Here is a 56746-nt window from a genome sequence, read left to right as displayed (position 1 = left end):
TGGAAACGGTTCTCACTCTCGCCCGCCACGCGGATGGCGAGCCGGCCGACGGCCTCGCCCCGCTCCATCGCCCGGTGCACCTCGGCGCCCTGCGGCAGGTCGTAGACCGCGCCGATGCGCACCGGCAGGACGCCCTGCCCCATCAGGTCGAGCACGGCGCGCACCTCGTCCGCCCGGCAGGACTTGGTGCCGATCAGGCTGATCTCCTTGAGGATGAAGTGGGCCGGCCGGATCTCCGCGGCGCCGCCCTCGACGTTGCCGACCAGCACCACGCGCCCGCCGCTGCGGACGGCGTGGATGCTCTCCCGCAGGGTCGGCCCGCCGACGATCTCCAGCACCGCGTCGGCGCCCCGGCCGCCGGTCCTCTCCTTGACCGCCGGGGCGAAGCGGCGGTCGGGCGCGACGATGACCTCCGCCCCGGCCGCCTCCAGCTCCGGCGCCTTGTCGGCCGACGAGGTGACGGCGAGCGTCCGCGCCCCGCGCCACGCCAGCACCCGCAGCGCGTGCAGGCCGACGCCGCCGGAGGCTCCGGTGACCACGACGGTCTCGCCGGCCTGGATGGCGCCGCGCGTGACGATGGCGTGGTAGGCGGTGCCGTAGGTGCAGGTGAGGATGGAGGCGTCGACGAGCGGGACGGCGTCCGGCACGGCGACCACGGTGTCCTCGCGGACCGCGACGTACTCGGCGTAGCCGCCGTCCATGTCCTCGCCGAGGAAGCGCGGGCGCTCCACCCGGCACAGCGCCGCGTTGCCGGCGCGGCATTCGGCGCAGTCGCCGCAGCCGGTGTAGATCAGCGTCATCACCCGGTCGCCGACGGCGTGCGCCGTCGCCTCGGGGCCGCGGGCGACGACGGTGCCGCTCACCTGATGGCCGAGGATCACCGGCAGGTCGATGCCGGGAAAGGCGCCGGCGCGGGTCAGCAGGTCGTGCCGGCAGACGCCGCAGTAGGCGACGCGGATCAGCACCTCGCGCCCCTTGGGCTCCGGCCGGGGCACCGTGCGGGGCTCCAGCGCGTCCGGGCCGCCGAAGGCGCCGAGCACCAGGGCGGACATGTCGCGCGGCAGGCGGCCGGGTTCATTGGGCATGGCTCGTCTCCTCGGCAAGGCGCTGCTCGGCCAGCGCGCGCAGGCGGGCGCGCTGGATCTTGGTGCCGTTGGCGCTCTCGGTGGTCGGGAACGCCTCCACCGCCCAGACCCGGTACGGCACCTTGAAGCCGGCCATGCGCGCGCGGGCCTGCGCGATGACCGCGTCCGGATCGACGGTTCCGGAGGGCTGCGGGATGACGAAGGCGATGGGCTTGAGCTCCGTCCCGACGGGCACCGCGACGACCTGGGCGTCGGCGATCCCGTCCAGGCCCTTGAGCACGTCCTCGATCTCCGCCGGGTTCACCAGATAGCCGCCGAGGCGGATGGCATCGCCCTTGCGCGTCTCGTAGACGAAGCTGCCGTCGGGGCGCAGGTGGCCGATGTCGCCGGTCCGGAAGAAGCCGTCCGGCAGCAGCGCCTCCGCCGTCGCCTCCGGATCGTCCAGGTAGCCGGCGAAGTTGCCGGGCGAGGCGATCTCGATCTCTCCGGTGGCGCCGGGCGGCAGCAGGCCGCCGCCGGCGACGTCGCGCACGCGCACCGCCGCGAGGCCGCCGGCCGAGGGCTGCCCGCCGCCGCGGATCCGCTCCTCGAACGGCAGTCCCTCGGGCTGGATCGCGAACAGCGCCTGCACCTCGCTGGACCCGTACAGCCCGACCATCGGCACGCCGCGCCGCCACGCCTCGGCCGCGAGGTCGGCGGCGCCCGGCTGGAAGGCGGCGTACCCGAACAGGCGGGCGCTCGGGTACGGCCGCTCGCCGCCGCGGGCCTGGAGCAGGCGGCGGTACATCTCGTCGCTGCCGAAGGTGTGGGTGACCGCGTGCTCCTCGATGAGGGCGGCCGCGCGGTCGGCGTCGAAGGCGTCCAGGACCACGACCGGCGCGCCCGCGGCGAAGGCGGCGAGCGCGCCGCACAGGCCGAAGACGCCGCAGAACGGCAGCATGCCGAGCAGGCGGGCGCCCGGCCGGTCGAGTCCCCAGCGCGCTCCCACCTGCCCCCCGTGGAAGACCAGCGTGCGCTGCGGATGGACGACCAGCTTCGGCCCCTTGGTGGTGCCGGAGGTGGTGAAGAGGATGCACGGCCGGTCCGGCGCCGCGTCGTCCGGAGGTGCGGTGCGGGCGTCGTCCAGCCGCAGGGCGGTGGTCGGCCGGTCGAGGAGGCGGCCGGCACCGTCGGCCGACCCCACCACGATGACGCTGCGCAGGTCGGGCAGGCCCGCGGGATCGAGGCCAGCGAGGACGGTCCGGAAGTCGATCCGGCGGAATTCCGGCTGCAGGATCAGGTGCGCCGCGCGCGACCGTTTCAGCACGTACTCCAGTTCGGAGCTGCGGAAGCGCGTGTTGACCGACATTACCACCGCGCCCAGGCGGGCCGCGCCGAAGAACAGCGCCAGCCACGTCACGCCGTTGGGCAGCCACACGGCGACGCGGTCGCCCGCGCCGACGCCGTGGCCGGCCAGCCAGGCGGCGGCGCGCCGGGTCTCGGCGTCGAACGCCGCGTAGGTCCAGCGGCGGCCGCCGTCGATGAAGGCAGTGTCGTCCGGCCGCTCGCGGGCGAGCCGTTCGGCCAGCGCCGGCAGCGTGGCGGCGTCAGCTCGCATAGCGGCCCCCGGTGACGTGCAGCGTCTCGCCGCTGATGTAGCCGGCGCATTCGGAGGCGAGGAAGGCGACCGCGGTGGCGATGTCCTCCGGCCGGCCGGCGCGCTGGACCGGCGTGCCGCGCACCGCGCGGTCGCGGATCTGCTCGTAGTGCGGCAGCGCCCGGACCATTTCGGTCTCCACGAAGCCCGGCGCCACGGCGTTGATGGTGATGCCGTAGCGCCCTTCCTCCAGCGCCAGGGCGTTGGTCAGCCCGATGATTCCGGCCTTGGCGGCGGAGTAGTTCGCCTGCCCGGGATTGCCGAGGTGGGCGCGCGAGGAGATGTTGACGATGCGCCCCCAGCGCTGCGCGATCATGTGCGGCATCACCGCCTTGCAGGCCAGGAAGGCGCCCTTGAGGATGACGTCGACGACGAGGTCCCAGTCCTCCTCGCTCATCGTGGTGAGGAAGCCGTCGCGCGGGAAGCCGGCGTTGTTGACCAGGATGTGGACGGTGCCGAAGGCCGCCACCGTCTCATCGACGAGGCGCTGCACGTCGGCTTGCCGGGTGATGTCCCCGACCACGCAGTGCACCGCGTGCCCCTCGGCGCGCAGGCGGTTGGCGGTGGCGGTCGCCGTGTCGGGATCGCGGTCGGCGATCACCACCTTGGCCCCCTCCTGCGCCAGGCGCTGCGCCGTGGCGGCGCCGATGCCCCGGCCGGAGCCGGTGACGATGGCGACCTTGTCCGTCAGACCGAGATCCATTCCGCCTTCCTCCCTTCAGCCGCGCCCGTTCCTGGGGCTGCTTCCTTGCGATCCCCGATAAACCTCATTCGTCATCCCCGCGAAGGCGCTGAGATCATTCCCTGGAAGTCACTCCAGGCACCTTTTTGGCCGTCATCCCCGCGAAGGCGGGGATGACGGGAGAAAGGCGTTCAGCCTCCCTAGCCGCGCGTGCCCTTGCTTCCCGCGTATTCGACGGTGTGTTCGACCGTGTCCCACAGTTTGCGCGCCGTCGGGTGCTGCTGCTCCTCGCGGATGTGGCCGACCAGCCCGGCGCAGCGGCTGATCACCGCCATCCCGCGCATGATCTCCGCCGGCATGCCGATCTCGCCCAGCAGCGCGGCGATGGCGCCGGTGGCGTTGATGGTGATGTGGCGGCCGTAGACCTCGTCGATGGCCTTGGACAGCGTGCGCAGCGCGGCGATGTGGCGGCCGGGCACGCCGGCCTCCTCGGCAATGGCGAACAGGCGTGGCGAGCGCGGGTCGTCGGGCCGGTGCAGGTGGTGGCCGAAGCCCGGCAGCGTGAGCCGCCCGGTCCGGTGGCGCTGCGCCACGATGCGGGCGCCGGCCTCCGGGCCGTCCGGATGGGCCAGCACCTCGTCGATCAGGCCGGCCGCCGCCTCCATGCTGCCGACGAACTGGCTGCCGACGCACAGCAGGCCGCCGGCCACCGCCGCCTGCAATGCCTCGGGCGAGGACAGCGCGATCATGCGGGTGGCGATGACGCTGGGGGTGAAGCCGTGCTCCATCAGCGTGACCAGCACCGCGTCGAGGATCCTGCTCTCGGCGCGCGTCGGCATCCGCCCCATCAAGTGGAAGACGATCATGTCGGTGAAGGAGACCTTGCCGATCAGCTCGTCCACCAGACTGGCGTCGCGCACGTAGATGGCGTCGTCGGTGTGGGTGGCGATGTGGGTGATGGGAGGTGTCTCGGGCCTGGACATCGGGTCTTCCTTCCTCAGGCGTGTCTCTCGCGGTCCCAGGCGCCCTCGTTCGGCAGCGCCTTCAGCTTGTGGCGCTCGACCTCGCGCTTTGTCACCGAGCGCGGGAACTCCTCCGCGAAGGCGATGAAGCGCGGGATCTTGAAGGCGGACATCCGCCCCTCGCACCAGCGCACGATGGCGGCGGGGTCGATGGCGGCGCCGGGCTCGGCGATGACGAACGCCTTCACCTCCTCCTCGCCCTTCTCGGCCGGGACGCCGACCACCACCACCTCGCGCACGCCGGGATAGCGGCTCAGCACGCTCTCGACCTCGTAGGCCGAGATGTTCTCGCCGCGCCGGCGCAGCCAGTGCGCCTGCCGCCCGGTGAAGAACAGGTAGCCGTCCCCGTCCAGGTACCCGAGGTCGCCGGTGTGCAGCCAGAGGTTCGTCGTGCACTCCGCCGTGCGCCGCGGGTCGTTGAAGTAGCCGGACATGAAGATGTGCGGGTGGCACGGCCGCATGCAGATCTGCCCGACCGAACCGGGCGGCAGCGGCACGTCGTCCTCGTCGAGGATGGCGACCTCCGCCCAGCCCCACGCCTTGCCGTTCGCCCAGGGCTTCGGCGAGCCGAGCGGGTTGTTGACGATCAGCACGCCCCCGGTCTCGGTCAGCGAGTAGACGTTGAGGAAGGGGATGCCGAAGCGCGCGACGAAGCGCTCGGCAATGCTCGCCGGGATCTGGTTGACGACGCCCAGCGCCACGCGCACGCGGTGGTCGCGGTCGTGCGGGCTCTCGGGCTGCTCGGCCAGCAGCGTCACCATGGTGCCGATGGGGTCGATGATGGTGGCGCCGGTCTCGCGCACCCGCGGCCAGAAGTTGCCGGCGCTGAAGCGGCGCTCCACCACCGTCGGGATGTCCGCCACCATCGGCCCCATGACGCCCAGCATCAGCCCGCCGACGTGGAACAGCGTCAGCACTGAGAGGACGAGGTCGTCGGGGCGCGTTTCGTACGCCTCGACGAAGCGCAGCCCGGCGGCGATCCAGGCGAACTGCGGCAGCAGCGCCCCCTTGGGCAGCCCGGTGGTGCCGCCGGTGTAGATGATCACCGCCGGATCGCCGGCCGCCACCGCCACCTCCGGGCAGGCGCCGCCCGGCTCCAGCAGGTCCGAGAACGGCCGGTGCCGGCCGGCGGCGCCGACCACGTGGATGCGCAGGTCCGGGATGGCGTCGGCAACGGCGTCCACCCGCCCCACCAGCTCGTCGCTGACCACCAGCACGCGTGGCGCGGCGTTCCCCAGCGTGTAGGCGAGGTCGTCGCCGATCAGGCCGGCGTTCAGCGGCACCCAGATCGCGCCCAGCCGGCTGGCGGCGATCCAGGTCAGCAGGTGCTCGGGCGCGTTGTGCAGGAAGCAGGCGACGCGGTCGCCCTTGCCGACGCCCAGCCGGTGCAGGTTGGCGGCCACCGCCGCGGATTGCTCGTCCAGCTCGCGGTAGCTCATCGCCCGCCGGTCGACGGTCAGCCGCACCGCGTCGCCGTGCTGGCGGGCGCGGGCGGCGACGAGGTCGTGGACGGTCTCCCACGCGACCGGCTCGCCCTTGATGCGGATGGTGCCCATCCCCGGCCTCACTCCGGCAGGATCCGGCGGCGCTGCAGTTCCTGCAGGAGGTCGATGAACATCTCCTCCGTGTCCACGCACTCGTGGAAGCCGAACTTGCGCGCCTTGATGGTGCTCATGTGATGGGGGTTGGGGCGCTGGCCGTAGCCGAACAGGAAGTCGGCGAACTGCCAGGATGGCACCAGCTCGTCGTAGCGGTAGGGCTTGAGGCCGTGCTTGGCGACAACGCGGTCCCAGATCGGCGCGTTCTGCGGCATCACGCGGGCCAGCGAAAAGGGATGCGGCGCCTCCAGCTCCATGTTGAACAGCTGGGCGACCTTCGGCCAGACGTTCTCCCAGACGTAGACGTCGCCGTTGGCGATGTTGAAGACCTGATTGCCGCACTGCTCGTTGGTGCCGACCCACTCGGCCGCCTTGGCGATCAGGCGGGCGTCGGTCGCCTCGCCGATGCGCGACGCGCCGCCGGGGAAGCGCAGCGGCAGCCCGTACTCGCGCGACACCGCGGCGAACACACCGATGGCGGTGATGATGTTGAGCGGGCTGCCGACCGCGAGGCCGCAGACGATCTGCGGGCGCAGCACGCTCCAGGTCCACTCCTTGCCCTGCTGGCGCGCCTCGATCCAGTCCTGCTGATCGTAGTAGAAGTTGGGCCGCATGTAGCGCTTGTCGCTCTCGCGCGCCGGCTGGCGGAACGGCCCGAGATGGCCGCCGTACGCCTTGGTCCCCTGCAGCAGCGTGACGTGGCGCAGGTTCGGCGAGACCGGCTCGACGTTCTCCACCACGTTCTTCAGCATGGCGAGGTTGGTCTCGACGTGCTCCTGCTCGGACCAGCCCTTGGTGACGTCCGCCTTCTCGTAGACGGCGGTGTAGACGACGTGGGTGACGCCCTGCACCTCGCGCAGCTTGCGGCAGTCGTCGGCGCTGCGCAGGTCCACCGACAGCCAGTCGGCGCGGGTCTCGAAGTCGGGGGCGCGGCGCGACACGCCGCAGACGTCCCAGTCCGGCAGGGCCTCGAAATGCTCCAGCATCGGGCGGCCGACGGTGCCCAGCGCCCCGACGATCAGAATCTTGTTGCGAGCCATGGACGACGTTCCTTCGCGTCAGAAGAGGGTCATGAGGTACTGGCGGTCGCCCAGCGGTCCGGGCGGCCCGTCGTAGATCTTGCGGCCGGTGCGCAGCACGGTGACGCTCTGCGCGATGGGCAGCGCGTGGGTCACGTTCTGCTCGACCATGAGGACGGCCATGCGCAGCGCCCGGTTGACCTCGGCGATCGCCTCCATCACCCGCTGCACGAGGTTGGGGGCGAGGCCGATGGACGGCTCGTCGAGGATCATCACGTCGGGCCGGTGCATCAGCGCCATGCCCATCGCCAGCATCTGCTGCTGCCCGCCGGACATGGTCCCGGCGATCTGCGTGGAGCGCTGGCGCAGGATGGGGAACAGGTCGAACACCGCCTCCAGGGTGGCGGGCACGGCGGCGGCGTCCTCCATGCTGTAGGCGCCCAGCTCCAGGTTCTCGCGCACGGTCAGGCTGCGGAAGATGCCGTGCCCCTGCGGCACCAGGGCGATGCCGGCGCGGACGTTCTCGGCGCAGCGCCGGCGGGTGATGTCGGCGCCGCGGTAGCGGACGGCGCCCCCCGTCGGCCGGATCAGCCCGAAGATCGAGCGCACCAGCGTCGTCTTGCCCGCCCCGTTGTGGCCGAGGATGACGCGGATCTCGCCGGGGCGCAGGGACAGGTCGACGCCGTGGACGACCGAGCGCTTGCCGTACCCCGCGCTGAGTTCGGAGACGTCGAGGAGGGTGTCGATATCGGTGCTCATCCGAAATACCTCTCGGCCAGGTCGCGGTCGCGCATCAGGTCGTCGGGCGGCCCCTTGGTCAGCACCCGGCCCTCGTCGAGGAAGACGATCTCGTCGCAGACCTCGCGGATGACATCCAGGTTGTGCTCGATGATGCAGATGGCCTTGTTGGTCTTCGCCAGCTCGCGGATCACCCGGCAGATCTGCTCGACCGTGAAGGTGTCCAGGCCGGAGAGCGGCTCGTCGAGCAGCAGCACCTCCGCCTCCGTCGCGAGCAGCCGCGCGATGACCAACAGCTTCTCCTCGGCGTAGGAGAGGTTGGCCGCCGTCTCGTCGGCCTTGCCGCCCAAGCCGACGAAGGCGGCGATCTCCAGCGCGCGGCGCAGGTTCTCCTGCTCGGCGCGGCGCACCAGCCAGGGCCGGAAGTAGACGTTGAACAGGTTCTCGCCGGGCTGGTTGGGCAGCGAGACCATCAGGTTCTCGACGACGCTGAGCCGGGTGAACAGCTTCAGGTCCTGGAAGGAGCGCGCCATGCCGGCGCGCACGATCTCGTGCGGCTTCAGCCGGGCGACGTCGCGGCCGCGGAACAGGATGGAGCCGCCGCTCGGCCGCAGGAAGCCGGAGATCAGGTTGAAGGCGGTCGTCTTGCCGGCGCCGTTCGGGCCGATCAGCCCGATGATGGTGCCGCGCCGCAGTTCCAGGTTCAGCTCACGCACTGCGGTGATGCCGCCGAAGTTCTTCGACAGGTCGCGCCCGGCCACCACCACCTCGCCGGCCGGGCCGGCGGCGGTGGTCAGCGCCGCGTCGTTGGCGACGCGGCGGGGCGCCGGGGCCACCTCGACCGGCGCCTGGAAGCCGGTCTCGGCGAACAGGCCCTGCGGCCGCACGCGCAGGATCAGGATGAGGATCAGGCCGTAGATCACCTGCCGCACCATGTCGGCGATGTCGGTCGGCAGATGCACGAACTTCAGCAGCTCCGGCAGGATCACCAGGATCGCCGCACCGGCCAGCGAGCCCCACAGGTTCCCCATGCCGCCGAGGATCACCATGGCGAGGATGAGGATGGTCTCCTCGATGGTGAAGGATTCCGGGCTGACGAAGGTGATGTAGTGGGCGACCAGCGCGCCGGCGACCGCCGCCAGCCCGGCCGACATGGCGAACACGGTCAGCTTCATGGCCGGCAGGTTCTTGCCGATGGCCTGCGCCGCCGCCTCGTTCTCGCGCATGGCGCGCAGCGCCCGGCCGAAGGGCGAGGCGCCCATGCGCCGCGCGATCAGCACGCAGACCACCGCCGCCGCCGCCGCCAGCGGCAGGAAGCGCGCGGGGTTGTTGAGCACGTACCCGAACAGCTCGACCGGCGGGATCCCGCTGATGCCGTCCGGCCCGCCGGTCAGCGGCTTGGTGTTCAGCAGGAAGTCCACCATGATCGCCTGCAGGGCGAGCGTGATGACCACCAGGTAGTGGCTCCCCACCCGCATCGCCGGGAAGGCGACCAGGATGCCGATGGCCGCGGTGACGGCCGCGCCGGCGATGATGGTGAACGGGAAGCCGATTCCGAACTTGGTGCCGAGGATGGCGCAGACGTAGGCGCCGGCCGCGTAGAAGGTCGCGTGCGCCAGCGCGAAGATGCCGCCGTAGCCGATCAGCAGGTTGAACGAGGTCGCCAGGATGCTGTAGAGGCACACCATGACGAGGACGTGCGAGACGTATTCCATGTCCGTCGCCTCCCTCAGCCCTGCCGCACGATGCCGGAGGGCCGCGCCAGCAGGAAACCGAACAGCACCACGAAGACGATGGTGTTCTGCCATTCCGTCGGGATCTGCCACATCCCCAGGCTCTGCACCGCGCTGAGCAGCAGCGCGCCGAGCACGGCGCCGCGCAGCGACCCGACGCCGCCGACGATCACCGCCACGAAGGCGATGAAGACGGCGCCGAAGCCCATGTTCGGGTTGAGCCCGTCGCGCAGCAGGATCAGCGCCCCGGCCACCGCCGACACCGCCGAGCCCAGCGCGAAGACGATGATCGACAGCCGCGTGGTGTCGATGCCGATCACCGTCGCCATCTCCCGGCTGTCGGCCATGCCGCGGATCGCCTTGCCGTAGCGGCTGGCGCGCAGGAACAGCGCGATCCCGCATCCCACCAGCAGCGCCGCCGCGACCTGGACGAGCTGCACCGTGGTGAAGAAGGCGTCGCCGACGAAGTAGATGTCGTACGGCACGCTGTCGATGGTCTTCACGCCCGTCCCGAAGACGATGCCGATCAGGTTCTTGACGACGATGAACAGGCCGAGCGACGCGACCAGCACCACGAAGGCCGGGCTCTGCTTGATCTCGAACGGCCGGTAGACGAGGAGGTAGCTGAGCACCCCCAGCACCGCCGTCGCGGCGACGCCGAGCAGCACCGCCAGCCAGAACGGCAGGCCGGCCAGCGCGGCCAGCGCCCAGATGATGTAAGCCCCGGCCGCGTAGACCGGCCCGTAGGCGAAGTGCACCACGCCGGTCGTGCCGAAGATCAACGCGAACCCCATCGCCAGCAGGGCGAAATGGGCGCCGTTGAAGATGCCGTTCAAGGCCAGCTGGATGAGCAGATCCATGGGAAAACTCCCTGCGCGCGCCCACACCGCGTTGCTGCGGCGCGGGCGCGGCCTGTGGCGACGCTCAGTTCGTCGCCGTGAACTTCACGAACTGCGGCTTGCCGTCCTGGACGCGGAAGACCGCCACCGGCTTCTGCGCCACGCCGTTCTTCCGGAAGACCATGGTCTTGCCGTAGACGCTGTCGAAGGTCGGGTTGTCCCACAGCGCCTGCACCAGCCGCTCGCCGGTGTAGTAGTCGCCACCCTTGGCCTTCGCCCGCCGGATCATCTCGGCGATGACGTAGACGCCCTCGTAGTAGTTGGCGGCGTAGAAGTCCGGCTCGCTGTTGTATTTCGCCTTGTAGGCCTCGTAGAAGCGCTTGGACCAGGGGTTCTCCTCGGTCGGCGCGAAGTAGTCGGTGACGACCTCGACGCCGTCGGCGTACTTGCCGGCGACCTTGCTGTCCTCGGATGTCCACTCCATGGAGTAGATCGGCTGCTGCATGCCCAGTTCGCGGATGCGCTTCACCGCGAGGCCCGCCTGCGGCGTGGTCGGCCAGTTGGCGATGGCGTCGGGCTTGGCGGCGCGCAGCTTGGCGACCTGGGTGTCGATGTTCGCGGCGTCCGCCTGGAACTGCTCGGCCGCGACCATCTTGAGGCCGGCGCCCTCCGCGGCCTTGCTGGTGGCGGCGATGGTGCTGTCGCCGAACTCCGACTTGATGGCGATCTGGGCGATGCTCTTGGCGCCCTGCTCGGCGGCGCGGTGGACGATGCCGCCCGCGAGGTCCGAGGCCATGGAGCGGATGTTGAACATGTAGGGCGACGCGCCGACGGTGTTGGCGCTGACGCCGCCGCCGTTCAGCATGAAGATCTTCTTCTGGTCGCCGATCGGCATGATGGCGAAGGTGACCGTCGAGAAGGACGGCAGCACCGCCTGCACCCCCTCCACGTCCACCAGCCGGTTCATCGCCGCCACGGCGGCCTGGGCGCTGCCGCTCTTGTGGTCTTCGACGATCAACTGCAGCGGCTTGCCGTCGATGCCGCCCTTGGCGTTGATCTCGTCCACCGCGAGCTGCGCGCCCGAGCTCATCACCTTGCCGTAGTGCGGCGAGGCGCCGGTCATCGCGAAGATGCCGCCGATCTTGTAGACCTCGGGTTCCGCGGCCGAGGCGCCGGACACGCCGAGCGCGCCGACCGCCGCACCGAGGACCAGCATCGCAACCGTGTGCTTCCTGGACATCGTCTCCTCCTCCTTGTGTCGCCGTTTCAGCGTGGGCCGTTGTCCGGCCTCTCCCTGTGGTCCCGTCGGCGCCCGCCCTAGGGGCGCGCGAACGGCATCTCCGCCAGCAGGCGCCGTGCGGACGGCGCCTCGTGGTTCTCGAGCAGCAGCGGGCCGAGCCGCGCCATGCGGTCGGCCATGGAGTCCGGCAGCGCCATGCGCCGGATCCGGCGTCCCATGACCAGGGCGTCGATGCGCTCCCGGTAGTGTGCGATCCGCTCCGCCGCGCGGCCGGCGAAGCCGTCCGCCGGCAGCACCTCGGTGACGAAGCCGAGGGCATGGGCCTCCGCCGCGCTCAGGATCCGCCCGCCGATGCAGAGCTGGAACGCCATGGCGTTCGACACGCGCTCGACGATGGCGCCGTGCACGAAGGCCGGGTAGAGCCCGAAGCGCATCTCCGGGAAGCCGAAGGACAGGTCGTCGGCGGCCAGCACGACGTCGCTCAGGCTGGCGACGATGCAGCCGGCGCCGAGCGTGCGCCCGTGCACGGCGCAGACCACCGGCACCGCCGAGCCGTGCAGCGCCACGATGAGCGCGCGCAGCGCCTCCTCCTGCTCGGCGAACGCGTCCCCGCCCTGCCGCATCTCGGCGAGGTCGCCGCCGGCGCAGAAGCCGCGCTCCCCGACCCCGTCGATGACCGCCAGCGCGACGCCGTCGCCCGGCGCCGCCGTGATGGCGGCGCTCAGCGCCCGCATCATGGCGGTGTTGAGGGCGTTCATCTTCTCCGGACGGCTCAGCGTCAGGCGGCGCAGGCCGCCCTCGTCGCGGATGCGGACAGCGTCGGTCATGGCGCGGTCCCCCCGGCGGGGGTGACGCGGCCGACGATCACCGGCTCGTCGTTCTGGTTGCGCACCCAGACCTCGAAGCCGTCGCCGTCGCGGGCGCCGCCCGCGGTGACCACGTCGTCCTCGCGGACCGGCCGCACGAAGCGCACGTCGAGCACGGCGCCGGACGCCGCCTCGTCCCCCAGGCTCGCCCGCAGGGACTGCCAGACGAGGTTCAGCGACAGCATGCCGTGCGCGATGACGCCGCCCATGGCGGTCTGCCGCGCGAACTCCGGGTCCACGTGGATCGGGTTGAAGTCGTTGGTGATCTCCGCGTAGAGGCGGATCGCCGCGCGGTCGACCCGCTTCGAGACGGTCTTCAGGGCGTCGGTCACGGTCCCCTCCCTCACGCCGCCCACAGGATGGTCATCCGCCCGCGGAAGCGCGGCGTACCGTCCTCGCCGATGGTGTCGGTGGCGAGGTGGACCCAGCGGCGGTCGCGCTTGACCTCCTTGTCCCGGATGGCGACCGCGGTCACCAGCCGCTCGCCGACGCGCGGCCGCTCGACGATCTCGAAGCGCTGCGCGCCGTGCACGTTGCCGGGCGGGCGCGGCGCCACCACGTCGGCGTAGGCGCGCATGGCGACGACGGCGACCATGCCGGCCGGCATCCGCCCGCCCATCCGCCCGTCATCCCGGTCCTCCGGGAACAGGCGCAGCCAGGCGTTCACGAGGTCCTCGCTCAGGGTCAGGTCGCGCGAACCCAGCGTCGTCGCCACCGGCAGGCTGTCGAAACTGTACATGCGTTCACTCCTGTGGCCGCACCTGCGGCAGGGCGCCGCCGTCGGCGAGCGGTTCGAAGACGACCCCGACGCGCTGGCCGATCGCCACGGATTCGGGCGGGCAGTCGCGCAGGTTGGCCATCAGCCGGAACCCCTCGTCGAAATCGACGAGCGCGATGATGTAGGGAACGTCGCCCTTGAAGGCGGGCGTCGGCGCGCGGAACACCACGGTGTGGCTGTGCACCGTGCCCCGCCCGGCGGAGCGCTCCACCGCCGGCCCCGAAGCGCGGCAGCGGGTGCAGAAGGGGCGCAGCGGGAACTGCACGTGCCCGCACGCGGCGCAGCGCTGGTAGCGCAGCTCGCCCGCCGCGCAGCCCTCCCAGTAGGGGCGGCTGTCGGCGGTGACGCGCGGCAGCGGCTTGGTGTCGCCGGCCATGGCTCAGGCCCTCCCCAGGACGAGCGAGCAGTGGGCGGACAGGACGCCGCCGTCGCCGTGCACGAAGGCCACCTCGGCGTCCTTCACCTGCCGCGCCTCGGCCTCGCCGCGCAGCTGGCGGACCGCCTCGACGACGTGGAACATGCCGCCCGCGGCGCCGGAGTGAGCGTAGGACAGCAGCCCGCCGTGGGTGTTGCAGGGCAGGATCCCGTCCAGCTCCAGCGCGCCGTCGAGCACCGCCGGCCCGGCCTCCCCCTTCGGGAAGAAGCCGATGGACTCCAGCTCGGCCAGCAGCGTGATGGTGAAGGAGTCGTAGATCTCCGCCACGTCCACGTCGGCCGGCGTCAGCCCGGCCCGCGCGAACGCCTGCGCCGCGGACTGGCGGCAGCCGAAATCGGTCAGCGACGGCATGGCGATGATGTGCTCGTGCGTGTTCATCTGCCCGCTTCCGAGCACCGACACCGGCCGCGACGGCCGGTCCGCCGCCGCGTCGCGGGCGCTCACCACCACCGCGGCGCCGCCGTCGGAGATCAGGCAGCAGTCGAACAGGCGCAGCGGGTCGGCGATCATGCGCGACGCCAGCACCTGATCCAGGCTCAGCGGGTCGCGCGCCTGCGCCTTGGGATGGCGCCGGGCGTGCCCGCGCTGGGTGACGGCGACGGCGGCAAGCTGCTCGGAGGTGACGCCCCACTCGTGCATGTAGCGGCGCGCGACCAGGGCGTAGGCGGCGGGAATCGAGAGGCCATAGGGGCGCTCGTACTCCGGGTGCCCGACCTCGGCCAGGGCGGCGACCGTGCCGTCGCGGCTCAGCCCGCTCAACCGGTTGTCGCCGCAGACCGCGAGCACGTGTCGGCAGACGCCCGCCTCGACCAGCGCGGCAGCCTGCATGACCATCAGGCACGCGGTGGCGCCGCCGGCCTGGAGCGCCACGCTGTAGGACGGGGCGATGCCGAAGTACTCGTTGAAGACCGAGGACAGCATCAGGTGCGGTTCGCTGATGGAATAGGCGCAGAGCACGCCGTCGATCTCGGACGGCGCCACGCCGGCGTCGGCGAGCGCCGCCGCCGCCGCCTCGGCGTGCAGCCCCATGACGCTGCTGCCCTCCACGCGCCCGACGGCGGTGTCCGCCACGCCGGTGATCATGGCGTTCCTCATGGCCGCCCCCGCCGCGGGTCCCGGCCGCCGTGTTCAGAGATGCCCATGGGTGGCCTGCGCCTCCTCGTGATGACGCGATTGCAGCGACCGTCCGCGCGCCGACGTTCCGGAGAGCGTGGCGCCGAGCCGACGGGTGGTGGCGCACAGCTCCGCACCGATGGACGCGACGGTGTCGCCGCCGCACTGCGCGGTCAGGCCGATGGCCGAGAGGGCGAGATAGGGATAGCCGTCGGCGTCCAGCACGACGCTCGACACCGTGGTGATGCCGCGCTCGAAGCCGTCGCGGTCCACGGCGAAGCCGGTCTCGCGGACCTCCGCCACCTCCTTCAGGAACTGCTCGAAGGCGACGGGGTGATCCTGGCGGATCTCCGCGTACTGGCGCCTCAGCTCGTCTTCCGACAGGCCGGAGTACGCCGCCATGCAGCGCCCCAGCGCACCGACCAGCAACGGCAGCCGATGCCCGACGCGCATGTGGATCTGGATGGTCGAGGGCGCCTGGGCCCGGTCCACCAGCACGACGCGCGTGTCGCTCACGCGCAGCCACGCGGTCATCGACACCCGCCATGCCGCGGCGAGGCGCTCCAGCTCCGGATGGACCTGACGCAGCGACCCGACCTGTTCCAGGGCGTTGCCGGCCAGCTCGATCATCCCGAGGCCGAGCCGGTACGTCTTGCCGGCTTCGTCGAAGTGCACCAGCCGCTCGGCGACCAGCGTCTTCAGGACGTTGAAGCAGGTGCTCGGATTCAGGTTCAGGCTGCGCGCAACCTGGGCGCCCGGCACCGCGGAGCCCTGCGCACCCAAATACCGCAAAATCGCCAGAGCGCTCAGCACCGCCCCGACCGGCTTTCCGGCCGGCATCCGCTCGGCGCTCGTCTTTCCTCCCGTGCGCGGCATCTTCACCGCCTCATTCTCTATGGAGAATAGTATTCTCTCATAGAAATAATCGCCCGCGGCGGACTTTGCTGTCAACACGGATTGCTTTTGCAGCACGCTATCTTTCGACATACCCCGGTGTGTCGAGGCTCCGGCGGACGGAGCCGCGCGTCACAGCACCTCGTAGACGTCGTACGTGGTCGCGCCGCCGCCGAGGCTGCCGATGCCGATGAACAGCATCCCGTTCAGCCACTGGTAGGCGTCCGCGCCGGTTTCGAAGACCGGCGCAACGCGCAGGTAGACGCTGCCGGGCTCGACCGGCTCGCCGGCGCGGAGGCGCGCCTGCGCGTCGGCGGACGCCCGGAAGAAGCCGCCGTAGGTCATCAGGATCTTGGCGGAGTCGTGCGTTTCCAGAACGCAGCGGACGTCGAGCCGCAGGGAGCCGTCGCTGCCGATCAGGTAGGCATCGCTGCCGCCGGGCAGGACCGTGCCGCGCAGCCGGTCGCCCGCGAAGTCGCCCCCGGCGATGGGCGCCACCCGGCGCTTGCCCCACAGCCCGCCTCCGACCGATTGCAGCGGCATCAGGTCGAAGCGGATGCGGAACAGGGGCCTGAACGTCGGTTCCATGGCTATGGGTCTCCGGATGGACGGCGCAACGACGACCGCCCGAGGCCGTTCAGCTCCTTTTCGCGGCGCGCCAGCCACCATCCGGCCTGTTCCGGCCAGGCACCGAACCCGCCGTTGCCGTCGAAGGCCAGCCGCGCGTGCAGCGGCCAGTTCGGGTTGAAGAGAGCCTCGCGGGCGATGGCGACGATGTCCGCCTGACCGTCGCGGATCACCGCGTCGGCTTGCTCCGGGTCGAGGATCAGGCCGACCGCCATGGTCGGAACGCCGGTGTCACGCCGGATCCGCTCGGCGAAGGGAATCTGAAAGCCCAGCGGCCGCTGGACGCGCGCCGCGGTGGCGGGACCGGTGAGCCCGCCCGACGAGCAGTCCACCACATCGACGCCCGACGCCTTCAGCTCGTGCGCGAAGGCGACGCTGTCCTCGATGCTCACGCCGCCGTCGATGCCGTCGACCGCGGAAATGCGGACGAACACCGGACGGTCGGCGGGCCACTCCTCCCGAACGATACGGACGACCTCCAGCGGGAAGCGCATCCGCCGCTCGCGGTCGCCGCCGTAAGCGTCGGTGCGCGTGTTGGCGAGCGGCGACAGGAACTGGTGCAGCAGGTAGCCGTGCCCGGCGTGCACCTCGACGATCTCGAAGCCGGCGGCCAGCGCCCGCCGCGCCGCCTGCCGCCACGCGTCGCGCAGCGCGTCCAGGCCAGCGGCGTCCAGCTCCGCCGGGGCCGGCCAGTCGGCCTGGACCGGAAGCGCGCTCGGCGCCACGGTGGGCCAGGGCGGCTCGCCGGCGCCGTTCAGCGGAGCCGAGCCCTCCCAGGGGCGCTGCACGCTGCCCTTCCGGCCGGCGTGGCCGAGCTGGATGGCCGGAACGCTGCCGTGCGCGCGCAGGAAGTCGGCGATGCGCCGCAGCGGCGGCACCTGGGCGTCGTTCCACAGGCCGACGTCGCCGTGCGTGATGCGCCCCTCCGGCGTCACCGCCGTCGCCTCGACGAAGACCAGCCCCGCACCGCCGAGCGCGAAGCGCGCCAGATGCGCGAAGTGCCAGTCGTTCGCCACCCCGTCCTGCGCCGAGTACTGGCACATCGGCGCGACGGCGACGCGGTTGGGAAGCGTCGTGCCGCGCAGCCGAAGCGGGGAGAACAGCGCCGCCGTCACCACGCCAGCTCCAGGATCTCGTGCACGTCCGCCTCGCCGGTCACCGGCCGCGGGTTGCTGCGCACCATCATGTTCTGCATGGCGCCGCGGGCGATGGCGTCGAAATGCTCCCGCTGCACGCCCACGTCGCGCAGGCTGGCCGGCTGCCCGAGGTCGCGGACCAGATCGGCCACCGCCTGCGCCGCGTCGCCGTCGGAGCGCCCGAGCGCCTCCGCCACCAGCGCCTGCCGGTCGGCGTTCACCGCGCGGTTCCAGCGCAGCACGCTCGGCAGCATGACGCAGGAGGTGTGGCCGTGCGGCACGCCGGCGACCGCACCCAGCTGGTGGCCGATGCCATGGCTGGCCCCCCACTCGACCCGCCCGAGCCCGGTGGAGGCGAGCCACACGCCGAGCTGCGTTTCCAGCCGCGCGTCCAGGTCGCCGGGGTTGGCCCGGTTGGCGCGCAGCGAGCGCGAGAGCATGCGCAGCGCGTGCAGGCAGGTGGCGTCGGTGAAGGGCTGCGGCCGGCGCGAGCAGATGGTCTCCACCGCGTGGTCGATGGCGCGGATGCCGGTGGACGCCCACAGCCAGTCCGGCGTGTGCACCGTCGCGGCGGGGTCGAGGATGACCACCTGCCCGCCGATGTAGCGCCCGGTGTAGAGGTCCTTCACCTTGCGCGCCGGGTCGGTGGCGCCGCCGAGCTGGGAGAACTCCGCGCCCGACAGCGTGGTCGGCACGATGATCTGGCGCAGCGGCGGGTCCTTGACCGCCGGCACGATGCGGTTGCCGGCCTCGTCCACCCGGATGCGCAGGGCGTCGAAGCCCGCTTCGTCGGTGACCCCCTCGGCGAGGCAGACCAGCATCACCTTCACCGTGTCCATCGGCGTGCCGCCGCCCACGGTGACGATCAGGTCCGGCGCCTCGCGCCGCACCACCTCGGCCAGCGCCAGGACGGAGGCGCGCGGCACGTGCTCGACGCAGTCGTCGAAGACGCCGATGCAGCGGCTCCCCAGCGCGGCGCGGATGCCCGGCACCACGTCGGTGCGCCGGCTCAGCGTCCTGCTGGCGACGATCAGCAGCCGGCTCTTGCCGAGCTTGTCCGCCGTCTCCACCACCGCCTCGGCCGCCGGGCGGCCGTAGATCACCCGGTCCTGCGCCAGGAACTCGTAGACGCCCGACTGCATGCGCGTGCCCTCCTAGTTGCCGAGATACGCCGCCGAAAGCGACGGGTCGGATGCCAGCGCCGCCGCCGGCCCCTGCTGCACCACCGCGCCGCGCCGCAGGACGTAGCCGTGGTGCGCGACGCGCAGCGCCAGGGCCGCCACCTGCTCGCACAGGATGATGGTGGTCCGCCGCTCGCGGCAGACGGCCTCGATGAAGCCGAAGATCTGCTGGACGATCACCGGGGCGAGGCCGAGCGACGGCTCGTCGAGCAGGAGGTAGCGCGGCTCGTGGATCAGCGCCGCCGACAGGATCACCATCTGCTGCTGGCCGCCCGACAGCATGCCGGCCGGCGTGTGCCGCCGCGTGGTGAGCATCGGGAAGGTCTCGTACGCCCGGTCGGCGACGGCGCGGAAGCTGCCGCCCTTGCTGCGGAAGTCCCAGGCGACCCTCAGGTTCTCCTCCACCGTCATGCGGTGGAACAGCCGCCGCCCCTCCAGCGCGTGCGAGAGGCCACGGCGGGCGCGCTCGTGCGCCGGCAGTCGGGTGATGTCCTCGCCGTCCAGCTTCACGCTGCCGCCGGCCGCCGGCACCAGGCCGGAGATCGCCTTCATCAGCGACGATTTGCCGGCGCCGTTGGCGCCGAGGATGGCCGTGATGGTGCCGGCCTCCGCCGTCAGGTCGATGCCGCGCACCGCGGTGATCGGACCGTAGCGGACGTCCAGGCCGCTGACCTCAAGCATTGACCGCCTCCCCCCGGTTTTCCTCGCCGCCCAGATAGGCCGCGACCACGGCCGGGTCGCGGTACATGCCGGCCATCCCCCCCTCGTAGATCACCTTGCCGCTGTCGAGCACGACCACCGTGTCGACCAGGTCGTCGAGGAAGTCCATGTGATGCTCGATCAGGATGACGCCGACGCCCTGCGCCTTGAGGTGACGGATCAGGCGCCCGAGCCGCTCCAGCTCGACCTCCGACAGGCCGGCCGCCGGCTCGTCCAGCATGACGAGGCGCGGGCGGGCGACGATGACGCGCGACAGCTCGGTCATGCGCTGGTCGCCGTAGGGCAGGTCCCGCACCGGCGTGTCGGCGATCGGCTCCAGGCCGGCCATGGCGATCACCCGGTCGACCTCGCCCAACATGCGCGCCTCCTCGGCCAGGGCGCCGGGCAGCGCCAGGGCCGCCGCCGCCCGGTTCTGCCGGTACAGGCGGTGCGCGCCGAGCAGGACGTTCTCGCGCACGGTGAAGGACGGCACCAGCCGCGGGTCCTGGAAGGTGCGCAGCACGCCGCGCCGGGCGACCTTGTGGTCGGGCAGCCCGGCGATGCTCTGCCCCTCGAACAGGACGCGTCCGCCGTCCGGGCGGTAGATGCCGCTGATGATGTTGACCAGCGTGCTCTTGCCCGACCCGTTCGGCCCGACGAGGCCGAGGATCTGGCCCGCCTTCAGCTCGATGCCGGCGTGGTCGAGCGCGCGCAGGCCCTGGAAGTTGATCGTCACCCCCTCGGCGCGCAGCAGCGGTCCCTGCCAGGCCTGCGGCGCCACGACCGAGGTCGGCGCGTCCGGCGCGGGGGCCGTCGGCGCCACCGCCTTGATGAAGCGGGTGCGCGGCAGCAGCAGGCCGGCCAGCCCGCGCGGCAGCAGCACGAAGGACAGCAGCAGGATCAGGCCGTAGACCATGAACTGGTACTCGGCGAAGAACTGCAGCTTCTCCGGCAGGTAGGTGAAGACGATGGCGCCCAGCACCGGCCCGGACAGCGTGCCCAGGCCGCCGACCACCGCCATCACCAGCACCTCGACCGAGCGGTGCAGGCTGAACGTCTCCGGTCCCAGGTAGCCGACGAGGTGCGCGTAGAAGCCCCCCGCCAGCCCGGCCAGCGCGGCGCTCAGCGTGTAGGCGTCGCGCTTGGTGGCGGCGCGCGGCACGCCGATGCTGCCGGCGGCGATCTCGCTGACGTGGATGGCGAAGAAGCTGCGCCCGAAGGTGCTGGTGATGAAGTTGCGCAGCAGCCAGACCACCAGCGCCACCACCACCAGCATGAACTGGAAGTAACCGACCGCGTCGAGCTTGAGACCGAACAGGCTGAGGTTGCGCAGCGTCGGCGACGGCACGGCGCTCAGGCCGACCACGCCGCCGGTCAGCGACGTCCACTCGCGCACGACCTCGTAGAAGATCATGCCGAAGCCGAGCGTCATCATGGCGAGGTAGAACTCGCGCACCCGCCCCGCGGCGAAGGACAGCAGCCAGCCGCTGGCCGCCCCCAGCAGGGAGGCCGCAAGCAGCGAGACCGGCAGCGGCAGGCCGAGGTTCTTCATCAGCAGCGCCGAGGCGTAGGCGCCCATGCCGAGGAAGCCGGCGTGGCCCAGCGAGATCTGCCCGGCGACGCCGGTCAGCAGGTTGATGCTCTGCGCCAGCAGCACGTTGACCAGCACGAACGACCAGATCTGCACGGTCGATGAGCTGACGAAGAAGGCCGCCACGCCGAGCGCCAGGACCAGCGCCGCGACCGCCAGCGGATGGGTGAGGGTCGAGAAAAGCGTTCGCATCGCGCGCTACACCTTCGTGAATTCCTTGCGGCCGAACAGGCCTTGCGGGCGCACGGCGAGGATCGCCATCAGGATGGCGAAGGCCATCGCGTGCTCGGCCGCGGTGGAGACGTAGCCGCCGACCAGCTTCTCGATGACGCCCAGCGAGATGCCGCCGACCAGCGCGCCCAGCGTGTTGCCCATGCCGCCGAACACCGCGGCGACGAAGCCGAGCACCATCAGGTTGAAGCCGAAGGACGGATCGACGGTGCCGGTGATCTGGGCCACCATCACGCCGGCGATGCCGGCGAGAACGCCGCTCGCCACGAACGACAGCACCACCACGCGGCGCACCGGGATGCCGGCCAGCGCCGCGGCGTCGGCGTCGTGCGACACCGCCCGCACCGCCCGTCCCCAGGCCGAGCGGCGCAGGAACAGCTCCATGGCGACCATCAGCGTGAGCGACAGGGCGAGCACCGCGAGGTACTGCGACGACACCTGCACGCCGGCGATGTCGACGAAGTCCAGAGCGTCGAACACCAGCGACGGGAAGGCGATGGCCTGCGAGCCGAAGTAGGTCGACACGAAACCCTGCAGGAACAGGCCGAAGCCCAGCGTCGACACCACCCAGCCCATGCTGTCGCCGGCCTTCAGCAGCGGCCGGATGGCGATCAGCTCGGCGAGGATCATCAGGGCGCCGGCCAGCAGCACCCCGCACAGCAGCGCCATCGCCACCGGCAGCCCGGCGCCGAGCAGCGCCACCGTGGCGACCGACGCCGTCATCAGCAGCGACCCCTGGCCGAAGTTGAGGGTGCGCGTCGTCCAGAAGGTCAGCGACAGCCCCATGGCGATCAGGGCGTACACCGCGCCGACGCAGATTCCGGAGAAGATCAGCTGGAGCAGGAAATGCATGGGGGATCCGTCCTTGCGAGGTTTCCGAGGTGGGCCCCCACCCAACCCTCCCCCACTGCGCGGGGGAGGGCCTCAAGTCCCCTCCCCCGTCGAAGATGGGGGAGGGTCAGGGTGGGGGCCCGATGCGGACCGTCCTCACTCCTTCGCGATCACCAGCTTCGTCTTGTCGCCGGCCTTGGCGTACTCGAACATCGCCACGTCTTCCGGCGAGATGGCGTGGTGCTTGGCGGGCGAGAACGAGTACACCGCGTTCACCCCGCGCAGGCCCTGGATGCCCTCGATGGCCGTGGCGATGGCCTTGGGATCGGTGGACTTGGCGCGGCTGATGCCTTCGAACAGCACCATGGCGGCGTCGTAGGCGTTGGTCACCGACAGCGACATGAAGATCTGCGGGCGCTCGGGGTCGTTGCCCCACCAGCGGTCGGTGCCGTGCTTGGCCTTGTAGGCGGCGGCGAACTCCTGAGCGGCCGGGTTCAGCGTCTCCTCGCCGAACACCGCGACCATCGAGCCCTTGGTGCCGACCACCAGGTCGCCCGCGCCCTCCTGATAGGGGATCGACAGCGCGCCGTTGGAGGCGACCAGCGGCACGGAATAGTTCAGCCGCGCCATGGTGCGGCGGATCACCGCCAGGTCGGCGCCGAGGCCGACGCACACCACCACGTCGGCGCCGGCGCGCTGCAGGCGGGCGATCTGCGCCGTCATGTCCTGGGAGCGCTGGTTGTAGGTCTCCGTCGCCACCGGCTGGACGCCGCCGGCGGCCTTCAGCTCCTTGGCGATCATCTCGACGCCGGAGACGCCGTAGGCCGTGCTCTCGTGCACGAGGCCGGGCTTCTTGAAACGCTTGGCGACGTAGCGGCCGAGCACCGCCGATTCGACGTCGTTCTGCAACGCGAAGGAGAAGACGTTCGGACGCGGCTTGCCGCCGTCCGGGTAGGTGACGGTGGGCGTCTGCGCCACCGGGTTCATGTACGGGCGCCCGTCGGCGGCGGCCATGTCGATCACCGCCAGCGTCGGGCCGGAGCCGGCCGGGCCGATGATGCCGACGAGGTCCTTGTTGTCGAGCAGGCGGCGCATGTTCTGCACGGCGCGGTCGGGCACCAGCTGGTCGTCGAGCAGCATCGCCAGCTCGATCTTCTTGCCGTTGATGCCGCCCTTCGCGTTCCACTTCTCCATGGCCAGCTCGACGCCGCGGCGGCCGCCCTCGCCGTACTCGTTGTACGGGCCGGTCAGCGCCGAGGTCATGCCGATCTTGATGGTGTCCTGCGCCGCCGCCGGAACGGCCGCCATGGCCGCCAGCGCGGCCACGCCGGCCATCATGCTGACAAGGAACTGCCGTCGCATACTGCGTCCTCCCTGATGCGGGCCGGTCCGTGCCGGCCTCGGTTCCGGATCTGATTTCTGGCTCCGCCGGCCCGCCGTTCGTCCGGGCCGCGGCACGGTCATGAAACATGAACCGTGATTCATTTCTCATTCTCACTGTAGAACCGGCGAACGGAATTAGCAACGGCTGAATTGGGCCGTTCCGCCATTTGCGACGCCTAGGCCATTGGTATGGGTCGGAAGCCTGTTGACGGAAATATGAATCATGGTTCATTGTTCACCAGGATCTGGCGGATGCCGCGGCGATGCGGCTCCGCGCCACGACGACGAGGCCCATCCGTGCACATGCCCGCCGAGCGCGAGACCGACGCGCCGCCCACCGAGACGCTCCTGGCGCTCCACCGCACCATGCAGATGATCCGCGCGACCGAGGCGAGCCTGTCGCGCCTGTTCGCCGACGGCGAGATCCCCGGCTTCATCCACCTCAGCGTCGGGCAGGAGGCGGTGGCGGCCGGCGTGGTGGGGGCGCTGGCGCCGCAGGACACCTTCGCCACCACCCACCGCGGCCACGGCCACGTGCTGGCCCGCGGCGTGGCGCTCGACCGCTTCTTCAAGGAGATCATGGGCCGGGCCGGCGGCATCTGCGGCGGGCGCGGCGGCTCCATGCACGTGGCCGACCTCGGCCTCGGCGTGCTCGGCGCCAACGGCATCGTCGGCGCGGGCCTGCCGCTCGCCACCGGCAGCGCACTGGCGCACAGGATCCGCAAGACCGGCGGCGTGGCGGTCGCCTTCTTCGGCGACGGCGCCATGGCCGAGGGCGCGCTGCACGAGTGCCTGAACATGGCGGCGCTGTGGCAGCTGCCGCTGGTGCTGGTGTGCGAGAACAACGGCTGGTCGGAGTTCTCGCCGACCTCGAGGCAGTTCGCCGGCCGGCTCGACGCGCTGGGCGCCGCCTTCGGCGTGCCGCACCGCGCGGTGGACGGCAACGACGCGCTCGCCGTCGCCACGGCGGCGGCGGAGGTCGTCGCCGCGGCGCGCGACGGCGGCCCGCGCATCCTCGAATGCATCACCACCCGCGTGCACGGCCATTTCGAGGGCGACCCGCAGCGCTACCGCTCCGAGGAGGAGATCGGAACGCTCGCCGAATCCGACCCGCTGCGCCGCTCGGCCGAGCGGCTGCTGGCCGCCGGCGTTTCCACCGAGACGCTCACGTCCATCGCCGACGAGGCGGAGGCCGCCGTGCGCGCCGCCATGGAGGCCGCCCGCGCCGACGCCCTGCCCGACTTCGCCGCGGCGCTCGCCGACGTCTACACCCCCACCACCACCGCGCACGCCGGGACCTGAGCCATGTCGAAGCCGCTTCGCTACGTCCACGCGATCTCCCAGGCGCTCGACGACGCGCTCCGGGACGACCCGTCGGTGATCGTCTTCGGCGAGGACATCGCCGCCGCCGGCGGGCCCTTCAAGGCGACCCGCGGCCTCCTGGAGGCGCACGGGCCGGAACGCGTGCGCGACACGCCGATCTCCGAGGCCTCCATGGTCGGCGCCGCCGTGGGCGCCGCGCTGACCGGCCTGAAGCCGGTGGTCGAGATCATGTTCATGGACTTCGTCACGCTGGCCATGGACGCGGTGGTCAACCAGGCGGCCAAGGCGCGCTTCATGTTCGGCGGGCAGTGCAGCGTGCCGATGGTGCTGCGCACGCCGCACGGCGGCGGCCTCAACGCCGGGCCGCAGCACTCGCAGTGCCTGGAGGCGTGGTTCGCCCACATTCCCGGCCTGCGCGTCGCCTGCCCGGCGACGGTGGCCGACGCCTACACCCTGCTGCGCGCCGCCATCGACGCGCCGGACCCGGTGGTGCTGGTCGAGAACAAGGCGCTGTACGCCCAGCAGGGGACCATCGACAAGGACGCCCCGCGCGAGGTCGGGCGGGCGCGCATCGACCGCCCCGGCCGCGACGCCACCATCGTCACCTACGGCGCCACCCTCTACGCCGCCCGCGCCGCCGCCGACCGGCTGGCCGCCGAGGGGATCGAGGTGGAGATCATCGACCTGCGCTGGATCCAGCCCTGGGACGAGGCGGCGGTCTTCGAGTCGGTCGCCCGCACCCACCGCGTGGTCATCGCGCACGAGGCGGTGCAGGCCTTCGGCGTCGGCGCCGAGATCGCCGCGCGCATCGCCGCCGACGCCTTCGACGACCTGGACGCGCCGGTGCTGCGCGTCGGCGCGCCGTTCATGCCCACACCTTTCGCCAAATCGCTGGAAGCCGCCACCCTGCCCGACGCCGACCGGATCGTCGCGGCCGTGAAAGAGACCCTCGCCTGAGCGCGACGACAGTATCGGGAGGACACGAGACATGACGGACGACAGCCCCATCCTCACGACGCGTGAGGGCCACGTCGGCATCATCACCATCAACCGGCCGAAGACGCTGAACGCGCTGGACATCCCCACGCTGCTGAAGCTGGAGGCGGCACTGGGCGAGCTGGAGGCCGACGACGGCGTGCGCGTCATCGTGGTGACCGGGGCGGGCGACCGCGCCTTCGTCGCCGGCGGCGACATCGCCGACCTCGACAGCCGCCAGGGCCTCGCCCACTACCTGGAGTTCGCGGAGGTGGTGCACCGCTGCTTCCGCCGCTTCGAGGACTGCGACAAGCCGACCATCGCCGCGGTCAACGGCTGGGCGCTCGGCGGCGGGACGGAGCTGCTGCTCTCCCTCGACCTGCGCATCGCCGCCGACACCGCGCGCTTCGGCCTGCCGGAGATCACCCTCGGCCTGTTCCCCGGCGCCGGCGGCACCCAGCGCATCCTGCGCCAGATCCCGCCCTGCCGCGCCAAGGAGATCATCTTCACCGGCGACCAGTTCAGCGCCGACGAGGCGGTGGCCTGGGGCCTCGCCAACCGGGTCGTGCCGAAGGCCGATCTGATGGCCGAGACGATGGCGACCGCCGAGAAGATCGCCGCCAAGTCGCCGCTGATCCTCAAGCTCATCAAGCGCACGCTGCGCCAGGGGCAGGAGATGCCGCTGGGCGCCGCGCTGGCCTACGAGCAGGCGATGATCGGCCTCGTCCTGGACAGCCAGGACGCCCACGAGGGCTGCCGCGCCTTCCTGGAGAAGCGCAAGGCCGCGTTCACGGGGCGCTGATCCATGGTCCATGATCTGGTCATGCCCAAGCTCGGGCTCACGATGACCGAAGGCGTTCTGGCGGAGTGGCGCGTCCAGCCGGGCGAGCGCTTCAGGAGCGGCGACGTCATCCTCGTCGTCGAGACCGACAAGATCGCCTCGGAGGTCGAGGCGGAGAGCGACGGCGTGCTGGTGGAAACCACCGTCCCCGCCGGCGAGACGGTGCCGGTCGGCACCGCCATCGGCCGCTGGTCGGCGGACGGCGCCGCTGCACCCTCCCCTCCCCCGCCCGCCGCCGCGCCGGCCGCCGCTCCCCCGGAGCCGGCGGCTCCCTCGGCGCCGGCTGCTCGCCCGGTGCCCCCCGCGCCGGGCGAGCGGCTGCGCGCCACGCCGCTGGCCAAGCGCCGGGCAAAGGACCTGGGCGTCGACCTGGCGAGCGTCACCGGCAGCGGCCCGCGCGGGCGCATCAAGATGGCGGACGTCGAGGCCGCCGCCCGCCGCGCCCCGGCCGCCGCCCCGGAACCGGCCGAGCCCGCGCCGGCGCCCGCCACCGCTCCTCCCGCGGGCGAGCGGCAGAAGCCCAGCGCCACGCAGCAGACCATGGCCCGCCGGCTGTCGGCGGCCAAGCGCGACGTGCCGCACTTCTACCTCGCCGCCGAGGCCGAGGTGTCGGAGCTGCTGACGCTGCGGGAGCGGCTGAACGCCGATGCCGGAAGCGGTCCGCGGCTGACGCTGACGCACTTCGTGCTGGCCGCGGTCGGCCGCAGCCTCGCCGACCAGCCGGAGATGGACCGCGTCTGGGACGAGGACGGCATCGTGACGCTCGGCCGCGGCGACGTCGGCCTGGCGGTCAACACGCCGCGCGGGCTGGTGGTGCCGGTGCTGCGCGGCCTGACCACGAAACCGCTCGACCGCCTCGCCGCCGAGGCCGCCGCGCTGACCGAGACGGCGCGCGCCGGCCGCCTGACCGGGGAGGACTTCCAGGGCGGCGCCATCAGCGTGTCGAACGCCGGCATGCACAATGTCACCTACATGACCTCGATCATCAACCCCGGCCAGTCGAGCATCCTCGGCGTCGCCAGCGTCCGCCCGGTGTTCCGGCCCGACGACGCCGGCGCCCCGGTGCTGCGGCGCGAACTCGGGCTCGTGCTCTCCGCCGACCACCGGCTGTTCGACGGCGTCACCGCGCTGGCCTTCCTCAACCGCGTCATCGCCTATCTGGAGCGGCCGCTGCGCCTGCTCCGCGCCCCCTGATCCGGAGACACCCATGGACTTCCAGCTTTCCGAAGAGCAGCGCATGATGGTCGAGACCGCGTCTCGCGTCGGCGAGCGGTTCGGTCTCGATTACTGGCGCGCCCAGGACGCCAAGAAGGCGTTCCCCAAGGAAGCCTGGACGGCGATCTGCGAGGCCGGCCTGTCCGGCGTGGCGCTGCCAGAGGAATACGGCGGCGCCGGCCTGGGCATGCTCGACATGGCGCTGATCATCGAGGCGCTGTGCGGGGCCGGCGGCGGGTCGACGCTGGCGCAGCTCTACATGATCAACCCGATCTTCGGCGGCGTGGCGCTGTCGCGCTTCGGCACCGAGCGGCAGAAGCAGGAGATGCTGCCGGCGCTGATCCGCGGCGAGCTCAACTTCTGCATGGCGCTGACCGAGCCCAACGCCGGCACCAACAGCCTGGAGATCCGCACCTTCGCCACCGCCGACGGCGACGGCTGGCGCCTCAACGGGCAGAAGATCTGGATCACCGGCGTGCCCGACGCGCACAAGATGCTGGTGGTCGCCCGCACGAAGAAGCTGGACGAGATCGGCCGCCGCACCGAGGGCATCAGCCTGTTCGCCATCGACGTCGACCGCGACGGCCTGACCCATCAGGCCATCGAGAAGGTCGGCACCAACACGCTGGCCTCCAGCACCGTCTTCTTCGACGACGTCCGCATCGAGCCGGACGAGCTGATCGGCACCCTGCACCAGGGCTGGCACGCGCTGCTCGACGTCCTCAACACCGAGCGGATCGTCACCACCTCCGGCCTGGTCGGCACCGGCACGCTGGCGATCCGCCTGGCGGTGGACTACGCCAAGGAGCGCCGGGTGTTCGGCGACCGTTCGGTGGCCTCCTACCAGGGCATCCAGTTCCCGCTGGCGCAGGCGCACGCCGAGCTGATGTGCGCGCGGCTGATGAACCTCAAGGCCGCCGACCAGTGCGACAAGGGCCTGCCCTACGGCAGCGAGGCCAACGTCGCCAAGCTGATCGCCGCGCAGGCCGCGGCGTCCGCCACCGAGCGCTCGATGCAGGCGATGGGCGGCATGGGCTATTCCAAGGAGTACCATGTCGAGCGGCTGTGGCGGGACGCCCGCCTGTTCCGCTTCGCGCCGGTCTCGGAAGAGATGATCCTCAACTTCATCGCCATGCACGATCTCGGCATGCCGAAGTCGTATTAACGGCAGACCGGCGGGCAACGCCGGCACGCCGCACCGGGAGGGAACAGCACCATGGTGAACCTGAGCGCCTTCATCCGCCGCCACGCGCTGCGCACGCCGGACCGCCTCGCCGTCGTCTACGGCGACCAGCGCATCACCTACGCCGACTTCCACGACCGCATCCTGCGCATGGCCGGCTTCCTCGCGGGCAGGGGAATCGGCGAGGGCGACGTGGTGGCGGCGGTGATGAAGAACAGCGCCGCCTTCCTGGAGATCGCCTTCGCCGCCAGCCACCTGGGCGCGGTGTTCCTGCCCATCAACTTCCGGCTGGCGCGCGCCGAGGTCGCCTTCATCACCGGCAACGCCGGGGCGAAGCTGGTCTTCGCCGACGCCGAACTGGCCGCCCTGGTCGAGGGCGACCCGCGCGCCGTGACGGTGGACGCCGCGGCGCAGGCCGACGGCCGCACGCTGGCCGGCGGCTCCCCGGCGCCGGAAATGCGGGTGCGCGGCACGCAGGACCTGTTCCGGCTGATGTACACGTCGGGCACCACCGACCACCCCAAGGGGGTCATGCACAGCTACGAGAACTTCTACTGGAAGTGCATGGACCACGTGGTCGACCTGGGCCTGACCGCCGACGACCGGCTGCTGATGGTGGGGCCGCTGTACCACGTCGGCGCCTTCGACCTGCCGGGCGTGGCGGTGCTGTGGCTGGGCGGCATGGTCTGCGTGCTGCGCGACTTCGACCCCGACGCGGCGCTGGCCGCCATCGAGCGCGAGCGGCTGACCTGCGCGTGGTTCGCGCCGGTGATGGTCGGCCGCATCCTGTCGCACCCGCAGCGCGGCGCCTACGACGTCGGCAGCCTGAAATGGGCGATCGGCGGCGGCGAGCGCACGCCCGAGCAGCGCATCCGCGAGTTCACCACGCTGTTCACCAACGCCCGCTACATCGATGGCTACGGCCTGACCGAGAGCTGTTCGGGCGACACGCTGATGGAGGCGGGGCGCGAGATCGAGAAGATCGGCTCGACCGGCCGCGCCCTGGCGCACGTCGAGCTGGAGATCCGCGACGAGACCGGCGCCGCCCTGCCGCCCGGCACCCCCGGCGAGATCTGCCTGCGCGGGCCGAAGATCACCAAGGGCTACTGGCGCGATCCCGAGAAGACCGCGCGCAGCTTCTTCGGCGACTGGTTCCGCACCGGCGACGTCGGTTACCTGGACGCGGACGGCTTCCTGTTCCTCACCGACCGCAAGAAGGACATGATCATTTCCGGCGGCGAGAACATCGCGTCCTCGGAGATCGAGCGCGTCATCTTCCTGCTGCCCGAGGTCAGCGAGGTCGCCGTCATCGGCGTGCCGGACGAGCGCTGGGGCGAGGTGCCGGCCGCCCACGTGGTGCTGAAGCCGGGCGCCAGCCTCGACGCCGCGACGCTCGAGCGGCACTGCCGCGACCATCTGGCGGGCTTCAAGGTCCCCAAGCATCTGGTGATCCGCGAGACGCTGCCGCGCAACCCGTCCGGCAAGGTGCTGAAGCGCGTGCTGCGCGACGAACCTTCGCCCGAGTGAGGAGAATTCGCCCATGCCCCTCGCCACCACCATCGCCCGCTTCGTCGCCGCGCTCGACACGGACAGCCTGCCGGGCGCCGTCGTCGAAAAGGCCCGCGTCTGCCTGCTGAACGGCTACGGCATCGCGCTGGGCGGGCACGCCACGCCCTACGCGCCGGTCGCCCGCACCGCGGCGCTCGCCCTGCACGGCGAGCGGCCGGACGGCGCCACCATGCTCGGCGACGGCCGCAAAACCAGCGTGCCGGGCGCGGCGCTGGCCGGGTCCGCGCTGTTCCACGGGCGGGCGCAGGAGGACACCTGCGGCGCCGCCCACCTCGGCGCCATCATGATCCCGATGCTGACCGCGCTGATGGAGGCCGGGCGTTACCCGGCCGACCGTCTGCTGCCGGCGCTGGTCGCCGGCTACGAGGTCGGCGGCCTGTTCGAGACCGCCTACGCGCCGAAGACCACGCCGGCCGGGCTGCGCGCCTCGCCGCTGTACGGCACGCTGGCCGCCGCCGCCGCCGCGGCGCGGCTGATGGGCCTCGACGAGGACCGCATCGCCGCGGCGCTGGCCAACGCCGCGTCCTTCGCCGGCGGCATCCTGCAATCCTTCGACGACGGCACCGACGAGTGGCGTTATCAGGTCGGCGTCGCCGGGGTGAACGGCCTGACGGCGGCGCAGCTCGCCGCCGCGGGCTCGGTGTCGGCCCCGCACGCCTTCGAGGGCCGCACCGGCTTCGTCCGGGCCTTCGCGCGCGTCGACTGCGACGTCGAGGCGCTGGCGGCGCGACTGGGCGAGGCGTGGTCGATCCACCGCGTGACCTTCAAGCCCTACCCGGTCTGCGCCTTCAACCAGACGCCGGTGACCGCCGCGCTGACGCTGCGCGAGACGCTGGCCGGGCGGCCGCTGCGCTCCGTGCGTGTGCGCATGAACCCGTACGAGACCGGCTACGCCGGCATGGACGCCAAGGGGCCGTTCTCCACCATCTCCGGCACGCTGATGAGCATCCCCTTCTGCATCGCGCTGACGCTGGTGCACGGCGTGCCGAGCATGAAGGCGATGACCACCTACGACGACGACGCGGTGAACCGTCTGGTCGGGCGCATCGACCTCGTGCCCGACGAGGGCGTGCAGCGCCTGTGCTGCGTCATCGAGGCGACGCTGGAGGACGGCTCCGCGCTGGTGCAGGAGCAGGTCATGACGACCGAGAACTACAACTTCTCCTGGGACGAGGTGGAGGCGCTGGTGCGGCGCATCGGCGGCGAGACGGGCGTCCCCGCGGACGCCTACGACCGCATCGCCGGTTTCGCCCGTGGTCTGCCCGACACGTCGGTCGGCGAGGTGCTGGCCGCGTTCGCGCACATCGGTGCCACCGGGCGATGAGGTTGCACGATCGCGCCGCCGAACCACCAAACGCGTGTTCCCCCGCTCCGCGGACTGCGGTAGAAGCGTTCTGGATGCCGCGGCGGCGCAATCGGTTCCGCACACGCAAAAGGGTCCCATGAGACGGGCGAACGCACCACGAAAGACGCGGGTCCAGCGGTCCGAGGAGGTCCGCGACGCCCTGTTCCAGGCCGCCGCCGAGGTCGTCGGCGAGCACGGCTACATCGACGCGTCGATCACCCGGATCACCCAGCGCGCCAACCTGGCGCAGGGCACCTTCTACAACTACTTCGCCTCCCGGCAGGACATCTTCGACGAGCTGCTGCCGGTGCTCGGCGCCAAGATGCTCGTCCACATCCGCCAGCAGGTGAGCGGCGCCACGAGCTTCCAGGAGCGAGAGGAGCGCTCGTTCCGCGCCTTCTTCGGCTTCCTCAAGCGCATGCCCTATTTCCTGCGCATCCTGAACGAGGCGGAGATTTTCGCCCCCAAGGCGCACCGCCAGCATTTCCGCAACATCACCGACGGCTACATGCGCTTCCTGCGCAAGGCCCGCGCCACCGGCGAGATCGCCGACCTCAGCGAGGAGGAAATGGAGGCGCTCGCCTACATCCTCATCGCCGCGCGCGGCTATCTCGCCTTGCGCTACATGACCGCCGACCGCGGCGGCGAGCTGCCGGAGGAGGCGGTGCGCGCCTACATGCAGCTGGTCTCGGGCGGCCTCGCCAGGAAGGCCGCCCCCGTCCCGTCGCTGCCCTGACCGGCCGCGTCAGGCCGGCGCGTCGCCGCGCACGGCCTTGCGCGCCTTCCTTCGCTCGGTGAGCTGCGACACCAGCCGGTAGAACAGCGGCACGAAGAAGATCGCCAGGAACGTGGCCGCCAGCATGCCGCCGATGACGCCGGTGCCGATGGAGTGGCGGCTGCCGGCGCCGGCGCCCGAGCTGATCGCCAGCGGCACGCAGCCCAGGATGAAGGCCAGCGAGGTCATGATGATGGGGCGGAAGCGCAGGCGCGCCGCCTCCATGGCCGCGTCGAACACGCTCTTGCCCTCGTGGTGGAGCTGGACCGCGAACTCGACGATCAGGATGGCGTTCTTCGCCGCCAGCCCGATCAGCGTGACGAGGCCGATCTGGAAGTACACGTCGTTCTGCAGCCCGCGCAGCCAGATGGCCAGCACGGCGCCGAACACGGCGAACGGCACCGCCGTCACCACCGCCAGCGGCAGCGACCAGCGCTCGTACTGCGCCGCCAGGATCAGGAACACCATGATGATGCCGAACAGGAACGCCTGCGAGGCAGTGCCCTGGGTCGCCTGCTCCTGGAAGGCCGATCCGACGAAGCCGATGGAGAAGGTCTCCGGCAGGACCTTCGCCGCCGCGTCCTGGATCGCCGCCAGCGCCTGCCCCGAGCTGTAGCCGGGCGCCGGGCTGCCCATGACCTTGGCCGCCGGGAACACGTTGTAGCGCTCCATCAGGTCGGGCCCGATGATGCGCTGGACCGACACCAGCGAGTCCAGCGGGATCATGTCGCCCCGGTTGGAGCGGACGAAGACGTGCCGCAGGTCGTCCGGCTTCTCGCGGAATTCCGGCTCGGACTGCAGGTTCACCCGGTAGGCGCGGCCGAACAGCGTGAAGTCGTTCACGTACAGGCTGCCGAAGCTGCTCTGCATCGTGTCGAAGATCACGTTGAGCGGCACGTCCAGCGCCTTGATCTTGTCGCGGTCGATGGTGACGCGGTACTGCGGCACCGCGGTGGAGAAGGTGGTGCGCACACCGGCCAGCTCGGGGCGCTTGGCCGCCTCCGCCACCAGCGCGCTGGTGGCCTGCATCAGCGCGTTGGCGTCGCCGCCGCCGCGGTTCTGCACGTACAGCTCGAAGCCGCCGGTGGTGCTCATGCCGGTGATCGGCGGCGGGTTGAAGGACAGCACCATGGCGTCCTTGATGCCGCTCGCCATGCCCATGAAGGCGCCGGTCAGCGCGCGGGCGTCCATCTTCGGGTCCGTGCGCTCGGACCAGTCCTTCAGCGTCACGAAGGACACGCCGGCGCTGGTCTTGTTCGCCATGGACAGCAGGTCGAAGCCGGCGAAGGTCACCACGTCCTTCACGGCCGGATGCTGCATCAGCATGCCGTTGATGGTGTCGGTCACCGCGACCGTCCGGCTGAGCGAGGCGGCCGGCGGCAGGATCGGCATCATGAAGACGTAGCCCTGGTCCTCCTCCGGCGCCAGCGCGCCGGGCACGCGCTGGAACAGGCCGTAGGTCGCGCCGATCAGCCCCGCGAAGATCAGCACGCTCAGCACCGCCCGGCGCGTGAAGAAGCGCACGCCGTGCAGGTAGCCGTTGGTCACCCGCTCGAACGCGCGGTTGAACAGGCGGAAGGGCAGCATGGGCTCGCCATGGCCCGGCTTCAGGATCAGCGCGCAGAGCGCCGGCGTCAGCGTCAGCGCCACGATGCCGGAGATGATCACCGACACCGCGATGGTGATGGCGAACTGCTTGTACATCTGCCCGACCAGCCCGCCCATGAAGCCGACCGGCACAAACACGGCGCACAGCACCAGCACGATGGCGATGACCGGGCCGCTGACCTCCTCCATCGCCTCGAACGCGGCGTCGCGCGGCGACAGCTTGTCCTGCGTCATGATGCGTTCGACGTTCTCCAGCACCACGATGGCGTCGTCCACCACGATGCCGATGGCCAGCACCATGCCGAACAGCGTCAGCAGGTTGATGGAGAAGCCCAGCAGGTACATGCCGGCGAAGGTGCCGATCAGCGACACCGGCACCGCCAGCAGCGGGATGATGGTCGCCCGCCAGTTCTGCAGGAACACGAACACCACGCAGACAACGAGGATCAGCGCCTCGATGAAGGTGTGGATCACCTCGTCGATGGAGACCTGGACGAACTTCGTGGTGTCGAAGGGGATCGAGTAGGCGACGCCCTCGGGGAAGCGCCTGGCGACCTCGTCCATCTTGGCGCGCACCGCCGCGGCGGTGGCCAGCGCGTTGGCGCCCGGCTGGAGGTACACGCCGATGGCGACCGCCGGGCTGCCGTTGTAGGTGGCCGAGAAGTTGTAGTCCTGCGCGCCCAGCTCCACCCGCGCCACGTCCTTCAGCCGCAGCGCAGCGCCGTTGCTGTCGGAGCGCAGGATGATGTTGCCGAACTCCTCGGGGTCGAGCAGGCGGCCGGGCGTGGTGACGCTGTAGGTGAAGGCCTGCGGCGTCGCCATCGGCTCCTGGCCGAAGCTGCCGGCGGCGAACTGCGAGTTCTGCTCGCGCACCGCGGCGGCGACGTCGCTGGGCGTCAGCTCGAAGCGCGCCAGCTTGTCCGGCTTCAGCCAGATGCGCATCGCGTAGTCCTTGGCCCCGAACAGCGAGGCGTCGCCGACGCCCGGCGTGCGCTTCAGGTCGTCGATGACGTTCAGCAGCGCGTAGTTCGACACGAACACCGGGTCGTAGCGCTTGTCCGGCGAGGACATGGTGACGACCTGGAGGATCGAGGTGGAGCGCTTGCGCACGGTCACGCCCTGGCGGCGGACCTCCTCGGGCAGCCGGGCCATGGCGGCCTGGACGCGGTTGTTCACGTCGATGGTCGCCTGATCGGGGTTGGTGCCGATCTGGAAGGTCACGGTCACCGACACGGTGCCGCTGGAGGACGCGCTGGAGCGCATGTAGAGCATGCGGTCCACGCCGTTGATCTGCTGCTCCAGCGGGGCGGCCACCGTCTCGGCGATCACCTCGGCGTTGGCGCCGGGGTAGGTGGCGGAGACGACGACCTCCGGCGGCACGATTTCCGGGTACTGGGAAATCGGCAGCGCCCGCATGGCGACGAGGCCGGCGAGCACGATGACGACCGACAGCACGGTCGCGAAGACCGGCCGGTCGATGAAGAAGCGCGAGATCATCGCTTGGCCTCCTGCGCCGCGTCCTTCGCACCGGCCTGGGCGGGCTGGTTGGCCTGGGCGGAGGCGACGCGCACCGGCGCGCCGGGGCGCACCTTGATGACGCCTTCGGTGATCACGCGCTCGCCGCCCTTCAGGCCGTCGGCGACCACGAACTCGCTGTCCACCGCGCGGCCGAGCTTGACCGGGCGGACCTGCGCCGGCACCTCCCCCTCGCCGGGAACGACGTAGACGAAGGCGCCCTGCGGGCCCTGCATCACCGCCTTCTGCGGGATGGTGACGGCGTTCTTCAGGGTTATGCCCTGCACCACGGCGCGCACGAACTGCCCTGGCAGCAGCCGGCCCGCCGGATTGGGCACGACGGCGCGGGCCTGGATGGTGCCGGTGCGCGGATCGACGGTGCTGTCGGTGTAGTTGAGCCGGCCGCTCTCCTCGGACAGCGTTCCGGCGGCGGTGCGCACGCGCACCGGCAGCTTGCCGTCGGCGGGGATCGCCACGGCGCCCTGCTCGACCAGCTCGCGGTAGGTCGCGGCCTCGGCGTCGGGGATGGCGAAGTTCACGTAGACGGGGTCGAGCTGCGTGATGTGCGTCAGCAGGCCGTCGCTCGATCCGGTGCCGACCAGGCTGCCCTCCGACATCGCTTCGCGCGCGGTGATGCCGCTGACCGGGGCGACCACCTGGGTGTAGTTCAGGTCGATGCGGGCGGCCTTCACCTCGGCCTGCGCCACCGCGACGCTGGCGCGGGCCAGATCCAGGGCCGACAGCGCCTCGTCGCGGTCGCGTCCGCTGGCCGTCTCGCTGCGGAACAGGGGCTCGATGCGCTTCCAGTTGCGCTCCGCCTGCATCAGGCGCGCCTCCTCCTGGCGCAGCTGCGCCTCGGCGCGCGTCAGCTTGACCTGATAGGGCTCCGGGTCGATGCGGAACAGCACGTCGCCCTGCTTCACCCGCGAGCCCTCGACGTAGGTGCGTTCCAGCAGGATCCCGTTGACCCGCGCCCGCACCTCGACCTCGCGCGAGCCGGTGACCCGGCCGGCGTACTCGAAGCTCAGGGGCACGTCGTGCGGCTGCACGGTGACGGTGGACACCTCCGGAGGCGGCGGCGCCGGTTGCTGGGCCAGGGCCGGGCCGGGCGATACGCCGCAGGCGACCACGGCCACGGCGGCGGCGAACAGGGCCGCGCCGATGCTATGAGGGGGGCGGCGCATGGGAGTGGCGGTCATGACGGTTCCCGGCAGGTCTGTCGTGGGCGTGTTGTATACCGACATTCATGCATGTATGTAAAGGGCGGGCGGATCAGGGGTGTGGCGATGGCAAGGCGGACCAAGGAAGAGGCGGAGCAGACCCGCAACGCCATCCTGGATGCGGCGGAGCTGGTGTTCTTCGAGCGCGGCGTGGCCCGCACCACGCTCGAGGAGATCGCACGCGCGGCGGGCGTGACGCGCGGCGCCGTGTACTGGCACTTCCGCAACAAGGTGGACCTGTTCGACGCGATGCAGGCCCGCGCCCGGCTGCCGCAGGAGGACGTCATTGATTGTTTGCTCTCCCAGGAGGCCGATCAACCCCTGGACCGCCTGTGCGGCGCGCTGAACGACGTCTTCCAGGTGATGGCGAGCGACCTGCGGCGCCGCCGGGTCTTCACGATCCTGTTCCATCGCTGCGAATACGTGGAGGAGATGCGGGCGGTCGCCCAGCGCAAGCAGGACCGGATCGACCAGATGGTGGAGCGGTCGACCCGCTTCTTCGAACTGGCGGGGCAGAAGGGCATCCTGTCGCCGTCCTGGCCGCCGACCGCCGCCGCGCTGGCGATGCACGCGCTGATGATCGGGCTGCTCAGCCGGATGCTGGAGAACGAGGACCCCGCCGGTTCGGTCGCCGTGGCGCAGGACTGCATCAGCGCGTTCTTCGCCTCGCTGGCCGCGCGGGGCTGAGGCGCCGGCTTCGGCGGCACCGGGCGACGCCCGCGAATACCTCCATGTGCCTAGGTCGGCACGCCCTTTTATCGCGGGCGGGGGCGGCAGCCAGGAGTCAAGATATCGACCGGCCATCCCGATGACGGTGCCGGCCATGCCGGTGTTCCAGCAGCAAGGACGATGCGCATGTCCAAGAAGCGGAAGCACACCGAAGACGTGGACTCCACGCCGACGAAGCTCACGCGGCGGGACTACGAGGACGAGCTTGCGAAGCTTCACGTCGAACTGGTCAAGCTGCAGCAGTGGGTCGTCCACAAGGGCATGAAGATCTGCATCCTGTTCGAAGGGCGCGACACCGCCGGCAAGGGCGGGACCATCAAGGCGATCACCGAGCGCGTGAGCCCGCGCGTGTTTCGCGTCATCGCCCTGCCGAGTCCGACCGAGCGCGAGAAGTCGCAGATGTACGTCCAGCGCTACATCCCGCATCTCCCGGCCGCCGGCGAGGTCGTCATCTTCGACCGGAGCTGGTACAACCGCGCCGGCGTCGAGCGGGTGATGGGCTTCTGCACCGAGAAGCAGGCGCGACGATTCCTCGATGTCGTTCCCAGCGTCGAGAAGGCGATCATCGAGTCCGGCGTGATCCTGCTGAAATACTGGCTGGAGGTCAGCCCGGAGGAGCAGACGCGCCGGCTGGAGGCGCGGATCACCGACGGGCGGAAGGTCTGGAAACTGTCGCCGATGGACGTGACATCCTATGGCCGCTGGTACGACTACTCGCGCGCCCGCGACGAGATGTTCGCGGCGACCGACAGCTCATGGGCGCCCTGGTTCGTCGCGCGGTCGGACGACAAGAAGCGGGCGCGCCTGAACATCATCCGCCACATGCTGGACCACATTCCCTACGAGGAGTTGCCGAGGGAAAAGGTGAAGCTGCCCAAGCGGCAGGATCCGGACGGCTACCGGGAGCCCGATTATCCGTTCAAGTTCGTCCCGGAACGCGCGTGGCCCGCCGGGTAGAACGGCGGGCCACCAGCCCTCGCGCCACACGTCATGCGGGCTTCCGCCCTTCCTGCACCGTGGCGACGACCGCGGCGGCGCCGGCCTGCTCGGTCCCGCCGCTCCATTCCCCGACGAGGCGGTAGGCGACGGCGAGCAGCACCGGGCCGAGGAAGAGTCCGATCAGACCGAGCGCGATCAGGCCGCCGACAATCCCCAGGAAGATGACGATGAAGGGCAGATTGGCGCTCCGGCCGACCAGGATCGGCCGGAGGATGTTGTCGAGGCTGCCGACCACGATGCCGACCCACACGACGATGAACAGCGCCATGCCGGTGTCGCCCTTGTTGAACAGCCAGACCGCCGCCGGGATCCAGATGATCGCCGGCCCCATCGGCACCAGGGTGAGGAAGAAGGTGATGAACCCCAGGAGGAAGGCGCCCGGAACGCCGGCGACGCGGTAGCCGAGCGCGGCGGCGATCGCCTGCACCAGGGCGGTGCCGAGAACGCCGTGCACGACCCCGTTGATCGTATCGCCGGCGACGTCGAGGGACTGGCGCGCCCGGAGGCCGGCGATCCGCCCCATGACGTTCCGCAGCCGGCGCACGCCGGCCCGGCCGTCGCGGTAGAGGAAGAAGGCGATGAAGACGCTGATCGCGATCAGCGACGTCCCGGACAGAAGGCCGCTGGCGGCCGCGACGACCAGGTCGCGGATCCGTCCCATCTGCGGCTGAAGCATGGTGCGAAGGTCCGCCTCGCCGCGGGCCAGGGCCTCCCAGATCTCCTGCAGCCGGTCGCCGACCAGGGGAAGGCCGGCCAGCTCGGCGGGCAACGGGGGCAGCCCCTCCTCGATCACCCGATGGACGCCCTCGAACAGGCGCACGACGTTCTCCGACAGCCCGATGCCCAGCGCCGCGAGCGGCCCGATGAGCACCGCCATGACCAGCAGCGTCATGATGGCCGCCGAGAGCGTCGTCCGGCCGCCGAGCGCGCGCTCGAGGCGCTCGTGCAGGCTCCAGGTGCTGAAGGTGAGGATGACCGCCCACAGGATCGCCGCGATGAACGGCCGGAGCACCACGAAGCAGCCGATCAGCAGGATCAGCATCATCGACAGGACGAGCGCCTTGCGGACATAGCCCGTCTCGTCGCGGTCCGGCGCGTCCAGAGGCTCGGCGTACGCGAGCCGCTCGTCATGCATGAAGTCCGTCATGGCTGTTCTGCCCCTATCGCGAGTGCGTCCGGCCGGCCGGCAACGTTGCTCAGACTTCGTGGGCCGGCATGGCGGTCTTGGCGGCGTAGGCGCCCTTGCCTCCGGCAAGCGCCTCCTGCGGCGTGCTGGTGGCGAACAGGTGCATCATCCGGGCGACGAGGCCCGTCCAGCCGGTCTGGTGGCTGGCCCCGATGCCCGCCCCGTTGTCGCCGTGGAAGTACTCGTAGAACAGGATGTGGTCGCGCCACTCGGGGTCCTGCTGGAACGTCTCGGCGCCGCCGAAGACGGGACGTCGTCCGTCGGCGTCCTTCAGGAAGATGGCCGCGAGGCGCCGCGCGATCTCCTCGGCGACCTCGTACAGGGTCATGAACCGCCCCGAACCCGTCGGGCACTCGACCGTGAAATCGTCGCCGAAGTACATGTAGTACTGCATCAGCGCCCGGATGATCAGGGCGTTGACCGGCATCCAGACCGGTCCGCGCCAGTTCGAGTTCCCGCCGAACATGCCGCTGTCGGATTCCGCCGGCAGGTAGGAGACCCGGAACTCCTGGCCGCCGACCGTGAAGGAATAGGGGTGGTCGGCGTGGTGGCGGGAGATCGAGCGGATGCCGTAGGGGCTGAGGAACTCGCCCTCGTCGAGCATATGGGCCAGCACGCGGCGGAGCCTGTGCTCGTTCAGGATCGAGGCGAGCCGGCGGCCATCGTAGCCCCCTTGCCGCGGGTCGTGCATGGCGCCCACCATCTCCGGCCGGCTGGCGAGGAAGGCGCTGAAGCGTTGCGCGATGTCCGGGAAGTCGGCGAGCAGCGAACCGTCGAACACGCACACCCCGCACAGCGGCAGCAACCCCACCATGGAACGGACCTTGAGCCGCTCCGAGCGCCCGTCCGGCAGGCGCAGCACGTCGTAGAAGAAGCCGTCCTCCTCGTCCCACATGCCGGTGTCGTCGCCGAGGCGGGTCATCGCCGACGCGATCCACAGGAAGTGCTCGGCGAACTTGAGGCTCATGTCGACGTAGATCGGGTTGTGCGCCGTCAGTTCGACGGCGATCTCCATCATGTTCAGGCTGAACAGCGCCATCCACGCGGTGCCGTCCGCCTGCTCCAGGTGGCCGCCGGTCGGCAGGGGCGCGCTGCGGTCGAACACGCCGATGTTGTCCAGCCCCAGGAAGCCGCCCTCGAAGACGTTCCGGCCCTCGCGGTCCTTGCGGTTCAGCCACCATGTGAAGTTCAGCAGCAGCTTCTGGAAGAGCTGCTCCAGCCAGCGGACATCCTCCTTGCGACCGCGCGCCTTGATCAGGCGGTAGGTGAAGATGCTGGCCCAGGCGTGCACCGGCGGGTTCACGTCGCCGAAGTTCCACTCGTACGCGGGAAGCTGCCCGTTGGGGTGCAGGTAGCGCTCCCGCACCATCAGGTCGAGCTGCTGCGTGGCGAAGTCGGGATCGACCAGGGACAGCGCGAGGACGTGGAACGCGAGATCCCACGCGGCGTACCAGGGATATTCCCATTTGTCCGGCATCGAGATGATGTCGGCGTTGTGCATGTGGTGCCAGTGTTCGTTCCGGGGAGCCGACTTCCGCCCGGCCTTGAAGGGGCCGGCCCCGTGCTCCTCCAGCCACGCGCTCACCTCGTACCGGTAGAGCTGCTTGCTCCACAGCATGCCCGCGAGGGCCTGGCGGAACACGAGGGCCTGGTCGGCGCCGAAGCCGGGCGGGCTGATGGCGGCGTAGAACGCGTCGGCCTCGGCCCGGCGCGCCTCGAACACCTCGTCGAAGCCGGCGCCGAAGACGTCCGCTCCGCCCGCGCCGTCGGTGTCGAGCCGCAGGCGAACGACGCGGCTCTCGCCGGGACCGAGCGTCAGGCGGTAATGCGCCGCCGCCTTGGTGCCGGCCTTTTCCGGGTTCACGGCGTCCGCGCGCCCGTGGACGACGCAGGAGTCGATGCCGTCCTTGACGTAGGGGCTGCGGTTCGGGACGCCGAACAGGCGTTCCATGTTGGTTTCGTTTTCGGTGAACAGAAGCGCCGGCTCGCCGTCGCAGTGGAGCGTCGCCTCCGTGCCGTCCGGAGCGGTGGCCCGGACGGTCGGCCGCCGCGACGGGCCGGAGACGTCGTGAAGCGCCGGCCGGCGCGTCGGATCCCCGGCCTGCCCGCCCCAGGACCAGGTATTGCGCCACCACAGCGTCGGCAGGACGTGCAGGTCGGCGGCATCGGGGCCGTGGTTGCACGCGGTGATCCGGATGAGGATCGTTCCGGGGGACTCCTTGGCATACTCCACGAACACGTCGAAATAGCGGTTCTCGCGGAACACCCCGGTGTCCAGCAGCTCGTACTCCGGGTCGTGCCGGTTCCGCCGCTGGTTCGTCTCGACGAGGTCCTTGTAGGGAAACGCCGCCTGCGGATACTTGTACAGGTACTTCATGTACGAGTGGGTCGGCGTGCTGTCGAGGTAGTAGTAATATTCCTTCACGTCCTCGCCGTGATTGCCTTCGGAGTTGACCAGCCCGAACAGGCGTTCCTTGAGGATGGGGTCGCGGCCGTTCCACAGCGCGACCGCGAAGCAGAGGTTCTGCTGGTCGTCGGAGATGCCGGCCAGACCATCCTCGCCCCACCGGTAGGCGCGCGAGCGCGCCTGATCGTGCGGAAAGTAGGCCCAGCTGTCGCCGGACTGGCTGTAGTCCTCGCGCACCGTCCCCCACTGCCGCTCGCTGAGGTAGGGGCCCCATGCCTTCCAGGGGACGTTCTGCTCACGGGCCTGCCGAAGCCGAAGCTGTTCGGCCGTTTCCCCGGCCTGCCGGCGATCATCCGCTTCCCGCATGCGATCCTCCCTGGTTTGGTGTTGCCCGGTTTGGTGGTGCCCGGTTTGGTGGTGCCCGGTTTGGTGGTGACGTGTGGCGTGTTCAGGCCCCCCGGGCCGCTCCCTTCGGGGGTGGGGGCTCATGCTGGCGCGCGGCCTCGCCGTGGCCGGGCGCGGCGGCTTCCCGCTTCTCCGCTCCGGGTTCCGCGATGCGGAACCACGCGACGTAGAGCGCCGGCAGGAACAGCAGCGTCAGCATGGTCGCCACGATCAGGCCGCCGATGATCGCGTAGGCCATCGGCCCCCAGAAGACCTCCGGCGCGATGGGGATCATGCCCAGGCTGGCCGCCGCCGCGGTCAGCAGGATGGGGCGCACCCGGTGCATGGTGGCGTTGATCACCGCGTCCCACGGGTGCTCGCCCATGGCCAGATGCTCGTCGATCTGGGCGATCATGATGACCGAGTTGCGGACGATCATGCCGATCAGCGCGACCACGCCCAGGATGGCGACGAAGCCCAGCGGCGTGCCGGTCGGCAGCAGCGCCGCGACGACGCCGATCAGGCCGAGCGGGGCGACGCTGATCACCAGGAAGAGCTTCTGGAAGCTCTGGAGCTGGACCATCAGCACCGTGAGCATGACGAAGACCATGATCGGGAAGACCGCGGTGATCGACGCCATGCCCTTGGCGCTGTTCTCGACGGTGCCGCCGACCTCGATGGAGTAGCCGGGCGGCAGGCTGCGCCGCAGCTCGTCCACGGCGGGCGCCAGCTGCGTCACCACCGTCGCCGCCTGGAGCGGCGGGACGAGGTCCGCCTGCACGGTGATCGTCGGCAGCCGCGCGCGCCGCCAGATCAGCGGCTGCTCCAGGTCGTAGCGCAGCGTCGCGACCTCTCCCAGCGGCACGGTGTGTCCGTCCGGGATGGCGATCTGGAGGTTGCGCAGCGTCTCGATGGAGCTGCGCTCCGCGTTGCTGGCCTGGGCGACGACGTCGATCAGGTAGATGTTGTCGCGCACCTGGGTGAAGGCGGCGCCCGACACCGTGGCGTTCAGGGCCTGCGTCAGGGACTTGGAGCTGATTCCCAGCAGGCGCGCCTTGTCTTGGTCCACATCGACCCGCACGACCTTCGCCGGCTCGTTCCAGTCGTAGTTGATGAGCTGGGTGTGGGGGTTCGTGCCGATGGTGTCGGCCATCCGCGCGGCCAGCGACCGCACCCCGCCGACGTCCGGCCCGGACACGCGGTACTGGATCGGCCAGCCGACCGGCGGCCCCAGCTCCAGCGGACTCACCCGGGTGTTCAGGTCGGAGAAGTCCTCGTTCAGGACCTTCTCCAGCCGGGCGCGGACGGCGTCGCGGATCTTGTAGCTCTTGGTCACGACCACGGCCTGCGCGAAGTAGTCGTTGGCGAGCTGGACGTCCAGGGGCAGGTAGAAGCGCACCGCGCCCTGGCCGATGTAGAAGCTCCAGTGCTCGACGTCCGGGTCGGCCGCCAGCACCTTCTCCAGCCGGTTCACCGTGTCGCGGGTCGACAGGATGGACGCGGACTGGGGAAGCGTCAGGTTGACCAGCAGTTCCGGGCGGTCGGAGGCCGGGAAGAACTGCTGCTGCACGAAGCGCATGCCGTAGACCGACAGCGCGAACAGCGCGACCGTCACCAGGATCACCAGATACCGCATCCGCATGGCGAAGCGCAGGCTGCCCCGGAACGCGCGCATCAGCCGGCCGGGCTCGTGCGCGTGCTGCTTGCCCATGTCGGCCTTCAGGACGTTCACCCCGATCAGCGGGGCGAACAGGACCGCCACGATCCAGGAGAACAGCAGCGCCATCGCGATCACCGCGAACAGCGTGAAGCAGTATTCCGCCGCCCCGCCCTGGGCGAAGCCGATCGGGATGAAGCCGGCCACGGTGATCAGGGTGCCGGTCAGCATCGGGAAGGCCGTGGAGGTGTAGGCGAAGGTCGCCGCCTTATCCAGCGTGAAGCCTTCCTCCAGCTTGGTGATCATCATCTCCACGGTGATCATCGCGTCGTCCACCAGCAGGCCCAGCGCGATGATCAGCGCGCCCAGCGAGATCCGCTGCAGCGCGATGCCGTAGAACTCCATGCCCATGAAGGTCATCGCCAGCACCAGCGGGATGGACGTCGCCACCACCAGCCCGGCGCGCAGGCCCAGGCTGACGAAGCTGACCGCCAGCACGATGACGACCGCCTCCTTCAGCGCCTTGGTGAAGCCGGCGACCGATTCCTCGACGACCACCGACTGGTTGGCGACGAGATGCACGCCGATGCCCACCGGAAGGTTGGCCTCGACCTGGCGCATCCGCTCGTGGATCCCCTCGCCGAAGGCCAGCACGTTGCCGCCCGGCGCCATGGAGATCGTCAGGCCGATGGCGGGTTCGCCGTTGTAGCGGAAGATCGGCGTCGGCGGGTCGACGTAGCCGCGCCGCACCTGCGCCAGATCGGCCAGCCGATAGAACTTGCCGTTGGCCCGCAGGCTGATCGCGCGCAGGCTGTCCTCGGACGTGAAGGCGCCGCTCACCCGCACGGTGATCTTCTCGTCCCCGGCCTGGACCACGCCGGCCGGCGCCACCGCGTTCTGGGCCTGGAGTTCGGCGATCACCTGCTCGCGGTCGATGCCCATCGCGGCGAGCTGCCGCGTCGAGAAATCGAGGTAGATCTTCTCGTTCTGCAGGCCGACGAACTGCACCTTGCCGACGTCGCGCACGCGCATCAGCTCGGCCCGCGCGAACTCCGCGTAGTCCTTGAGCTCGCGGTAGCTGAAGCCGTCGGCCGTGAAGGCGTAGACGGTGCCGAAGGTGTCGCCGAACTCGTCGTTGAAGGCCGGCCCCAGCACGCCCTGCGGCAGCGCGCCCTTCATGTCGGCGATCTTCTTGCGGACCTGATACCAGAGGTCCGGCACCTGATCGGCGGGCGTGTAGTCCTTCAGGTTGACGTAGACGACCGACACGCCGGGCTTGGTGTAGCTCTTGACATAGTCGAGGTACGGGACCTCCTCGAGCTTCTTCTCGATCGGGTCGGTCACCAGGTTCATCGTGTCGTCGATGGTGGCGCCGGGCCAGTTGGCCTGCACCACCATGGTCTTGATGGTGAAGGCGGGATCTTCCTCCCGGCCCAGCCGCATGTACGCCATGCCGCCGGCCAGCGTCAGCGAGAGGATCAGGTACCAGACGAAGGAGCGGTGCTTCAGCGCCCACTCGGAGAGATTGAAGCCCGTCATCGTGCCACCGCCGCTTGGGTTTCCTGGTTGAGCCGGACCCGCTGGCCCTCGGAAAGGCTGTGCACCCCCGCGGTGACCACGACGTCGCCGCGGGACAGCCCGCTGGTGACGGTGACCGGACGCTCGGCCTCGCGGGTCTGGACGGCGATCTCGTGGCGATGGACGGCCTGGGCCTTGGGATCGGCGAGCCAGACGAACACCCGCCCGGCGTCCTCGAACACCGCCGACGCCGGCAGCTCGACCACGGGGGCCGGCGGCTGCTTGAGGCGCCCGGTCACGGTCGCCCCCAGCCGCAGGGCGTCGGGCGGGTTCTCCAACGCGATCCGGACGGTGTGCGTGCGGGTGACCGGGTCGGCCTGCGGCGAGACCTCGCGGACCCGCCCGAGCGCCGTGAGGTCCGGCGCGCCGGCCAGCGCCACCTCGATCAGCGGCTCCTTCGGCGCGCCGCGGATGCCGGCCTCGGGGATGTTGAACACCGCCTCGCGCTCCTCCGGCTGGGCGACCCGCACCACCATCCCGCCCGCCTCGACCACCTGGCCGGGCTCCGCGCCGACCGCGGTCACCACGCCGTTCCGGTCGGCCTGGAGCTCGGTGTAGCCGACGCGGTCGCGGGCCGACTGGAGCGCCGCGTCCGCCGCCACGACCTTGGCCTCCGCCGTCCGCATCGACAGCAGCGCCGCGTCGTAGATCATCTGCGACGTGTTCCCGTTCGCCAGCAGCTGGCGCTTGCGAAGTTCCTCGTTGCGCGCCTGCAGCTGTTCGGCCTGCGCGGCGGCCAGGTTCGCCTCCGCCGTCCGCAGCGCGTTGCGCTGGTCCTGGTCGTCCAGCCGGGCGAGGACGGCGCCCGCGCTGACCCGGTCCCCGACATCGACGAGCCGCTGGACGAGCTTGCCGGCGATGCGGAAGCCCAGGTCGGCGTCGGCCCGCGCCTCGATGGTTCCGGTGACGGTGCCGGCAATGCGGAAGGCGACCGGATTGACGGTCACCGTGCGGACGGGCCGAACCATCGGGGCGGCCCCCTCCTCGTGCCGGTTCGCCTCCTGACACCCGCCGAGCGCCGCCGCCAGCAGGAGGAGGGCAACCGAAGGCGGACCGGCCATCCGTCGCTGCGCCGCGTGCGTCATGCGCCGCTCCCTTGCTTGATGGCCACCTTCTGCCCCACCCGCAGCTTCTGGACGCCGCCGACCACGACGACGTCGCCGACCGCCAGGCCGTCGGCGACGGTGAAGGTGCCGGTGTCGTATTGCAGGACGGAGATCGGCCGCAGGCTCACCGTGTCGGCCGGCCGCGCCACGACCCACACCGCGGGCCGGCCCTCCGCCGTCTGGAACAGCGCCGTCGAGGGCAGATTGACGACCGACTGCGTCGGCAGCTTGGCCCGCCCGGTCACCGCGGCTCCCAGCAGGAAGGCCGGGGGCGCGCCGCGCAGCGCCACCTTGACCGTGTAGGTGCGGGTCACCGGATCGACGCCCGGCGACACCTCGCGGATGGTTCCCTCCGCGGTGATGGTCGGGTCGCTGACCAGCCGGACCTCGACCGGCGGCACGCTGGTCCGGTCCTCGAGCCGGAGGCTCGCCCCCGGCACCTGGAAGACCGCCTCCCGCTCGGCGGGATCGGCCAGCCGCAGCACCATCTGGCCGGCGGCGACCACCTGCCCGGCTTCCGCCGCCTTGGCGGTGATGACGCCGTCGCGGTCGGCCCGCAGCTCCGTGTAGGACAGGGTGTCCTTGGCCGAGCGCAGCTTCGCCTCCGCCGAACTCAGCTCGGCCTGGGCCTGGCTGTAGCGGCGCTGCGCGTTGTCGTACTGGACCCGGGTGGTGAACCCGTCGGCGAGCAGCCCACGCTGGCGCTCCTCCTGGGTTCGGCTCTGCTCGACGAAGGCCTTCGCCGCGGACACGTCGGACTCCGCCGATTTCACGGAGTTTTCCTGGTCCTGGCTGTCGAGCTGCGCGAGCAGCTGTCCGCTCGTCACCGCCTGCCCGACGTCGGCGAGCCGCCTGACCACCTTGCCGCCGACGCGGAAGCTCAGGTTGCTCTCGCTGCGCGCCTGGATTTCGCCCGTCAGGGCCGCCGTGCGGTTGAACTGCGTCACCTGCACCGGCAGGGCGCGGACCAGCGTCGCCTCGGCCGGCGGCGGCGCCGACTGCCGGCACCCCAGGAGCATGAGGCTGATGACGATCGCCGCTCTTCCCGTCCATGCCATGCTGCCGCGCTCCCTCTCGATGGCCGGCTCAGGCGGGATGCCGCCCGGCGAGGATGTCCCGGGTGTGGAGCGCGATCATCCGCTCCTCGTCCGTCGGGATGACGTAGGCCTTGACCCGGCTGTCGGGCCGCGTGATGCGCAACTCGCCCGCCTCGTTGGCCCGCTCGTCGATGGCGACGCCGAGCCAGCGCGCCCGCTGGGCGATCGCCTTGCGGATCACCGGCGCGCGTTCGCCGATGCCGGCGGTGAAGACGAGCGCGTCGATGCCGCCCATGGCGGCCGCCAGCGCCCCGACGGCGAGGCTGGCCCGGTGGACGAAGTACCCCAGCGCCAGCGCGGCCCGCGGGTCCGGGCTGGCGAGCAGGTCGCGGACGTCGTTGCTGATCCCGGACAGGGCCTTCAGGCCGCAGTCGTGGTAGAGCATCCGCTCGACCGCGCGGACGTCCATGCCCTTGTCGATCAGGTACAGGACGACGCCGGGATCCAGCTGCCCCGGCCGCGTTCCCATCGGCAGCCCGTCCAGCGCGGTGAAGCCCATGGAGCTTTCGACGCTGCGCCCGTCGTGAATGGCGCACATGCTGGCCCCGCTGCCGAGATGGGCGACCACGACGCGCCCGCCGGCGACCTCGGGCGCGAGCTGGGGCAGGCGCCGCGCGATGTACTCGTAGCTCAGCCCGTGGAAGCCGTAGCGGCGCACGCCCTCGCGGTACAGTTCCTCCGGGATGGCGTAGCGGTCGGCCAGCTCGGAGTGGTGCCGGTGGAAGGCGGTGTCGAAGCACGCCACCTGGAGCACGTCGGGCATGAGCGCGCGGATCGCCCGGATCGGCGCCAGATTGTTCGGCTGGTGCAGGGGCGCCAGCGGGACGTAGGTCTCCAGCGTGGCGATCACCGCGTCGTCGACCGCCACGTGGGCGGGATAGGCGGCCCCGCCATGCACGACGCGATGGCCGACCGCCACCGGCATCGCGCCGCCGAGTTGCCTGCGCAGCCAGCCTCCCAGGAAGGCGAGCGCTTCGGGCACGCCGTCGCCGGGCCGGTCGGGAAGCGGTTCGACATGCGCCGCGTCGTCGTCCCCCTTCAGGACCAGCCGCGGCTGCGTGCCGATGCCCTCGATCTGCCCGCGCAGGCGCACGCCCAGGCCGTCGACGTCGAACAGCTGGAACTTGATGCTGGACGAGCCGGCGTTGAGCACGAGAATCGTGTCGGCCATGGCGTCACCCCTTCACCGGCTGTCCAAGGGCCTGCCGGTGCGCGTACAGCGCCGCCACCGCGCAGGACGCCATACGCGTCATCACGCTGTCGGCCCGGCTGGTCAGCACGATCGGCACCCGCGCGCCGAGCACGATGCCCGCGGCGTCGGCGTTCGCCAGGAAGGTCAGATTCTTGGCGAGCATGTTGCCCGCCTCGAGATCCGGCACGACCAGGATGTCGGCCTGCCCCGCGACCGGCGACGCGATTCCCTTGATGCGCACGGCTTCCGGGCTGATCGCGTTGTCGAGCGCCAGCGGCCCGTCGAGCAGGCCGCCGGTGATCTGCCCGCGGTCGGCCATCTTGCACAGCGCGCCGGCCTCGACCGTGGAGGGGATTTTCGGGTTGATGGTCTCCACCGCCGACAGGATCGCCACCTTCGGCTGCTCGATGCCCAGCGCCCGCGCCAGGTCGATGGCGTTCTGGATGATGTCGCGCTTCTCTTCCAGCGTCGGCGCGATGTTCACCGCGGCGTCGGTGATGAACAGCGGCTTCGGGTAGGTCGGCACGTCCATGATGAAGACGTGGCTGATCCGCCGCTCCGTCCGCAGCCCCGCCTCGCGCCGCGCCACGGCGTGCAGCAGCTCGTCGCTGTGCAGGCTGCCCTTCATCAGGAGCCGGGCCCGCCCCAGCCGCACCAGTTCCACCGCCGCCGCCGCCGCGGCGTGGCTGTGCGGCGCCTCGACGATCTCGCAGCCCGCGAGGTCCAGCCCGGCCTCCTCGGCCGCCGCCCGGATGCGCGCGGCCGGGCCGACGAGGATCGGCGTGATGAAGCCCTGCTTGGCCGCGTCGATCGCGCCGCCGAGCGAGGTGGCGTCGCAGGGATGGACGACCGCCGTCGGCACCGGCGGAATCTCCCGGCACGCCGCGACGAGCCGTTCGTACTTCTCGTGCCGGCGGGCCGGCGAACCGGCCGGAGGGGCATCGGGCCGTGTCTGGGTGTCGGTCATGGCGTCCCCTCACCAGCGCAGGAAGAGGCCGACGTCGCCGGGCATGCCGCCGGGGTAGTCCAGGATCTGCGCCCGGAGCTTGTATCCTTTCTGCCTCAGGGCGTGCTCGTAGACCTCGTAGGCCTCGCGGGCAAAGCCGGTCAGGGAATTCGGCCAGTCCGACTCGAAGTTGTTGATCGCCCGCCCGCCGTCGGTGCACCAGCTGCTCGGGAAGCGGACGACCTGGATTTCCCTCACGCCGCGTTCGGCGGCTTCCCGCACCGCCCGCGTGAACCGCTCCTTGGCGTCCGGGCGGACGTGCTGGTTCATGAAGGCATCGCGGACGGAATCCTGGTCCTTCTGGCGCTTCTTGTCCAACTCCAGGGCCTCGCGAAGCATCGCCATCTCGCGTTCTTCGGCGATCCTGCGCAGTTCGTCCGGCGTGATCAGGTCGTCGAGGCCGGGGGGCGACTTCGCGGCGTCCATCCTGGCGTCCGCCGGCGACGGTGATTCATGCGCGTTGCTCATGGTGCGGTTCTCCTTGTGGTCGGGCGCCCGGACCGTGCGGCGCCGGCCCCGTCCTTCTTATGGTTTGACCTTCCGGTTCGCCGGGGCCCTGCCCCGCCCGGTGCCGGTGCCGATCGCAGCCGCCGCCGCAGCGGCGGCCGTCGTCGATGATTGTTCGCCCAGGGTGAGGACCCGCAGGCGCGCCTCGATCTCGGCGCCGTCCTCGAGGGCCAGCAGGGTCTCCACCTGGTGCAGGCGGGCGCGCTGATCGGCGGTGAGGGGGCCGGAGGCGGCCAGGATCCGCTCGGCCACGGCCGGAAGCTCCTTGCGCTGCTGCCCCTTGCCCACCAGCTTCGGCAGCGCCGCCAGGGCTGCCGGCTCGTCCAGCTGCATCAGGAAGACCTGCTCCCGGAAGACCTCGCGCACGCGGTCCAGGGAGGGACGTTCGGCGACGTCACGCTCGTCGCGGACCTTGCGCAGCATCTGGAAGACCCGTTCGTCCAGCGCCCCCTCGCGCCGCCGCGCGTAGATGAGGACGCGGAACAGCGCCTCCAGCAGCCCGCCTTCGGCGATGCGGCCCTTGATCTCCTCCATCCTCTTCTCGAAGAGGGCCTCGAACGCCTCGTCGCGGACATGCGGCGCCCGCGGCGGCTCGCCCGGTGCGGCCAGCCCGACCAGCGCCTGCAGCAGCGGGGAATCGTAGACCGACAGGAACAGGCGCTCGACGGCGGCGTCGCGCCGGTCCCGCCAGTGGTCGAGCGACTGCGCGATGCCCTGGGAGACCATTGCCTGCGCCTTCAGGTACGGGTTCTCGGCATCCACCGGGCGGCGGTTGTCGCGGGCCCAGCGCGCGAGCGCCTCGACCGGCGCCATGAAGGGGTTGAGGTGCGAGAACAGGTAGTGCTGCGCCCGCGCCGGGTTCGTCAGGCGCAGCCATTCGGCCAGGGGCTCGGTGACGGCATCCCGGATCGCGGGGCGCGCGAAGGTCTCGTACAGGCCCTTGTTGATCTCGGAGACACGGGCGACCGTGGCGAAGCGCCGATCGTCCTCCGGCGTGTTCCCGCCGAGATCCCGGATGTCGTCGAGCGTGCGCGGCTCGAAGCGGGTCATGTAGCCGCCGGCGATCAGGTCGGCGCCGGGGGCGTCGGGATCCTTGGGCTGGATGATCATCTCGTAGAGGCCGGGGGGCAGCAGGTCGATGAGGTCGATGTTCTCGACAAACTCCGCCGTCTCCCGCTTCGCCACACGGCTCGACACGAAGATCCCGAGGTGCCCGATGTCGTGGTGGAGGTTGTAGACGATGGTCTGCTCGCGCGACCGGATCTCCTCCACCGTGTCGTAGAGGTCGAGGATCCAGCCGAGCGCCTGCTGCGGCGGCGTGATGTTGTCGCCGAAGGACGCGAAGATCAGGATCGGCGACTTGATGTTCCGCAGGTCGAGCCGCCGCCCGTTCTTGATGATTCCGCCGCTGGCGAGCTTGTTGCCGACGAACAGGTCGTCGGTGATCGTCTCGATCTCCTCGCCGTTGAGCAGGAAGAAGCCGCCCCACCACTTCTCGAACTCGAGGTAGCGCGCCGCTTCCGTATCGATCGAGGCGTACAGGTTGTACGTCTTCTTCCAGTAGGTGTTGGCCGGGTCGAGCTTCTCGAAGTTGCCGACGAGGTGCGCGCCGTCGAAGCGGCCGTTGCCGAGGTCGCCGGCCAGCGCGGCGAGCCACGCGCCGCCGTACAGCCCCCCCAGGTATCGCATCGGGTTCTGCCCCTTCACGCCGGCCCAATAGGACAACGGAGAGCCGGCGATGATGATCGGCCCCATCAGGTCGGGCCGGACCGCGCTCAGCGCCATCACCGCCCATCCCGCCTGGCAGTTGCCGATGACGCACGGCTTGCCGTCGGCGTGCGGATGGAGGTTGCCGACGTGCTCGATGAACGCGGCCTCCGCCATCCCGACGTCGGCCAGGGTCTGCCCCGGCACGGGATCGGGGAAGAAGCCGATGAAGTAGCAGGGATGCCCGGCCTTGAGCGCGGCGCCGATCTGGCTGTCCGGCTTGAAGCCGCCGATGCCGGGGCCGTGGCCGGCGCGCGGATCGACGATGACGAAGGGGCGCTTAACCGGGTCCGTCGGCGCGTCCGGACCGGGCAGGATGTGCAGCAGCACGTAGTTGCACGGCCGCGTCAGCGTCCGCCCGTCCATCACGACCTCGTGCGGGAAGGTGAGGACCGGCGGCTTTCCCTGCTTGGCGTGCTCGATGAACTGGTCGCCGCGGCGGCGCAGGACGTCCAGGAGCAGGAACCAGCGCTGCATGGCGTCGACGCCGTAGTCCACCGCCTGCTGGACGGGATTGGGAAACACCGGCATCAGCGGTCCGCCCGCGGCGCCCCTGGCCGGGTGCGGGGCGCCGGAGCCCTCCGGCCGGATGGCGAACGGGGCGAACAGGGAGGCTGCCGCGTTCCAGGCCGAGAGCCACTCCGCGAAGGGCTGCTGCCTGCGATCGTCCATCGTGTATCCTCTCAATGATGCGTTTGGAGCCCGCCCAGGACATGAGGCAGGAAGCCTGCGCCGTTCGGAGTTTGGCGTTGAAGGGCGCAACGGTTCATTTTGTTACGGTATCGGAGCGCGTACACTCCGGAATACTTTCAAAGAAAACCCTGAACATTGACGCATTTGCGTACCGTATCCGTCAGTGCATCAGGACGCATTCTCTGGATTGTCCCGGATTTTCTCAGCCCCCTCTGCAAGCGGGCTGGGTTGATCGGCTGAGAAATACGCATCGCCCTGACGCACCGTTTTGCGGTGATCGGCCCTGTACGTGCCTTTGATTGGCGGGTTTGGCTCCGATGCCGCCGCCGAAAGCGGGAGGATGGCGCAACGGAGCGGTTCCCGAACCGGGGAGGGCAAGGATCGCGCGCCGGCACAAGGCAGGAAAGCCGCGCCGGATGCCCGCCACCGCGGCGCCCGACGCGGCGCGGTGTTACCGTAGCATCGTCACACTCGGCCGCCGGCTACTTTAAACCCACCGTGGCGCTGCAGGCATCGACGGCAGGGCTGCGCCGGGTTGTCGGCAGCCCCGGCGAGCTGCCGACGTCTTTGTCCGTCGCGCTATTGGCCATGCCGATCCAGTTGCGAGTCGGCGACACTTCTCGAATACCGCGGAAGCCCTCCTTCGGACCCGGACGCGGTCAGACTGCCGTCGCTGCCCCCCGAGTACGGCGCATAGCCCCCTTGGCTGCTTCCGGAATAGCCCCCCATGCTCAAGGCGTCGCCGCTGCCACCAGTGCACGCGGCGAGCGAAAGGCACATCACAGAGAGAATCACGGTCTTTCCGTTCATTTTGGCCTCCACGGTTCTGAGCCCGGAACTGGGCGTTCAACGTCCTTCGGTTTGCGTGGGGTTTGCTTGACTGCCGCCAACCACCAAATCCCGGCCAGGCGCAGCAGAGAGATAAACAAATGCAATGTTTAGTACACCGGCAAGTGTCAGGCGGTATCCCCGAGGAAATCTACCGTAACGTCTTAGTGATATCGCCCCTCATCCCACCGTGTGAATTATGGATACCGGAACGATAAATCATTTGTTCAGTTTATGGACCATAACGACTGGCGCCCACGACGACGCGTTCAAAGACGCCTCAACCGTGCGCCCTCGAATCCTCCAAAGGCATATGGCATCCGAATAGTTGCCCGGAGACCCAATCATTCTTCATTGGAAACATCAGCCTTTGGAAAACAATAAAACGATGCCCCGACCGGGCATATTGCTCGGCGGCCGGCTTCTGCGATGGCCATGAAGACAGCTGTGTACCGAGGAAGAAGCGTCACCGTCCTGGCCGTCCGATCGCATCACGGCGGCGAGGTGATCGCCCTCGTCTGCGAAGACGAGGAAGAATGCAGGATCTACAAGCGCCTCTTCCAAGAAGAACCACCGCACCGGCTCGACGACCGCACGCCTCTGGGCCGCCGGCTCAAAAAGCACCACCCAAGCGTCGTCCTCGAAGTCCTCGCTCCCCCGACCCACGGCGATGGCTGGCCGTGGATCGTGGCCTTCTACAGCCCGAACCCGGTGCCTGACGGACAACGTGGCCACTGGGCCTTCGAAAGCGCCGGAGATCGGGACGAGGCCCGGACGATCGCGCTCGACATCCAGCGGGACATCGAGCGCCACGCCAAACGGCTGAAGCTGGGCGACTGATCGCGGCTCATTTCATGGCGATGTTCACGCCGCCGACGCCGAGCGTCAACCGCGCGCCCCGGGAATTCGACAGCACTTTCAGGACGACGCCCCTGTCGTTCTGCAGGTAGCCGATGCCGCCGCCGCCGACCAGAGCACCGCCCGTCTGCGCGACGCTGTACGTGCCCGGGAACTCCTCCACCGCGCTGAGCTTGTAGACTTCCGCGGTGACCTTGTTCTGGGTGGCGCCGATGTCGGCCAGGGTGAAGCCGGACGCCGTGAACGGATACTCCTTCCCCTTGTAGTACAGGGTGCCGCTTCCCCAGGAATACCCGATGCCGAGGGCGGCGGATCCACCGGTGAATTCGATGGTTCCGTCCGGCGGCATCTTGGCCTCCTGGGCGACCGAGCCCCCGACCACGCAGACGACGACGAGACACGCCACAGCCGCGCTGGCGGCCCACCTATCCGGCACCATGTTCATTTCACCCTCCAGAACATCAGGATCATCATCAAGCATCGTTCAAGGCAAGGGACCGGTCTGCCTCCCGATCCCAAGCATAGGCTCGATTAAATCATCCCTGTCGGCGAGTGGAATGCCGTTACCGTATCGCCTTGAACGGATGGATGCGCCGGGACTTCTCTGCGAGGGGGGCAGATTTCAGCACCGACACCGTATCCGTCCCCTCTTCCGGCACCGCCGCGCGTCCATCCGATACCCCGAGCTACTTATCGCGGCGTGAACGGGGTTGCACGCTGCTACGCGATCCGGCGTCCGGGGGCGGCAAGGCCCACGATTGCCCCGGCAGGACACACGGTGCGGAGGCTGGACATGCACAGGCCCACACGATGGGGCGCGGTCGTCATCGCGCTGAGCGCGTGCACCAGCCCGGCGATGGAGCAGGCGCTTTACGCCAAGCAGGCGATGGTCGGCATGTCGAAGGCCGATCTTCTTTCCTGCGCCGGGGTGCCGGATCGGCGGATAAGCGTCGGAAACCAGGATTTCTTCACCTACGTCAGCCGCCAGATCATCTCCTATCCATCCTGGGGTGGGTATTGGGGGTGGCCGATGTACGCGGCCGACATCGCCGTCTTCGACTGCGAAGCAACCTTCACGTTTCGCGACGGCGTGGTCGACCGGATCGTCTATGGCGGCAGAAGCGGCGGGGCGAACCAACTCAGTCAATGCTATGCAATCGTGCAGAACTGCCTTGGGACAGGGCCGCAACGACCGCGCTCCGCCACCGGCGCGGAGCACCACGTCAGCATTAATCCCAGATAGAGGAAAGCCGGCCTGGATTGCTCCGAAAGATTCAGGGCGCCCGATGATCTTCCAACACGGGAATAATGCTGTTACCGTATCACAATTGATTGCCCCACATTTGACCGCCGAACGCACCCACTCAGGCTTGTCAGCCATTTACACATTTGTGCATCATTGTATTTGGATGATAGAGAACGGCAAGTCGCCGCAACCAATCCCCATCACAGCGCAAAGCACGAAAACAACGGGCGGATCATCGATTACCACCGAGAACCGCGTCTCGCAGCGCGGACGGTGGCGGTATTACGACACCGGGACTCCGTGCAGCGCACCGATCACGCTGCCGATGCCGCGAAGGAGCTGGAACCATGACCGCGACCAGCAAGACACCGCTCCTCGATCAGGTCCGCAGTCCCGCCGATCTGCGCGCGCTGAGGCCCGACCTGCTCCGCCAGTTCGCCGACGAGCTGCGCACCGAGACCATCGACGCCGTCTCCGTCACTGGCGGCCACCTCGGCGCCGGCCTCGGCGTGGTCGAGCTGACGGTGGCCCTGCACTACGTCTTCAACACCCCCGACGACCGCCTGATCTGGGACGTCG

Annotated in this window: 48 protein-coding genes (1 of these 48 cut by a window edge); 13 read left to right on the top strand and 35 right to left on the bottom strand. The window is 70.4% G+C overall.

What is annotated here, in order from left to right; translation table 11 throughout:
• From ACRWK7_RS17960 to ACRWK7_RS17850, 23 genes are all read right to left on the bottom strand, one after another.
• Positions 1–1085 carry the 5' portion of an alcohol dehydrogenase catalytic domain-containing protein gene (locus tag ACRWK7_RS17960; protein ID WP_431857647.1) on the bottom strand. 28 nt of this gene lie to the left of the window's left edge, so only the first 1085 of its 1113 coding nucleotides appear in the window; its start codon is at positions 1083–1085; its stop codon lies off the left edge, out of view.
• Positions 1075–2682 carry an AMP-binding protein gene (locus ACRWK7_RS17955; protein ID WP_431857646.1) on the bottom strand — a complete coding sequence of 536 codons (1608 nt, stop codon included), beginning with the start codon at positions 2680–2682 and terminating at the stop codon, positions 1075–1077. The genes ACRWK7_RS17960 and ACRWK7_RS17955 overlap by 11 nt, the downstream gene beginning before the upstream one ends.
• Positions 2672–3424: an SDR family NAD(P)-dependent oxidoreductase gene (locus tag ACRWK7_RS17950; RefSeq protein WP_431857645.1), complete on the bottom strand. Its 753-nt coding sequence runs from the start codon at positions 3422–3424 to the stop codon at positions 2672–2674. The genes ACRWK7_RS17955 and ACRWK7_RS17950 overlap by 11 nt, the downstream gene beginning before the upstream one ends.
• Before the next feature lie 179 nt (positions 3425–3603).
• Positions 3604–4386 (bottom strand): citryl-CoA lyase, encoded by a 783-nt coding sequence (locus tag ACRWK7_RS17945; protein ID WP_431857644.1) that lies wholly within the window; start codon positions 4384–4386, stop codon positions 3604–3606.
• Positions 4387–4400: 14 nt separating this feature from the next.
• A complete protein-coding gene (locus ACRWK7_RS17940) occupies positions 4401–5981 on the bottom strand; it encodes an AMP-binding protein (RefSeq protein WP_431857643.1) in 1581 nt (526 codons plus the stop codon).
• A gap of 8 nt (positions 5982–5989) precedes the next feature.
• The gene (locus tag ACRWK7_RS17935; protein WP_431857642.1) at positions 5990–7063 is read right to left on the bottom strand and encodes an SDR family oxidoreductase; all 1074 of its coding nucleotides are present in this window, start codon (positions 7061–7063) and stop codon (positions 5990–5992) included.
• An 18-nt stretch (positions 7064–7081) separates the two neighbouring features.
• A complete protein-coding gene (locus ACRWK7_RS17930; protein ID WP_431857641.1) occupies positions 7082–7801 on the bottom strand; it encodes an ABC transporter ATP-binding protein in 720 nt (239 codons plus the stop codon).
• Positions 7798–9495 carry a branched-chain amino acid ABC transporter ATP-binding protein/permease gene (locus tag ACRWK7_RS17925; RefSeq protein ID WP_431857640.1) on the bottom strand — a complete coding sequence of 566 codons (1698 nt, stop codon included), beginning with the start codon at positions 9493–9495 and terminating at the stop codon, positions 7798–7800. The genes ACRWK7_RS17930 and ACRWK7_RS17925 overlap by 4 nt, the downstream gene beginning before the upstream one ends.
• Before the next feature lie 14 nt (positions 9496–9509).
• Entirely contained in the window at positions 9510–10373 is an 864-nt protein-coding gene (locus ACRWK7_RS17920; protein WP_431857639.1) for a branched-chain amino acid ABC transporter permease, read from the bottom strand.
• A 64-nt stretch (positions 10374–10437) separates the two neighbouring features.
• On the bottom strand, positions 10438–11592 hold the full coding sequence (locus tag ACRWK7_RS17915) for an ABC transporter substrate-binding protein (protein ID WP_431857638.1): 1155 nt from the start codon (positions 11590–11592) through the stop codon (positions 10438–10440).
• Positions 11593–11669: 77 nt separating this feature from the next.
• The gene (locus tag ACRWK7_RS17910; protein WP_431857637.1) at positions 11670–12419 is read right to left on the bottom strand and encodes an enoyl-CoA hydratase/isomerase family protein; all 750 of its coding nucleotides are present in this window, start codon (positions 12417–12419) and stop codon (positions 11670–11672) included.
• Complete coding sequence (locus ACRWK7_RS17905) at positions 12416–12790, bottom strand: MaoC family dehydratase (RefSeq protein WP_431857636.1); 375 nt, start codon at positions 12788–12790, stop codon at positions 12416–12418. Before ACRWK7_RS17905 ends, ACRWK7_RS17910 begins: the two co-directional genes overlap by 4 nt.
• 11 nt (positions 12791–12801) lie before the next feature.
• Positions 12802–13197, bottom strand: coding sequence for a MaoC family dehydratase (locus ACRWK7_RS17900; RefSeq protein WP_431857635.1), 396 nt, complete (start codon positions 13195–13197; stop codon positions 12802–12804).
• A 4-nt stretch (positions 13198–13201) separates the two neighbouring features.
• Positions 13202–13612: a Zn-ribbon domain-containing OB-fold protein gene (locus ACRWK7_RS17895; RefSeq protein WP_431857633.1), complete on the bottom strand. Its 411-nt coding sequence runs from the start codon at positions 13610–13612 to the stop codon at positions 13202–13204.
• A gap of 3 nt (positions 13613–13615) precedes the next feature.
• Positions 13616–14767: a thiolase family protein gene (locus ACRWK7_RS17890; protein ID WP_431857631.1), complete on the bottom strand. Its 1152-nt coding sequence runs from the start codon at positions 14765–14767 to the stop codon at positions 13616–13618.
• Between the two features lie 33 nt (positions 14768–14800).
• Positions 14801–15661, bottom strand: a complete 861-nt coding sequence (locus ACRWK7_RS17885) for an IclR family transcriptional regulator (RefSeq protein ID WP_431857630.1) — start codon at positions 15659–15661, stop codon at positions 14801–14803.
• A 150-nt stretch (positions 15662–15811) separates the two neighbouring features.
• Positions 15812–16267: a DUF3237 domain-containing protein gene (locus tag ACRWK7_RS17880; RefSeq protein ID WP_431857629.1), complete on the bottom strand. Its 456-nt coding sequence runs from the start codon at positions 16265–16267 to the stop codon at positions 15812–15814.
• A gap of 2 nt (positions 16268–16269) precedes the next feature.
• Positions 16270–17421, bottom strand: a complete 1152-nt coding sequence (locus tag ACRWK7_RS17875; protein ID WP_431857628.1) for an NADH:flavin oxidoreductase/NADH oxidase — start codon at positions 17419–17421, stop codon at positions 16270–16272.
• A complete protein-coding gene (locus ACRWK7_RS17870; RefSeq protein WP_431857627.1) occupies positions 17418–18584 on the bottom strand; it encodes an iron-containing alcohol dehydrogenase in 1167 nt (388 codons plus the stop codon). The genes ACRWK7_RS17875 and ACRWK7_RS17870 overlap by 4 nt, the downstream gene beginning before the upstream one ends.
• Positions 18585–18596: 12 nt before the next feature.
• Positions 18597–19304: an ABC transporter ATP-binding protein gene (locus tag ACRWK7_RS17865; RefSeq protein ID WP_431857625.1), complete on the bottom strand. Its 708-nt coding sequence runs from the start codon at positions 19302–19304 to the stop codon at positions 18597–18599.
• A complete protein-coding gene (locus ACRWK7_RS17860) occupies positions 19297–21105 on the bottom strand; it encodes a branched-chain amino acid ABC transporter ATP-binding protein/permease (RefSeq protein ID WP_431857624.1) in 1809 nt (602 codons plus the stop codon). Before ACRWK7_RS17860 ends, ACRWK7_RS17865 begins: the two co-directional genes overlap by 8 nt.
• Before the next feature lie 6 nt (positions 21106–21111).
• Positions 21112–21996: a branched-chain amino acid ABC transporter permease gene (locus tag ACRWK7_RS17855; protein ID WP_431857623.1), complete on the bottom strand. Its 885-nt coding sequence runs from the start codon at positions 21994–21996 to the stop codon at positions 21112–21114.
• Positions 21997–22131: 135 nt separating this feature from the next.
• Entirely contained in the window at positions 22132–23337 is a 1206-nt protein-coding gene (locus tag ACRWK7_RS17850) for an ABC transporter substrate-binding protein (protein WP_431857622.1), read from the bottom strand.
• Between the two features lie 324 nt (positions 23338–23661).
• Between ACRWK7_RS17850 and ACRWK7_RS17845 the strand changes: the two genes are divergently transcribed.
• From ACRWK7_RS17845 to ACRWK7_RS17810, 8 genes are all read left to right on the top strand, one after another.
• Entirely contained in the window at positions 23662–24660 is a 999-nt protein-coding gene (locus ACRWK7_RS17845; protein ID WP_431857685.1) for a thiamine pyrophosphate-dependent dehydrogenase E1 component subunit alpha, read from the top strand.
• 3 nt (positions 24661–24663) lie between these two features.
• Complete coding sequence (locus ACRWK7_RS17840; protein WP_431857621.1) at positions 24664–25638, top strand: alpha-ketoacid dehydrogenase subunit beta; 975 nt, start codon at positions 24664–24666, stop codon at positions 25636–25638.
• A 31-nt stretch (positions 25639–25669) separates the two neighbouring features.
• Positions 25670–26458: an enoyl-CoA hydratase/isomerase family protein gene (locus ACRWK7_RS17835; RefSeq protein ID WP_431857620.1), complete on the top strand. Its 789-nt coding sequence runs from the start codon at positions 25670–25672 to the stop codon at positions 26456–26458.
• A gap of 3 nt (positions 26459–26461) precedes the next feature.
• Positions 26462–27691, top strand: coding sequence for a dihydrolipoamide acetyltransferase family protein (locus tag ACRWK7_RS17830; protein WP_431857619.1), 1230 nt, complete (start codon positions 26462–26464; stop codon positions 27689–27691).
• 13 nt (positions 27692–27704) lie between these two features.
• Positions 27705–28877: an acyl-CoA dehydrogenase family protein gene (locus ACRWK7_RS17825; RefSeq protein ID WP_431857618.1), complete on the top strand. Its 1173-nt coding sequence runs from the start codon at positions 27705–27707 to the stop codon at positions 28875–28877.
• Positions 28878–28928: 51 nt separating this feature from the next.
• On the top strand, positions 28929–30422 hold the full coding sequence (locus ACRWK7_RS17820) for an AMP-binding protein (RefSeq protein ID WP_431857617.1): 1494 nt from the start codon (positions 28929–28931) through the stop codon (positions 30420–30422).
• A gap of 13 nt (positions 30423–30435) precedes the next feature.
• Positions 30436–31788: an MmgE/PrpD family protein gene (locus tag ACRWK7_RS17815; RefSeq protein ID WP_431857616.1), complete on the top strand. Its 1353-nt coding sequence runs from the start codon at positions 30436–30438 to the stop codon at positions 31786–31788.
• Between the two features lie 118 nt (positions 31789–31906).
• Entirely contained in the window at positions 31907–32545 is a 639-nt protein-coding gene (locus ACRWK7_RS17810) for a TetR/AcrR family transcriptional regulator (protein WP_431857615.1), read from the top strand.
• Between the two features lie 9 nt (positions 32546–32554).
• Here the strand turns inward: ACRWK7_RS17810 and ACRWK7_RS17805 are convergent, their stop codons facing one another.
• Together ACRWK7_RS17805 and ACRWK7_RS17800 are read right to left on the bottom strand one after the other, a co-directional pair.
• Complete coding sequence (locus ACRWK7_RS17805) at positions 32555–35689, bottom strand: efflux RND transporter permease subunit (RefSeq protein ID WP_431857614.1); 3135 nt, start codon at positions 35687–35689, stop codon at positions 32555–32557.
• Positions 35686–36906: an efflux RND transporter periplasmic adaptor subunit gene (locus ACRWK7_RS17800; protein ID WP_431857613.1), complete on the bottom strand. Its 1221-nt coding sequence runs from the start codon at positions 36904–36906 to the stop codon at positions 35686–35688. The genes ACRWK7_RS17805 and ACRWK7_RS17800 overlap by 4 nt, the downstream gene beginning before the upstream one ends.
• Before the next feature lie 87 nt (positions 36907–36993).
• Here ACRWK7_RS17800 and ACRWK7_RS17795 point away from each other — a divergent pair, with 87 nt between their 5' ends.
• Both ACRWK7_RS17795 and ppk2 read left to right on the top strand, forming a co-directional pair.
• Positions 36994–37614, top strand: a complete 621-nt coding sequence (locus tag ACRWK7_RS17795; protein WP_431857612.1) for a TetR family transcriptional regulator — start codon at positions 36994–36996, stop codon at positions 37612–37614.
• 168 nt (positions 37615–37782) lie between these two features.
• Positions 37783–38613, top strand: coding sequence for a polyphosphate kinase 2 (gene ppk2 / locus ACRWK7_RS17790; RefSeq protein WP_431857611.1), 831 nt, complete (start codon positions 37783–37785; stop codon positions 38611–38613).
• Between the two features lie 31 nt (positions 38614–38644).
• Here the strand turns inward: ppk2 and ACRWK7_RS17785 are convergent, their stop codons facing one another.
• The 9 genes from ACRWK7_RS17785 to ACRWK7_RS17745 form a co-directional block, all read right to left on the bottom strand.
• Positions 38645–39802 carry an AI-2E family transporter gene (locus tag ACRWK7_RS17785; RefSeq protein ID WP_431857610.1) on the bottom strand — a complete coding sequence of 386 codons (1158 nt, stop codon included), beginning with the start codon at positions 39800–39802 and terminating at the stop codon, positions 38645–38647.
• Between the two features lie 49 nt (positions 39803–39851).
• Complete coding sequence (locus tag ACRWK7_RS17780; RefSeq protein ID WP_431857609.1) at positions 39852–42614, bottom strand: MGH1-like glycoside hydrolase domain-containing protein; 2763 nt, start codon at positions 42612–42614, stop codon at positions 39852–39854.
• An 82-nt stretch (positions 42615–42696) separates the two neighbouring features.
• Positions 42697–45828 (bottom strand): efflux RND transporter permease subunit, encoded by a 3132-nt coding sequence (locus ACRWK7_RS17775; RefSeq protein ID WP_431857608.1) that lies wholly within the window; start codon positions 45826–45828, stop codon positions 42697–42699.
• Positions 45825–46952, bottom strand: a complete 1128-nt coding sequence (locus tag ACRWK7_RS17770) for an efflux RND transporter periplasmic adaptor subunit (protein WP_431857607.1) — start codon at positions 46950–46952, stop codon at positions 45825–45827. The genes ACRWK7_RS17775 and ACRWK7_RS17770 overlap by 4 nt, the downstream gene beginning before the upstream one ends.
• Positions 46949–48031 (bottom strand): efflux RND transporter periplasmic adaptor subunit, encoded by a 1083-nt coding sequence (locus ACRWK7_RS17765; protein WP_431857606.1) that lies wholly within the window; start codon positions 48029–48031, stop codon positions 46949–46951. Before ACRWK7_RS17765 ends, ACRWK7_RS17770 begins: the two co-directional genes overlap by 4 nt.
• Before the next feature lie 28 nt (positions 48032–48059).
• A complete protein-coding gene (locus ACRWK7_RS17760) occupies positions 48060–49241 on the bottom strand; it encodes an acetate/propionate family kinase (protein ID WP_431857605.1) in 1182 nt (393 codons plus the stop codon).
• Between the two features lie 4 nt (positions 49242–49245).
• Complete coding sequence (locus ACRWK7_RS17755; protein WP_431857604.1) at positions 49246–50229, bottom strand: bifunctional enoyl-CoA hydratase/phosphate acetyltransferase; 984 nt, start codon at positions 50227–50229, stop codon at positions 49246–49248.
• Positions 50230–50238: 9 nt separating this feature from the next.
• Positions 50239–50736 (bottom strand): hypothetical protein, encoded by a 498-nt coding sequence (locus ACRWK7_RS17750; RefSeq protein ID WP_431857603.1) that lies wholly within the window; start codon positions 50734–50736, stop codon positions 50239–50241.
• A 57-nt stretch (positions 50737–50793) separates the two neighbouring features.
• Complete coding sequence (locus ACRWK7_RS17745) at positions 50794–53214, bottom strand: DUF3141 domain-containing protein (protein ID WP_431857602.1); 2421 nt, start codon at positions 53212–53214, stop codon at positions 50794–50796.
• A gap of 1278 nt (positions 53215–54492) precedes the next feature.
• On the opposite strand from ACRWK7_RS17745, the gene ACRWK7_RS17740 reads away from it, so the two are divergent.
• Positions 54493–54903: a hypothetical protein gene (locus ACRWK7_RS17740; RefSeq protein WP_431857601.1), complete on the top strand. Its 411-nt coding sequence runs from the start codon at positions 54493–54495 to the stop codon at positions 54901–54903.
• A gap of 7 nt (positions 54904–54910) precedes the next feature.
• Here ACRWK7_RS17740 and ACRWK7_RS17735 read toward each other — a convergent pair whose 3' ends face one another.
• Positions 54911–55366: an EipA family protein gene (locus ACRWK7_RS17735; RefSeq protein ID WP_431857600.1), complete on the bottom strand. Its 456-nt coding sequence runs from the start codon at positions 55364–55366 to the stop codon at positions 54911–54913.
• Between the two features lie 348 nt (positions 55367–55714).
• On the opposite strand from ACRWK7_RS17735, the gene ACRWK7_RS17730 reads away from it, so the two are divergent.
• Positions 55715–56164, top strand: coding sequence for a hypothetical protein (locus tag ACRWK7_RS17730; RefSeq protein WP_431857599.1), 450 nt, complete (start codon positions 55715–55717; stop codon positions 56162–56164).
• 350 nt (positions 56165–56514) lie between these two features.
• The coding region (locus tag ACRWK7_RS17725) for a 1-deoxy-D-xylulose-5-phosphate synthase N-terminal domain-containing protein (RefSeq protein ID WP_431857598.1) at positions 56515–56746 on the top strand (232 nt) is incomplete at its 3' end.

The sequence above is a fragment of the Azospirillum sp. genome, assembly GCF_050789165.1.
This window is presented reverse-complemented; position numbering and strand designations above follow the sequence as displayed.

Coding starts and splice junctions, on each gene's coding strand:
- ACRWK7_RS17955 (WP_431857646.1), bottom strand. CDS start 2,682: ATGCGAGCTGACGCCGCCACGCTGCCGGCGCTGGCCGAACGGCTCGCC.
- ACRWK7_RS17950 (WP_431857645.1), bottom strand. CDS start 3,424: ATGGATCTCGGTCTGACGGACAAGGTCGCCATCGTCACCGGCTCCGGC.
- ACRWK7_RS17945 (WP_431857644.1), bottom strand. CDS start 4,386: ATGTCCAGGCCCGAGACACCTCCCATCACCCACATCGCCACCCACACC.
- ACRWK7_RS17940 (WP_431857643.1), bottom strand. CDS start 5,981: ATGGGCACCATCCGCATCAAGGGCGAGCCGGTCGCGTGGGAGACCGTC.
- ACRWK7_RS17935 (WP_431857642.1), bottom strand. CDS start 7,063: ATGGCTCGCAACAAGATTCTGATCGTCGGGGCGCTGGGCACCGTCGGC.
- ACRWK7_RS17930 (WP_431857641.1), bottom strand. CDS start 7,801: ATGAGCACCGATATCGACACCCTCCTCGACGTCTCCGAACTCAGCGCG.
- ACRWK7_RS17925 (WP_431857640.1), bottom strand. CDS start 9,495: ATGGAATACGTCTCGCACGTCCTCGTCATGGTGTGCCTCTACAGCATC.
- ACRWK7_RS17920 (WP_431857639.1), bottom strand. CDS start 10,373: ATGGATCTGCTCATCCAGCTGGCCTTGAACGGCATCTTCAACGGCGCC.
- ACRWK7_RS17915 (WP_431857638.1), bottom strand. CDS start 11,592: ATGTCCAGGAAGCACACGGTTGCGATGCTGGTCCTCGGTGCGGCGGTC.
- ACRWK7_RS17910 (WP_431857637.1), bottom strand. CDS start 12,419: ATGACCGACGCTGTCCGCATCCGCGACGAGGGCGGCCTGCGCCGCCTG.
- ACRWK7_RS17900 (WP_431857635.1), bottom strand. CDS start 13,197: ATGTACAGTTTCGACAGCCTGCCGGTGGCGACGACGCTGGGTTCGCGC.
- ACRWK7_RS17895 (WP_431857633.1), bottom strand. CDS start 13,612: ATGGCCGGCGACACCAAGCCGCTGCCGCGCGTCACCGCCGACAGCCGC.
- ACRWK7_RS17890 (WP_431857631.1), bottom strand. CDS start 14,767: ATGAGGAACGCCATGATCACCGGCGTGGCGGACACCGCCGTCGGGCGC.
- ACRWK7_RS17885 (WP_431857630.1), bottom strand. CDS start 15,661: ATGCCGCGCACGGGAGGAAAGACGAGCGCCGAGCGGATGCCGGCCGGA.
- ACRWK7_RS17880 (WP_431857629.1), bottom strand. CDS start 16,267: ATGGAACCGACGTTCAGGCCCCTGTTCCGCATCCGCTTCGACCTGATG.
- ACRWK7_RS17870 (WP_431857627.1), bottom strand. CDS start 18,584: ATGCAGTCGGGCGTCTACGAGTTCCTGGCGCAGGACCGGGTGATCTAC.
- ACRWK7_RS17865 (WP_431857625.1), bottom strand. CDS start 19,304: ATGCTTGAGGTCAGCGGCCTGGACGTCCGCTACGGTCCGATCACCGCG.
- ACRWK7_RS17860 (WP_431857624.1), bottom strand. CDS start 21,105: ATGCGAACGCTTTTCTCGACCCTCACCCATCCGCTGGCGGTCGCGGCG.
- ACRWK7_RS17855 (WP_431857623.1), bottom strand. CDS start 21,996: ATGCATTTCCTGCTCCAGCTGATCTTCTCCGGAATCTGCGTCGGCGCG.
- ACRWK7_RS17850 (WP_431857622.1), bottom strand. CDS start 23,337: ATGCGACGGCAGTTCCTTGTCAGCATGATGGCCGGCGTGGCCGCGCTG.
- ACRWK7_RS17845 (WP_431857685.1), top strand. CDS start 23,662: ATGCCCGCCGAGCGCGAGACCGACGCGCCGCCCACCGAGACGCTCCTG.
- ACRWK7_RS17840 (WP_431857621.1), top strand. CDS start 24,664: ATGTCGAAGCCGCTTCGCTACGTCCACGCGATCTCCCAGGCGCTCGAC.
- ACRWK7_RS17835 (WP_431857620.1), top strand. CDS start 25,670: ATGACGGACGACAGCCCCATCCTCACGACGCGTGAGGGCCACGTCGGC.
- ACRWK7_RS17830 (WP_431857619.1), top strand. CDS start 26,462: ATGGTCCATGATCTGGTCATGCCCAAGCTCGGGCTCACGATGACCGAA.
- ACRWK7_RS17825 (WP_431857618.1), top strand. CDS start 27,705: ATGGACTTCCAGCTTTCCGAAGAGCAGCGCATGATGGTCGAGACCGCG.
- ACRWK7_RS17820 (WP_431857617.1), top strand. CDS start 28,929: ATGGTGAACCTGAGCGCCTTCATCCGCCGCCACGCGCTGCGCACGCCG.
- ACRWK7_RS17815 (WP_431857616.1), top strand. CDS start 30,436: ATGCCCCTCGCCACCACCATCGCCCGCTTCGTCGCCGCGCTCGACACG.
- ACRWK7_RS17810 (WP_431857615.1), top strand. CDS start 31,907: ATGAGACGGGCGAACGCACCACGAAAGACGCGGGTCCAGCGGTCCGAG.
- ACRWK7_RS17805 (WP_431857614.1), bottom strand. CDS start 35,689: ATGATCTCGCGCTTCTTCATCGACCGGCCGGTCTTCGCGACCGTGCTG.
- ACRWK7_RS17800 (WP_431857613.1), bottom strand. CDS start 36,906: ATGACCGCCACTCCCATGCGCCGCCCCCCTCATAGCATCGGCGCGGCC.
- ACRWK7_RS17795 (WP_431857612.1), top strand. CDS start 36,994: ATGGCAAGGCGGACCAAGGAAGAGGCGGAGCAGACCCGCAACGCCATC.
- ppk2 (WP_431857611.1), top strand. CDS start 37,783: ATGTCCAAGAAGCGGAAGCACACCGAAGACGTGGACTCCACGCCGACG.
- ACRWK7_RS17785 (WP_431857610.1), bottom strand. CDS start 39,802: ATGACGGACTTCATGCATGACGAGCGGCTCGCGTACGCCGAGCCTCTG.
- ACRWK7_RS17780 (WP_431857609.1), bottom strand. CDS start 42,614: ATGCGGGAAGCGGATGATCGCCGGCAGGCCGGGGAAACGGCCGAACAG.
- ACRWK7_RS17775 (WP_431857608.1), bottom strand. CDS start 45,828: ATGACGGGCTTCAATCTCTCCGAGTGGGCGCTGAAGCACCGCTCCTTC.
- ACRWK7_RS17770 (WP_431857607.1), bottom strand. CDS start 46,952: ATGACGCACGCGGCGCAGCGACGGATGGCCGGTCCGCCTTCGGTTGCC.
- ACRWK7_RS17765 (WP_431857606.1), bottom strand. CDS start 48,031: ATGGCATGGACGGGAAGAGCGGCGATCGTCATCAGCCTCATGCTCCTG.
- ACRWK7_RS17760 (WP_431857605.1), bottom strand. CDS start 49,241: ATGGCCGACACGATTCTCGTGCTCAACGCCGGCTCGTCCAGCATCAAG.
- ACRWK7_RS17755 (WP_431857604.1), bottom strand. CDS start 50,229: ATGACCGACACCCAGACACGGCCCGATGCCCCTCCGGCCGGTTCGCCG.
- ACRWK7_RS17750 (WP_431857603.1), bottom strand. CDS start 50,736: ATGAGCAACGCGCATGAATCACCGTCGCCGGCGGACGCCAGGATGGAC.
- ACRWK7_RS17745 (WP_431857602.1), bottom strand. CDS start 53,214: ATGGACGATCGCAGGCAGCAGCCCTTCGCGGAGTGGCTCTCGGCCTGG.
- ACRWK7_RS17740 (WP_431857601.1), top strand. CDS start 54,493: ATGGCCATGAAGACAGCTGTGTACCGAGGAAGAAGCGTCACCGTCCTG.
- ACRWK7_RS17735 (WP_431857600.1), bottom strand. CDS start 55,366: ATGAACATGGTGCCGGATAGGTGGGCCGCCAGCGCGGCTGTGGCGTGT.
- ACRWK7_RS17730 (WP_431857599.1), top strand. CDS start 55,715: ATGCACAGGCCCACACGATGGGGCGCGGTCGTCATCGCGCTGAGCGCG.